Here is a 57,671-nt window from a genome sequence, read left to right as displayed (position 1 = left end):
CCGACGGCGCCTTCGCCGTCGTCGCGAACGAGGGCGAGCCCGCCGACGACTTCTCCACCGACCCCGAGGGCTCGGTCGGCGTCGTCGCGCTCCCCGCCGAGAAGGCCGCGCCGGGGCAGGATGCCGTTCGCACGGCCGGCTTCGGAGCCTTCGAGCAGGGCGGGTCGAAGCCCCTCGACCCCGCCGTGCGCGTGTTCGGCCCCGACGTCGCCGCCCCCGACCAGGGCTCCACGCCCCTCGCCGCGAACCGCGTGAGCCGCAACCTCGAGCCCGAGTTCGTCACGATCGCCGGTTCGACCGCCTACGTCGCCCTGCAGGAGGCCAACGCCGTCGCGACGGTCGATCTCGCCTCGGCGGAGGTCACCGGCATCCGTTCTCTCGGCTTCAAGGACTACGGCGTCGAGACGCTCGACGCGAGCGACCGCGACCCGAAGGACGCGCCCACCTATCACCAGAAGAGCTACCCGGGCCTGTTCGGCATGTACATGCCCGACGGCATCCAGGCCTACGAGGCGGGCGGGGAGACCTACCTCGTCACCGCCAACGAGGGCGACGGCCGCGAGTGGGGCGACTTCACCGACACCGCCCGCGTGAAGGACCTCGGCTCCGACGGTCTCGCCCCGGTGTGCGCCGACAGCCCGCTCGCCGGCTCGCTCGGCGACGCCGACCTCGGCCGGCTGAACGTCGCGACCGACATGGGTCTGAACGCCGACGGCACCTGCTACTCCGAGCTGTACACGTTCGGGGGCCGCGGCTTCTCGGTCTGGACGACCGACGGCGCGCAGGTCTTCGACTCCGGCTCCGACTTCGAGCGCATCACGCACGACGCGAACCCCGACTTCTTCAACTCGAACCACTCGGCCTCGAACCTCGAGGGCCGCAGCGACGACAAGGGCCCCGAGCCGGAGAACCTCGCGATCGGCGTGGTCGACGGCCGCACGTACGCCTTCATCGGCCTCGAGCGCGTCGGCGGCGTGATGACCTACGACATCACCGACCCGCGGAACGCGACCTACGCCGGATACGTCAACAACCGCGACTTCTCGGTCTCGGTCGAAGACCAGCTCACGGGAGACGAGACCGCCGACCGCGAGCTGCTGTCGAAGGCCGGCGACCTCGGCCCCGAGGGCGTCGAGTTCATCTCGGCCGCGGACTCCCCCACCGGTCGCCCCCTCGTGGCGGTGGGCAACGAGGTCTCGGGCACCACCACCGTGTTCGCGGTCGAGAACCCGAACGTGAAGAACATCGACATCCTCACGATCAACGACTTCCACGGTCGCCTCGAGGCCGGCTCCCAGGGCGAGGCCGGCGCGGCCGTCATCGCCGGCGCGGTGAAGGCGAAGGAGGCCGTGAACCCGAACACGCTGTTCGTCTCGGCGGGCGACAACATCGGCGCGTCGACCTTCACCTCGCTCATCCAGGACGACTCCCCCACGATCGACACGCTGAAGGCGTCGGGCCTCGACGTCTCGGCCGTCGGCAACCACGAGTTCGACCACGGCTTCGCCGACCTCACCGACCGCGTGCTCCCCGAGTACGGCGGCGGGGAGTTCGGCCTCGGCGCGAACGTCTACAAGAAGGGCACGAAAGAGCCCGCGCTGCAGGAGTACGCGGTGAAGGACGTCGACGGCGTGCGCGTCGCCTTCATCGGCACCGTGACGCCGGACACGGCGACCATGGTCGACCCGGCCGGCATCGCCGACCTCGACTTCGGCGACCAGCTCGAAGCGGCGAACCGCGTGGCCGACGAGATCACGGCCGGCGACCTGGCCGACGTGATCGTGCTGCTCACGCACTCCGGCGCCGCCACGTCGAACGACTGCGCCGCCCTCGCGGCCGACCAGGCCGGATTCGGCGCGCTCGCCGTCAACGCCTCGCCCGAGATCGACGCGATCGTCTCGGCGCACACGCACCAGACGTACGCGTGCGACCTGCCCGTGGCCGGCGCCGACCGCACTCGCCCCGTGATCCAGGCCTCGGAGTACGGCAAGGCCATGGGCCAGCTGTCGCTGAACTGGGACACGCGCACCGACTCCCTGGCATCCGTCTCGGGCATGACGTTCCCGCTCGCGGGCGCGTTCCCGGCGGACGCCGACATCGCGGCGAAGGTCGCCGGCTACGTCGCGCAGGCCGACGTCATCGGCGCGAAGCCGGTCGGTGAGATCAGCGGAGACATCCTGCGCGGCGGCACCCCCTCGGGTGCGGATCGCGGCGTGGAGTCGTCGATGGGGAACTGGGTCGCCGACGTGTACCTGTGGGCGACTTCGCAGAACCCCGCCTACGCCGGGACGAAGGCCCAGATCGCCCTGATGAACCCGGGCGGCCTCCGCGCCGACCTGCTGAAGGGCGACGACGGGGTGGTCACCTACAAGGAGGCCGCGCTCGTGCAGCCCTTCGCCAACACCCTCGTGACGGTGACGCTGACGGGCGAGCAGATCCGCGGCATCCTGAACGAGCAGTGGAAGGCCGAGGGCGACCGCCCGAAGCTGCACCTGGGCGTCTCCGACGGCTTCACCTACACGTACGAGCAGGACCCGGCGAACCCGCGCGTCGGTTCGGTCGTCTCCATGGCCTACCAGGGCCGCGCGATCGCCGACACCGACACGTTCACGGTCGTGACGAACTCGTTCCTCGCCAACGGTGGAGACGGCTTCCCGACTTTCGCCGCCGGAACCGACCGCACCGACACGGGTCAGATCGACCTCGACGCGACGCTGTCGTACTTCGAGGCGACGCCGATCGTCGACCCGGCCCCGCTCGGTCGCGCGGTGCTCGCGACGGATGCCGCGCCCGAGCCCGGCCAGCCGAGCGCCGAGCCGACCCCGGCTCCCGCTCCGGGTGAGCCCGGCGCGCAGCCTGGTCGCCCCGCGGGCAACCCGGGCAGCGGTCTCGCCAACACCGGCGCCGAGGCCCCGTGGGGCATCGCCCTCGCGGGTGGCTTCCTCGAGGTCGCAGGTGGACTCGCTTTCGCCCTGCGGCGCCGCCGCTCGGTCTGACGCCTGACACCGGAACGGCCCTCGCCCTCACGGGTGGGGGCCGTTCCCGTCCGCACGAGATCCGGTCTCAGGCGCGCAGCACCTGGACGTGCACCCCGGATGCCGCGGACTCGACGCGCCAGACCTGACCACTGCCCCGCACCGCCGGGGCCGCCTGCGCCGAGATCACCAGGGCCGTGTCCTCGTCGATCGCCACCCCGTCGGTGACGAGCCCCGCGTCGACCGCGGCGATCAGGCGAGAGAGGGTCCCCCACTGGGCGGCGTGCACGTCGACGGCGAAGTCGAGCAGTCCGAGACCCGGGCGCACCTCGACCGCGTCGAGCTCTTCGCCCGCGTCCTCCGACACGACCTCGATCCCGTCGACGCGGAACCCGCCGACGAGCGCGGGGCCCGCCGCGATCGCCGCGCCCGCTGAGAAGCCGGCGTAGGGCATGCCGTCGGCGACCCGTTCGCGCACCGCATCCCGGATGCCGGAGAACGCCTCGCGGTACGCGGGGGTCAGGCCCCCGCCGACGAAGACGCCGTCGGCCCCGCCGATCGCGGCATCCGTGAAGCCCTCCCCCTCGACGATCGCGTGCACGCGGATCTCGGCGGATGCCGCACCCGCGGCCTCGAGGACGCCGCGGAAGCGCTCGACCGAGGCGTCGTCGTCGGCCTCGAGCACGAGCAGCAGGGCGATGACGAGCGGGCGATCGGTCGCCCGCTCGCGCGCCTCGCCTACGAAGGCCTCCAGCAACGATCCGCAGACGGCGACATCGCGGCCGCCGCCGAGAAGGAACACACTCATGCGCCCAGTATCCCCGCCCACCGCCACGCGCGTGAGTCGCCAAGATGTGTCGCTTCGACGGGCCCGCCGGCGACAGAACCTGGCGACTCACGCGCGGGGCGGGGGGCGGGGGGCGGGGCGGGTCAGTACCGCCGCAACAGCGCGGCGAGGGCCTGACCGCCGCCGATGCACATCGTCACGACCGCGTACTCGAGGTCGCGGCGCTGCAGGTCGAGGGCCGCGCGCACGGTGAGGATCGCACCGGTCGCGCCGACCGGGTGGCCCAGGGCGATCGCCCCGCCGTACGGGTTCACCTTCGCCGGGTCGAGACCCGCGTCGCGGATCACCGCGACCGCCTGCGCGGCGAACGCCTCGTTCAGCTCGATCACGTCGACGTCGGCGGGGGTGAGCCCCGTCCGCTCCCACAGCCGCTGCAGGGCGAGGACCGGGGCGTACCCCATGATCTCGGGGTCGACGCCCGCGGTCGTCACGGCCTCGAGCGTCGCGAGCCCGGCGAGCCCCCGCTCGCGCACGTCGTCCTCGCGCATCAGCACGGTCGCGGCGGCGCCGTCGTTGATGCCCGAGGAGTTGCCGGCCGTCACCGACCCGTCCTTCTCGAACGCCGGCCGCAGGCCGGCCAGCACCTCGAGGGTCGTGTCCGGGCGCGGGTGCTCGTCGACCGACACCTCGACCGGCCGACGGCCGCCGGTGGTCACGGGCACGATCTCTTCCGCGAAGGCCGCGCGGGCGGCATCCGTCGCCGCTCTCCGCTGGCTCTCGACGGCGAAGGCGTCCTGCTCCTCGCGCGAGACGGAGTACCGGGATGCCACGACCTCGGCCGTCGTGCCCATGTGCCGCCCGCTGAAGGGGTCGGTGAGGATTGCGAGCGTGCCGTCGAGGAGCGTCCGGTCGCCGAGCCGCGCGTTGCCGCGGGCGCCGTACTCGAGGAACGGGGTGCGCGACATGCTCTCGTCGCCGCCGGCGACCGCGACGTCGATGCCGCCCCAGCGCAGCTCCTGCGCGGCCGACCAGATCGCCTGCAGGCCCGAGCCGCAGAGGCGGTTGACGGTGAACGCGGGTACGCGCGTGGGAAGACCCGCGGCGAGCGCAACGCGGCGGGCGTTGTACGCGTCGGGGCCGTTCTGGGCGATGCAGCCCATCACGACCTCATCGACGGCGTCCTTCTCGACCCCGGCCCGTGTGAGGGCCTCGGTCACGGCGACGGCGCCGAGCTCGTACGCGTCGACCCCCGAGAGCGATCCGCCGAACGAGCCGATGGGGGTGCGGGCACCCGAGACGATGACGATCCGCGGCTCGGACATCAGCCCGCCGCCTCCTCGGGGCGTTCGCGGGCCTCGAGGTCGGCGGCATCCGGGACGTATCCCTCGACGTGCCGCTCGCCGGGGCCGACGTACGCCGAGAGCGGGCGAATGAGGGCGTTCGACGCCTGCTGCTCGCGGATGTGCGCCGTCCAGCCCGTCACGCGGGCCGCGACGAACAGCGGAGTGAACGTGAGCGTGTCGAAGCCCATGAGGTCGTAGGCCGGACCCGAGGGGTAGTCGAGATTGGGGTAGATGCCCTTGCGCTCGACGAACTGCGACTCGAGGGCGTCGTAGAGGGCGGCGACGTCGGGGCGGTCGTAGTGCGCGACGAGGGTGTCGAGGGCGGCCTTCATCGTGGGCACGCGCGAGTCGCCGCGCTTGTAGACGCGGTGGCCGAAGCCCATGATCTTGCGCTTGGCGGCGAGGGCGGTGTCGAGCCACGGCCCGACGTTCTCGGCCGAGCCGATCTCGGTGAACACGTGCAGCACCGCCTCGTTCGCCCCACCGTGCAGGGGTCCCTTGAGCGCGCCGATCGCGCCGACGACCGCGGAGTACAGGTCGCTGAGGGTCGAGGCGATGACCCGCGCGGTGAACGTGGAGGCGTTGAAGGAGTGCTCCGCATACAGGATCATCGAGCGGTTGAAGGCGTCGACGACGACCTCGTCGGCCTCGTCGCCGAAGGTCATCCACAGGAAGTTCGCCGCATAGTCGAGGTCGTCGCGGGGCTCGACGACCTCCTCGCCGCGGCGGCGGCGCTGACCGTACGCGACCACGGCGGGCAGCTGCGCCCACAGGCGGATCGAACGCTCGAGGTTCTCTTCGGGGGTACCCACGGCATCCATCACGTTCGAGATTCCGGCGGTCTCGCGCGCGCCGATCACGCTCACGGCCGTGCGCACCTCGTCCATCGGGTGGGTCGAGGTCGGCAGCAGGTCGATCGCGGCGCGGACGTCGTCGGCGAGCGCCCGGTGCCGACGCTCGGTGGAGCGCAGGTCGGCGAGCTGCGCGGCATCCGGGAGATCGCCGTTCCACAGCAGGAACGCGACCGCTTCGAACGGCTGCGTCGCGGCGAGCTCCTGCACCGGATAGCCGCGGTACAGCAGGCTGTTCGTGTCGGGGTTCACCTTGCTGACGGCGGTCTCGTCGACCGTGACGCCGGCGAGGCCCTTCTTGATGTCGGTCATCGTCTCTCCCTCGAGTCGTGCTCAGTGTTCATGCTGCCGGATGCGGTGGTGGCGGGGGTGCGAACCTTGTCCCACTTATTGCCGGTCTGGCGGCCCCACACCCGCAATAAGTGGGACGAGCACCGTCATGAGTGGGACGAGATTCGCGAGAAGTGCGACAAGGCGGCGCGGGCAGACGGCTCGGGCCTCAGCGCTCGACGGTGAAGTCGAAGACGTCGGCGTCGAAGCGGGTGTAGCCCTCGTAGTCGATGAGGTCGTAGAGGTCGGCGCGGTGCTGCATCTCGCCGAGCTGGTCGCGCAGATGACCCTCGGATGCCAGGGCGTCCAGGCCGCGGCCGGCCGCGCCCATCGCGAGTCGCAGCAGCGACACCGGCCAGATGACGAGGTTCACGCCCGCGTCGCGCAGCTGCGCGGTCGAGAACAGCTCCGACTTGCCGAACTCGGTCATGTTCGCCAGGATCGGCACGTCGAGCGCCGCGCGCATCGCCTCGAACTCGCCCAGGTCGCGCATCGCCTCGGGGAAGATCGCGTCGGCGCCCGCGTCGACCAGGGCCTTCGCGCGGTCGATCGCGGCATCCAGTCCCTCGACCGCGCGCACGTCGGTGCGCGCCATGATCAGGAAGTCGGGGTCGCGGCGCGCGTCGACCGCGGCGCGGATGCGCTTGATCGCGGTGTCGGCATCCACGACGCTCTTGCCGTCGAGGTGGCCGCAGCGCTTCGGGTTGACCTGGTCCTCGATGTGCGTGCCCGCGAGCCCCGCGTCCTCGAGGGTCTGGATCGTGCGCGCGACGTTCATCGGCTCCCCGAAGCCGGTGTCGGCGTCGATGATCGCCGGCAGGTCGGTCATGCGCGCAATCTGCTGCCCGCGCCCGGCGACCTCCGTGAGCGTCGTGAGTCCGATGTCGGGCAGGCCCAGGTCGGCCGAGATGACGGCGCCCGAGATGTAGACGCCGTCGAAGCCCTTGCGCTCGATCAGCCGGGCCGACAGCGGGTTGAAGGCCCCCGGCATCCGGACGAGCTCTCCGGATGCCAGCTTCTCGCGCAGCGCGCGACGCTTCTGCTGCGGGGTGGTCTGGGCGTGCAGCATCAGAACAGCCCCTTCGGCGCGGGCGCGAGGGCCAGCACGCCGGGCTTCGCGACGATCGTGAGCTGCATGACCTCGGCGGGGGTCAGCTCGGGCAGTCGCTGCACGAGCTCGAGGAACCGCTCGATCTCCTCGGGCATCAGCACGGGCTCGGCCAGCGTGCGGAACTTGCGGATGTAGTCCTCGCGCGCGAACGGCCGGGCGCCGAGCGGGTGGGCGTCGGCGACGGCGATCTCGTCCTCGACGACCGAGCCGTCGGCCAGCGTGATGACCACGCGGCCGCCGAAGGCCTTCTCGTTCGGGTCCTCGGAGTGATAGCGGCGCGTCCACTCGGCATCCTCGGCCGTGGTGACCTTGTGCCACAGCGCGACCGTGTCGGAGCGTCCCGCGCGCTCGGGGGCGTAGGAGTCGACGTGGTGCCAGGCGCCGTCCTGCAGGGCGACGGCGAAGATGTACGGGATCGAGTGGTCGAGCGTCTCGCGCGAGGCGGTGGGGTCGTACTTCTGCGGGTCGTTCGCCCCCGAGCCGATGACGTAGTGCGTGTGGTGGCTGGTGTGCAGGACGATGGATGCCACGTTCGCGGGGTCGCGCAGATCGGGGCGCTCCGTGCCGAGGCGTCGGGCGAGGTCGATCCAGGCCTGCGCCTGGTACTCGGCCGAGTGCTCCTTCGTGTACGAGTCGAGGATGCCGCGCTTGCTCTCGCCCTCGCCGGGCAGGGGCACGTCGTACGAGGCGTCGGGGCCGTCGAGCATCCAGGCGATCACGCCGTCCTCCCCCTCGTAGATCGGCGAGGGGCTGGTCTCTCCGCGCATCGCGCGGTCGACGGCCTCGATCGCCATCTTCCCGGCGAAGGCGGGGGCGTGCGCCTTCCACGTCGAGATCTCGCCCTTGCGCGACTGGCGCGTGGCCGTGGTGGTGTGCAGCGCCTGACCGATCGCCTGGTAGATGGTCTCCTGGTCGAGGTCGAGCAGGGTGCCGATGCCGGCGGCGGCGGCGGGCCCGAGGTGGGCGACGTGGTCGATCTTGTGCTTGTGCAGCGAGATCGCACGCACGAGGTCGATCTGGATCTCGTACGCGGTGGCGAGCGCCCGCACGAGAGCGGCGCCGTCGCGACCGGTGTGCTGCGCGACCGCGAGCACGGGCGGGATGTTGTCGCCCGGGTGCGAGTAGTCCGCCGCGAGGAAGGTGTCGTGGTAGTCGAGCTCGCGCACGGCGACGCCGTTCGCCCACGCGGCCCACTCGGGGCTGGTGCGGCGCTCGAGCAGGCAGCCGAAGACGGTCGCGCCGGGTCCGCCGATCGACACCGCGTGATCGAGCGCCTGCTGGCGCGCCGCGCTCACCGGCTGTCGGGTGAGGGATGCCGCGGCCACGGCCGCGTTGTCGATCAGGCGGTTGACGATCATGTCGACCACGTCGTCGTCGACGGCGACCGGGTCGACCGCGACGCGAGCAAGTGCCCACGCGAGCTGCCCCTCCCGGGCGAGGTTCTCGTCGCTGCGGTGCACGCGCACGTGGTGGGTGATCGTCATGAGGGGTCCTCCGTGAGGGCTTCGAGGATGGTCGTGAAGGCGTTGTGCAGGTGCACGTGGGTGGCGTGGGCGGCGAGTTCGGGGTCGCCGCCGCCGATCGCGCGGGCGATCAGTTCATGCTCTCGCGCCGAGGCGGAAAGGCGCAGGGGGTTGTCGCGGGCCATGCGCCGCACCCGCACGAGGTGCGTGCGGACGCTGCGCAGGGCCGACGAGAGGTAGGCGTTGTCGACGGCGGCGTCGATCGCGGAGTCGAAGCGGGCGATGAGCGCGTAGTACTCGTCGGCATCCGCGGTGTCGACGCGCGCGAACTCCGCCGCCAGCGCGTGGAACACCCGCCGGTCGCCGCGCTGCGCGGCCAGTCGCGCGGCCTCGGTCTCGAGCGCGCGACGCAGGTCGAACAGGGCGCGGATGTCGTCGGCGTCGATCCCCGCGACCACCGTCACGCGGGCGGATGCCTGGGCGACGAGCCCGTCGGATGCCAGTCGGCGCAGGGCCTCGCGCAGGGGGGTGCGGCTGACGCCGAGGCGCGAGGACTGCTCCACTTCGCCGAGCACGGTCCCGGGGGCGAGGGTTCCGGTCTGGATCTCGTCGAGGAGGGTCGCGTACGCGCGTTCGCTCGCCCGCATGGCGCACCTCCCTCGTGTCGCCTCTCAGTGTATGCACTAAAGGGGCTAATGGACACCTTTCCGGCATCCGATCCGGCCTTGCGTATACAACACGGCGGGAGTCACCACTTGCACCCCCTCGACGGCGTCCCCGCGGGCTCAGGCGCGGCCCCACGACTCCAGGGTCGTCGGGATGGATGCCAGGGTGCCGAGCGCCGCGTCGCGGTCGGCCCGCGCGAGGGTCAGGCCGGCGACCACCAGCGAGGCGCAGACCGCCGCGAGGGCGTCGACCGCGTCGGGCGTCAGGTCGGGGCGGCGGTCGGCGACGGCCGATCGGATCGCCGCGCGCATCTCGGCCGCGTAGCCCGAGACGAGCGTGCGCACCTCGGCGTCGTCGCTGGCCAGCGGTGAGGAGCCGGCGTTGAGCAGCAGGCATCCGAGGCGGGCGCGCGGGGAGTCCGCCGCGATCGCGGTGTGCATGTCGTCGACGTAGGCCTCGAGCGCACCGGGGTCTCCGCCGCCCAGGGGGCGCAGTCGCGTGCGGACGACGTCTTCGAGGTAGGCCGCGAGCACGGCGTCGAAGAGCCCCCTCTTGCTGCCGAAGGCATTATAGATGCTCGAGCGCGTCAGCCCGGTCGCCTCCTCGAGCTCGGCGATGCCCGTCTCGGCGTACCCGCGCCTCCAGAACACGTCGCGCGCGGCGTCGATCACGGTGGAGCGCTCGAAGCTCGGCATCCTGCCCATGTCACCCCTCCGCTCTCGATCGTCGTTCATCCCGCGGGTTGCATTCGCGGGCTCGCGGTCTATATTAGACCAGTCGTTACAAAATAACCACGGGAGGCATTCCATGCGCGCAGTCATCCACCACGAGTTCGGCGAGCCCGCCGACGTCCTCGGCGTCGAAGAGGTCGAGACCCCGACCCCCGGCCCCGGCGAGGTGCGCCTGCGCGTGCTGCTGTCGCCCATCCACAATCACGACCTGTGGACCATCCGCGGCACCTACGGCTTCAAGCCCGAGCTGCCCGCGCGCGCCGGAACCGAAGCGGTCGGCGTCATCGAGGAGCTCGGCGAGGGCGTCGAGGGCCTCACGGTCGGCCAGCGCGTGGCCACCGGCGGCACCTTCGGTGTGTGGGCCGAGCAGGTCGTCGCGAAGGCGGCGGGCCTCATCCCCGTCGCCGAGGGTCTGAGTGATGAGGTCGCCTCGCAGCTCGTGTCGATGCCCTTCAGCGCGATCAGCCTGCTGCACTCGCTCGACCTGAAGGCCGGCGACTGGATCGTGCAGAACACCGCCAACGGCGCGGTCGGCCGCATGGTCGCGCAGATCGCGAAGGCGCGTGGCGTCAACGTCATCGGTCTCGTCCGCCGCCAGAGCGCGGTCGCCGAGCTCGCCGAGCAGGGGATCGACAACGTCGTGTCGACCGACGCCGACGACTGGCGCGAGAAGGCCCTCGCCCTCGCGGACGGTGCGCGCATCGTCGCGGGCGTCGACTCGGTCGGAGGCCCCGCCGCCGGCCAGGTGCTGTCGATGCTGAGCGAGAACGGCACGCTCGTCATCTTCGGCTCGATGGGCGCGGGGAAGCTCGAGCTCGGCGCCGGCGACATCATCTTCCGCCAGGCCACCGTGAAGGGCTTCTGGGGCAGCGTCGTCAGCAAGACGATGGATGCCGAGACCCGCGGCGCCCTGTTCGGCGAACTGTCGCGCTACCTCGCCGACGGCACGCTGACCCTCCCCGTCGCGGCGACCTTCGGCCTGGACGACGCCCGCGAGGCCGCTCGCGCGAGCGACTCGCCCCGCGTCGGCAAGGTGCTGCTGCGCCCGTAACCCGCCGCGCTTGTCCGCCACGTCGAGTGTCCACGAAACGCCGCCACGCACCCGCGCGATACGGCGCGTCTTGGACACTCGACGGCGGTGCGCGGCGTCAGGGCGCGATGGGTTCACCGAGACGGGATCAGCGCGTGGGCGGCGGTGTAAAGCTCCGACGTCAGCGCGTCGAGTCGCGCGTTCACCTCGCGGGGATACGAGCCGTCGACCGGCAGCATCACGTCGTTGAGGCTGCCCATTCCTCCGAACAGACGCAGCGTCTGCGAGGCGACCTGGCGGATGTCGTCACCGTCACCGGCAGCCTCGGCGCGTTCGGCCAGCGTGGCGATCGATCCGGACCACCGCTTCTCATCGTGGTCGCGGAGGAACTGCGCGAGCGATCGGGCGACGGTGACGAAAGCGCGACGGTTTCGGGCAGCTTCGTCGGGACGGGTGACCATGTGACCACTCTGCCCCGACGAGCCGTCCCGCGCCCCTGCCGGGTCGAGTGTCCACGACACCCGGATATTCTCTCGGAGTGTCCGGGTGTTCTGGACACTCACGGGGCGAGCGGGCCGGCGCAGCGCACGACACCGGGCCGCGTCAGGCGCCGGGCAGAGCCTCGAGGGCGGCCTCGAGCGCGTCGAGGGCGGGGCGCTGCCCCTTCACGAGCGCGTCGCGCGCGGCATCCAGGTCCATCCACTCCGCCCGGTCGACCTCGGGGAACGACGCCGTGCGCCCCGAGCGTGGGGGCCACTCCATCTCGAACGTGCCGAAGGTGAATCCGGATGCCGTGAACCCGGCGCCGTCGCCGCAGAACACGACGACCTTCTTGCCGCTGCTGTACGCGAACGTGCCGAGCTCCGCCCAGTCCGTCTCGGGCGGATCGACGCCGAGCTCCTCGCGGAACTCGCGGCGCGCGGCATCCTGAGCACTCTCCGTGTCGGGGTCGTACTCGCCCTTCGGGATCGACCAGGCGCCGGCCTCCTTCTTCGCCCAGAACGGCCCGCCCATGTGCGCGATCAGCACCTGCGGCGTCGGATCGAGCCGATAGAGCAGGAGTCCCGCGCTGTGGACGACCATCACGCCACCGCGGCCGGCACCTTGTTCGCCTCGTCGGCGATGATGTCGGCGCGCTTGCGGAAGGTGCGCGCCGAGACGCGGTCCAGGGCGATCTGCCCGCGCATCTTCTCGGCCTTCTCGTACAGCGAAGGGCCGCCGAATCCGGTCAGCACCTTCACGAGCACGGGCAGCAGCTCGATCATGAAGAACAGCGCCGCGATGAGGTAGTGCGCCCAGCGCAGCACCGGCTCGCGGTCGGACAGGCGTTCCAGCGCGGTGATCTGACTGAGCAGCCCCACCGCCCCGGCGTTGCCGTCGGCGATCGACGAGGCGCGCTGGTTGTACGCGGCGAGCGCCGACTCGTACTGCGCGCGGGCCGCGGGCAGCTGGTCCTCGGCCTGCTGCTTGTTCGCGTCGGCGGAGGATGCCGCGGCCTCGGCGCCCGCGGTGTTGGCGGCCGCCAGCGTCGACTGCGCCTGCTGCAGCTGCGTCGACAGCGCGTCGTAGGCGGACTGCGCCTGCTGCAGCTGCGCCTGCGCGGCATCCGAACTCGCGCCGTTCCCGGCGACGCCGGTGCAGCCCGGTACCGTTCCGGCGCCCTGGCCGGTGAGCTCGCACTGGTAGACCGCGCGGGCCTGGTCGATGACGGTCTGCTGAGCGGCGAGCTGCTGGGTGAGCTGGTCGACGGTCTGCTGGGCGGCTGCCGATTCGGCCGAGGTCGACGAGGTTCCCGTGACGATGCCCGTCGCGGCCTGGTTCTCGAGCGCCGAGACCTGGGCGGACGCGGCGTCGAGGGCCTGCTTCTCGGGGCCGCTGGTCACGGCATCCTGGTCGCTCAGGGCCTGCGTGATGTTGGTGGCGTTCACCTCGCGGGCGATGTCGTTCTGGAACACCTGCAGCACCAGCGGCTCCGCCACGACGATGCCGATGAGAGCCGCCATGATCACACGGGGCATCGCGAGCCCCAGGAGGCGGAAGACGTTCTTGGTCGAGCGCATCGTCGAGGTGAGGAAGCGGTCGAGGTTGAAGATGATCAGTCCCCACACGATCGCGAGGGGGATCGCGAGGAAGATGCTCACCCGCACGCCGGTCAGCAGCGCGAACATCATCGACAGCGCCGACACGAGCGCGGTCCCGGCGAGCACGAGGAACATCTGCACGAAGCGCGGGACCTCTTCGGGCACCTCGTCGAGCACGTCGTTGTCGGCTCCGCCGAGAACGGCCATGCGCCGGATGAGCGAGAGCTTCGGGCGGCGAGGATCCGAGCGGCGCAGACGCGGGGGCCGCGGCTCGGTGGTGACCGGGATGGATGCCACGGCGGGCGCGGCGAGCACCCGCTCGGGCACGACCGCGGTCTGGGCGTCGTCTGCTTGCGTAGCGTCGGCTTGCGTGGCGTCGGCTTCCGGGGCGTCCGCTTTCGGGGCGTCGGCTTCTGAAGCGTCGGCGGACGCGCGGTCGATCACGACGGTGTCGTGGTCGACGGCCGGGGAGTCGGCGTCGACGTCGGAGTCGTCGAGGAAGGGGTCGCGCGGCTCGTCGTCGGCGGGCGGAGCGCCCCACGGCTCGGAGGTGTGCTCGTGCGCGGCGTCGTTCGAGCGCGCGCCGTCCGGGCGCGCAGCGGCGTTCTGGGCGGCGAGGATGTCGTCGAGGTACTGCACGCGTTCCTCGTCCGTCGTGAACTCGATTCGACCGTCGGAGCCGAAACGGCCGGGTCGGTGAGCGGAAAAGGACATTCGATGAGGGTACGACGCTGAACCTGGCCCGCTCCTGAGCGGGGCCTGAGGCCCGGCTGGGGGCGGCTGGGGGCGGCTGGGGGCGGCGCGGGTCGGTGAGGGGCGCGCAGCGACGCTGGGCGCGCGCGAGATCACACGATCGGCGCGAAAGCACACCGCCCTGCGTGTGATCTCGAGCGCATCGTGTGATCTCGCACGGCGAGGGGCGCGCACGGCGCGGGGCGCGCAGCCGCGCGGAGCGCGCGGCGGCGGAGGGCGCAGCGACGCGGAAGGCGCGCGAGATCACACGATCGGCGCGAGAGCACACCGCCTTGCGTGTGATGTCGAGCGCATCGCGTGATCTCGCGCAGGTGGGGGGGCGCACGGCCGCGCGGAGCGCCCGGCGGAGCGAAGGATGCCGTGCCGTCGGGGAGGGTGCGCGAGATCACACGATCGGCGCGAGAACACACCACCTTGCGTGTGATCTCGAGCGCATCGTGTGATCTCGCGGCGACGGGCACCCAGCCCCGCAACCCGCACCCCCGCGCCCCCGCACCCCCGCCCGGACGCACGACAGCAGGCCGGGCGCGAACGCCCGACCCGCTGCACGAACCGCGTCAGACCAGACGCTTCTTCGGCGAGACCTCGTAGGTGTTCTCGGGGTCGGAGAACACCGCATCGCCCAGTGCCGCGTCGATCGCCGCGAGGGCATCGGCCTCGAGCTTCACGCCCGACGCCTTCACGGTGTCGTGCAGCTGCTCGGGGCGCGAGGCTCCGACCAGGGCGGCGGCGATGTTCGGGTTCTGCAGCACCCACGCGATCGCGAGCTGCGGCATCGTGAGTCCGGCCTCGTCGGCGATCGGCTTCAGCCGCTGGACGGCCTCGAGGGTGTCGTCGTTCAGGAACCGCTTGATGAAGTTCGCGCCGCTCTTCTCGTCGGTGGCGCGCGAGCCCTCGGGCACGGGCTGACCGGGCAGGTACTTGCCGCTCAGCACGCCCTGCGCCATCGGCGACCAGACGATCTGCGAGATGCCCAGCTCCTCGCTGGTGGGCACGATCTTGCCCTCGATCACGCGCCAGAGCATGGAGTACTGCGGCTGGTTCGAGATGAGCTGGATGCCGAGCTGCTTCGCGAGCGCGTGCCCCTCGCGCAGCTGTTCGGCCGTCCACTCCGAGACGCCGATGTACAGCGCCTTGCCCTGGCGGACGACGTCGGCGAAGGCTTGGAACGTCTCTTCGAGCGGCGTCTCGTAGTCGAAGCGGTGCGCCTGGTAGAGGTCGACGTAGTCGGTGCCGAGGCGCTTCAGCGAGCCGTTGATGGAGTCCATGATGTGCTTGCGGCTGAGCCCGGTGTCGTTGGGGCCGCCGGGGCCGGTCGGGAAGTAGACCTTCGTGAAGATCTCGAGCGATTCGCGGCGCTGACCCTCGAGGGCCGTGCCGAGGACGGTCTCGGCTGCGGTGTTGGCGTAGGTGTCGGCGGTGTCGAACGTCGTGATGCCCGCGTCGAGCGCGGCGTGCACCGTGGCGATCGCGGCGTCGTCTCCGACCTGCGAGCCGTGGGTCACCCAGTTGCCGAGGGTGATCTCCGAGATCTTGAATCCACTGTTGCCGAGATAGCGATAAGCGACCATTCCTCCACGCTAGACCCGGCCACCGACACCGGGGCCGCGGCATCCGCCCCTCCCCCGCTCACGCGTCCTTGCGGATCCATCGGAACGTCACCCGCACCACGGCCAGGCCGACCACCAGCCACAGCGACGTCACCAGCAGGATGAGCGGGTGATCCCACGACCCCGACGGCTCGCCCGCGGCGAAGCTCTCGGGCAGGAACACCGAGCGGAAGCCCTGCGCGAGCCACTTCAGCGGGAAGACGCTCGCGACGTTCTGCAGCCACTCCGGCAGCGCGGCGAAGTTGATGTAGACGCCCGAGATGAACTGCAGCAGCAGCACGATCGGGATGACGACGCCGGTGGCGCTGCGTCCGGTGCGCGGCAGGGCCGACAGGCCGATGCCGAGGATCGCGCAGGTCGTCACGCCCAGCAGGAACACCCACGCGAAGGTCAGCCAGCGCTCCGGGTCGGTCGGCAGGGGGACGCCGAAGAACACCGCCGCCACGACGATGAGCAGCACCGACTGCAGCAGGCCCGTGACGAGCACCTGTCCGAGCTTGCCGATGAAGTACGACACCGGGCTGAGGGGGGTGCCGCCCAGTCGCTTGAGGGTGCCGTCGCTGCGTTCCATCGCGATGTCGATCGACATGTTCTGCAGTCCCGACAGCAGTACTCCCGCCGCGAGCATCGCCGGCAGATAGAACTGCGCGGCATCCACCTCGTCTCCGGGGGGACCGAAGGTCTGGGCGTCGAACGCGACCGCGAAGATCAACAGGATCATCACGGGGAACAGGAACGTGAAGAACACCGAGTCGCCCTGGCGGAAGTACGAGCGCACCTCGAACGCGATCCGCGCGGCTCCCAGACGCAGGATGCGGCTCATGCCACGCCTCCCGCCGCGGTCGTGCGCCGCGCCTCGTCGCCGAGGAACGACAGGTAGACGTCCTCGAGGCTCGGGCGCACCACCTCGAGCCGCTCGGGTTCGCCCAGGCGCGCGTGCAGCGCCGCGACCACCCCGCCGGGATCCTGCGTGCGCTGTTCGCGCACCTCGCCGCCCTCGCGCCAGCGCACGAGGGGGACGCGCGCGTCGGGGCCGCCCAACTCGTCGATCGGACCGACGGATGCCACCTGCCCGCCGACGATGATGGCGGCGCGCTCGGCGAGTTCGGCGGCTTCGTCGAGGTAGTGGGTCGTGAGGAGGATCGAGGTCCCCTCCCGCTGCAGGTCGCGGATGAGATCCCAGAACTGGCGTCGCACCTCGGGGTCGAAACCCGTGGTCGGCTCGTCGAGGAACAGCAGCTCGGGTCGACCGATGATGCCGAGCGCGACGTCGACGCGGCGCCGCTGTCCGCCGGAGAGCTTGCGCACGCCGACCCGCGCCTTCTCGGTGAGCCCGACCGCCGCGATCGTCTCGTCGACGTCGCGCGGTCGCGGGTAGAACGAGGCGAAGTGCGACAGGAGTTCCCGCACGGTGGCGGTGGGCGCTTCGCCGGTGTTCTGCAGCACGATCCCGAGCCGCGCCTTCCACGCGAGGCCGCCGCGGTGCGGATCGACACCGAGCACCTCCACCGCGCCGCCCGTGCGGTCGCGGTAGCCCTCGAGGATCTCGATGACCGTGCTCTTGCCTGCGCCGTTCGGCCCGAGCAGGGCGAACGTCTCCCCACGGCGGATGTCGAAGCTCACCCCGCGCAGCGCCTCGACGCCCCCGCGGTAGGTCTTGCGCAGATCCTCGACCCGCACGACGTGATCGCTCATGTGCTCAGTCTGGCGGTAGCGGGACCGGCTGAGCCCTCGCGTGCTCATCGGAAGCGGATGGGAAAGGCTGCAAAGGCACCTGGGAGAACGCTGACCCGTCCAAACCATCCCCCCTTGCCGTCCCGGATCACCACCCGTGCGGGGAATTTCGCCCCCGGTCGCCGCACGTCCCCTTACCGCCCTCGAACCGTCCACGTGGACGCTGGAGGTTGACTTTGTCGTTCCCGCACGTTCCCCCGCTCACCGCCGCCGCCCCCGGTCCCACGCCCGAACCGCTCCTCACCCCCGTCGCTCCCGCCCCCGGGCAGGGGTCGACGGGAACCACCGAAGTCCCGCTCCCGGCCCGGCCCGGAACGACCGTGTCGGGCGGTTTCCTGCCCGACTGGTCGATCGGCGAGTGGCTCGGCTACAGCGGCATCATCATCCTGGCGCTCGCCCTGACCGTCGTCGCGACGACGACCCTGTGGTGGATGCTCCACGCCTGGCGTTCCGCCGATGATCTGCGCGCCACGCAGTTCAGCTCCTCGCCGCGTCCCGCGCGGCACCGGTTCACGCTGCTCGTGCCCGGGCGGCACGAGGAAGAGGTGATGGGGCAGACGCTCGACCGCCTCGCGCAGCAGGACCACCCCGATTTCGAGATCATCGCCATCGTCGGCCACGACGACCCCGGTACCGAACTGGTGGTGCGGCAGGCCGCTGCCCGGCATCCCGATCTCATCAAGGTCGTCGTGGACGACAGCGTCCCCAAGAACAAGCCCAAGGCGCTGAACCGCGCCCTGCAGATCGCGACCGGTGACGTCGTCGGCGTCTTCGACGCCGAGGACGAGGTGCACCCCGGCCTGCTGACGGTCGTGGACTCGAAGTTCCAGGAGACGGGTGCCGACGTCGTGCAGGGCGGCGTCCAGCTGATGAACTTCGAGACCAGCTGGTGGTCGCTGCGCAACGTCCTGGAGTACTACTTCTGGTTCCGCTCGCGCCTGCACTTCCACGCCCGCTCCAAGTTCATCCCCCTCGGCGGCAACACCGTGTTCGTCACCCGCGATCGCCTCGCATGGTCGAAGGGATGGGACGACCAGTGCCTCGCCGAGGACTGCGAGCTCGGCGTGCGCCTGTCCAGCGACGGCGCGAAGGTCGTCGTCGCCTACAACCCCGAGTACGTCACGCGCGAGGAGACCCCGCCGACCCTGAAGTCGCTCTACAAGCAGCGCACGCGCTGGAACCAGGGCTTCCTGCAGGTGCTCGGCAAGGGCGAGTGGAAGGCGCTGCCGACGCTGCGCCAGCGCATGTACGCCCGCTATCTGCTGAACATGCCGTTCCTGCAGGCGGCGACCGGACTGCTGATCCCCATCTCCCTCGTGTTCATCCTTCTCGTGAAGGTGCCGACACCGGTGGCGCTGCTGACCTTCCTTCCGCTGGTACCCACGATCATCACCCTCGTCGCCGAGGCGGCGGGACTGACCGAGTTCGGACGCGTCTACGGCAAGAAGGTGCGCGTTCGCGACTACGTCCGCCTCGTGCTGGGACTCGTGCCCTACCAGGTGTTCCTCGCCGCCGCCGCCGTGCGCAGCGTCGTGCGTCAGATGCGCGGTGACGGCAGCTGGGAGAAGACCGAGCACACCGGCGCCCACCGCGACGCCGCGACCGCGATCCCGTCCACCGCGCGCGACCTCGTCGGCGCCGGCGCGGAGGTGACCCGATGACCTCGACGATCGACCGCGTCCCCACCGGGACGATCCCCTCCGACCGCGCGTCCGCGGGGCTGCGCCGCCGGGTCTCGCCCTGGCGCGCCCGGCTCGGCGACGCACTGTGGCTGCTTCCTCCCCTCGTCCTCGGCCTGCTGGTCAACGCGCTGAACCTGGGCGGCTCCCCGCAGCGCATCGACGACGAGGGCACCTACACCGCGCAGGCGTGGAGCATCGGCAACCTCGGCGAGCTCACGCACTACACGTACTGGTACGACCACCCGCCCCTCGGGTGGATGCAGATCGCCGCTTGGGTCGGTCTGACCGACGGCTGGGACCGCTACGACGTCGCCGTCATCGCCGCGCGCGAGGCGATGCTCGCCGCCACCGCCGCAGCCGCCGTCCTGCTGTGGTTCGTCGTACGCCGCATCGGCTTCGCCCGGTTCACGGCATCCGCCGCGGTCGCGCTGTTCCTGCTGTCGCCGCTGGCGGTGCAGTTCCACCGTCAGGTCTACCTCGACAACATCGCGACCGCCTGGTTGCTCGCCGCCCTGCTGCTGGCGATGAGCCGACGCGCCCAGCTCGCCGGGTACATCGGCGCCGCCGCCGCGTTCGGCATCGCCGTGCTCACGAAGGAGACCTACCTGCTCGCGCTGCCGTTGGTGGCGTGGTTCATGTGGCGCGGGGCAGAGCGCACCACCCGCCGGTACACCGTGTCGGTCGCCTCGGCCGTGCTGGGTCTGATCGGCCTCTCCTACGTCGCCTTCGCCCTGGTCAAGGGCGAGGTCGCCCCCGCCGCCGGGCGTGTGAGCCTGTGGGACGGACTGGCGTTCCAGCTCGCCTCGCGCGAGGGCAGCGGATCGCTGTTCGACCCCGAGAGCCTCATGGCGCGCACCGTCGGACTGTGGTGGCAGCTCGACGCCGTGCTCGTCGTCACGGCGCTCGCGGCCGCCGTCGCGGCCCTGTTCGTGCGTCGCCTGCGTCCGTGGGCGATCGCTCTGCTGGCGCTGACGGCATTCATGTTCCGCGGGGGCTACCTGCCCGTGCCGTACGTCATCATGCTGCTGCCGTTCGCGGCCGTGGTCGTCGCCGGAATGGGGCAGGTGGCCGTCGAGGCCCTGCGCTCTCACGGCGCCCTCCGGCGCCTCGGCGGTGTCGCCACCGCCGTCGGGCTCATCGTCGCGGTGGTGGCCGCGGGTCCGCTGTGGGCCGCGCAGCTGCGCGGGTTCCTCCTCGCCGACCTCGACCGTCCGCTGCGCGACGCCGAGGCGTGGATGACGCAGAACGCCCCGGCCGACTCCCGCATGCTCGTGGACGACGCGATGTGGGTCGACCTGGTGCGCGCGGGCTTCGAGCGCGAGAACGTCGTCTGGTACTACAAGGCCGACACCGACACCGACGTGCAGCAGCTCGCCCCCGACGGGTGGCGCGACTACGACTACGTCATCACGACCGACTCGATGCGCACCTTCCCGACCGAGTTCCCGACCGTGCGTCAGGCGATCGAGAACAGCGCCGTGGTGGCGTCGTTCGGAGAGGGTGCGCAGAAGGTCGACGTGCGCCTGGTCGACACCGCCCAGGCGGCGCTCGCGCAGGCCGCCGACGACGACCTGTACGCCGCCCGATCGGTCGCCGGGCAGCAGGTGCTGCAGAACCCCGACGTCGGCGTCCCCGGCGAGGAGCAGGATCTGCTCACCTCGGGCGTCGTCGACGGACGCATCCTGCTGACCCTCGGCCAGCTGTCATCGCAGGGCCGCATCGACGTGGCCGACATCGCGCAGCTGGAGGGCGATCCCTCGGGCGTGCACCGTCAGCTCACCGTGAGCGAGTTCGCCGGTCAGGACGCCCGGGGGGATGCCGCCGGGGCCGACGCCCTGCTGCGGTTCTACGACTCGCTGACCGGCCCCCTGCGTCCGGTCTCGGTCGAACGCGGCGATGCCGGCGTGGTCATCACGTTCTCACCCGACGAGCCGGTCGATCTGCTCCCCCGTCCCACCTCCTGATCCTCTCCTCCCCCCAACGAAAGGACCGCCATGTTCCGTGCCACTCCCTCCCTTCGTCCCGCGCGGCTCGCCGCGATCGGCGCCGCCGCCCTGCTCACCGCCGGGATCGGCGTCGCCACCGCCCCGGCCGCCTCCGCGGCCCCCACCGCGCCCGGCGGGTGGGCGCGCGTCGCCCACCTCTCCCCCGACACCAAGTCGGTCGACGTCCAGCTGACGGCGCTCGCCGGTGGGGCCGTCGTCTACGAGCTCGACGACGTCGCCTACGGCGCCGTGAGCCCCTACATCCCCCTCGCCGACGGCACGTACGTCGTGTCGATGGTGCCCTCGGATGCCGCCGACGGCACGCAGCCGGTGGTGCAGCAGTCGATCGACATCGCCGAGAGCGAGCCGCTCACGGTCGCCGCCTACGGCCGCAACGCCGACCTGAAGACCACGGTCTTCGAGGACGACCTCTCGGCCCCCGCCGCCGGACAGGCGCGCGTACGCGTCGTGCAGGCCTCGACGGTGGAGCCGACGGTGGACGTCGACACCGCCCAGGGGCGCCCGATCGCGCGCGACGTGCCCGCGGGGTCGGCGACCGACTACGCCGCGGTGCCGGCCGGTTCGTGGGATCTGGAGCTGACGGGCGCGGACGAATCCGCGACCTCGGCGGTGGACCTGCCGGCGGGGTCGGTCTCGACCCTCTTCGTGCTCGATGACGCCCAGGGAGCGCTCACGGCGCAGACCATCACCGACTCCGCGACCCTCGCCGACATGCCGGTCGGCGGCATCCACACCGGTGGCGGCGGAACCGCCGCCGCCACGACCGCGCCCACGGGTGCCGCCGCAACGGGCGCCGGCGCGGTGGCCGTGGCGCTGGGCGCCGTCGCGCTCATCGCGGCGCGTCGGCGCCGCCGCGACGAGGCGCGCGCGTGACGTTCGCACGCCGGGCGTCGACGGTCGGCGCGGTCGCCACCGTCGTCGCCCTGGCGTTGGCGGCGTGCAGCACCGCGACCGAGCCGGAACCCGACACCTCCGACGCCACCGCCGCGACGGCCGAGGCCTTCCTCGACACCTACGTCGACGCCGGTCGCGTGGTGCGCACGGACCAGGGCGGCGACACCGTCAGCGAGGGGCAGGCGTACGGCCTGCTCCTCGCCGTCGCCGCCGACGACCCGTCGCGCTTCGACAGTATCTGGGACTGGACGACCACCCACCTGCAGCGCGACGACGGCCTGCTGGCGTGGCAGTGGAAGGACGGCTCCGTCGTCGACGAGCAGCCCGCCTCGGACGCCGACCTCGATGCGGCGCGCGCCCTGGTGCTCGCGGGCGACGCCTTCGACCGCGACGACCTCCGCGAGCAGGGCGTGTCGCTCGGCGCCGCGGTCCTCGACGAGATGACGACCGAGACCGCGCTCGGGCGCATCCTGCTGCCGGGACCGTGGGCGACGGCATCGCCCCACGCCTACAACCCCTCGTACGCGTCGCCGGCCGCGTTCGACGTGCTCTCGCGCGCGTCGGGCGACCCCCGGTGGGAGGAGCTGGCCGCGGGCAGCGCAGCGGTGACGAGCGCTGATGGATGCCAACACCCTGCCGACCAATTGGGCCACGGTCGCCGACGACGGCACCGTCGCGCTCGCGGGCTCCGCGGGCGGCGGGGGCGAGCCGGCCTACGGCTACGACGCCGCGCGCACGACCATCCGGTTCGCCGAGTCGTGTCATGACGGCGACCGCGCCCTCGCGGCGCGCGTGGCCGCGGCGCTCCCCGGCGGGGACGAGCTGCCCGCCGAGCTCGACGCGGGAGCCGGCGCCCTCACCTCGGATCGGCATCCGGTCGCGTACGCCGCACGGGCGGCCGCGCTCGCCGCGAGCGGGCGCGACGACGAGGCGCGAGCCGATCTGCAGCGCATGGCCGACACCGCGGCATCCACCCCCACGTACTACGGTGCGGCCTGGACGGCCCTCGCCACGGCGATGCTCACCGACGACGTGCTCGACGGCTGCCCCGCGCTCGCGGGCGACCCGGCCGCGGCGGACGCGCCCGGGGCGACGAGCGCCGGGGCGACGACGGCGCCGGGCGTCGGCGCGGCGGGCGGCTTCCAGAATCCGGTGACCCCCGCGGCGGCCAACACGGCCCCGCCCGTGCACATCTCGATCCCGGCGATCGGGGTGGACTCCGACCTCATCGGCCTCGACCGAGGGGACGACGGGTGGATCCAGTCGCCCCGGGACTACGACGCGGTCGGCTGGTACGAGAAGGGGGTCCTGCCCGGAGAGGTCGGTCCCGCGGTCATCGCGGGCCACGTCGATTCACCCACTGGACCGGCCGTTTTCTACGACCTCCCGCGACTGACGCCCGGCGACACTGTGTCGGTCCGCCGCGCCGACGGGTCGACGGCCGACTTCGTGGTGACCGGGCTGCAGACCGTCGAGAAGAACAGCTTCCCCACCGAATCGGTCTACGCGCCGACGCCGACGCCGCAGCTGCGGCTGGTCACGTGCGCCGGGGCGTGGGATCCGGCCAGCGGCCATTACGTCGACAACCTCGTCGTGACGGCCGTCGCCGCCTGATCGCGGCCTCGGACGCATGCGGGCGGCCCCGTGAAGCGTGATCGTCGCCCGCGTGAACACGAAGCGTCAAGGGCGTCAGCCGACCGGGGTCGCCTCGGCCGCCGCCTCGTCTTCTTCGGTCGCCACGAGCTGGCCGCACGCCCCGTCGATCTCCTTGCCGCGGGTGTCGCGCAGGGTCGTCGGGATGCCCGCGTCGTTGAGACGGCGCACGAACTCGTTCTGCACCGGCACCTCGGATGCCGTCCAGATCGAGCCCGGGGTCGGGTTCAGCGGGATCGGGTTCACGTGCACCCAGCCGCGCCCGCGGGCGTTGAGCTTGTCGGCCAGCAGGTCGGCGCGCCACGCGTGGTCGTTCATGTCCTTGATCAGGGCGTACTCGATCGACACGCGGCGCCCGGTCTTGTCGAAGTAGGCGCGGGCGGCGTCCAGGGCCTCGTCGACCTTCCAGCGGGAGTTGACCGGGATGAGCTCGTCGCGCAGGCCGTCGTCGGGCGCGTGCAGCGAGAGGGCGAAGGTCACCGGGATGTCCTCGTCGGCGAGCTTCTTGATCGCGGGAACGAGGCCCACGGTCGAGACGGTGATGCCGCGGGCGCTCATGCCGAGGCCGTGCTCCTTGTCGACCATCACGCGCACGGCCTGCATGACGCGGGCGTAGTTCGCCAGCGGCTCACCCATGCCCATGAAGACGATGTTCGAGACGCGGTCGAGCGAGTGGTCGTCGCGCTTCTTGCCGCCCAGGCCGCCGGCCGCGATGAGGGCGTTGGCGCGCACGATCTGCTCGACGATCTCGGCCGCCGACATGTTGCGGGTCAGGCCCGCCTGCCCGGTGGCGCAGAACGGGCAGTTCATGCCGCACCCGGCCTGCGACGACACGCACAGCGTGATGCGGCCGGGGTAGCGCATGAGCACCGACTCGACGAGGGCGCCGTCGTGCAGCTTCCAGAGGAACTTGATCGTGTCGCCGCGGTCGGTCTCGAGCCGGCGCACCTCGGTGAGCAGGGGCGGGAGCATCCCCGCGACGAGCTCTTCGCGACCGGATGCCGGCAGGTCGGTCATGTCGGCGGCATCCGACGTGTAGTGCGTGAAGTAGTGCTTCTCGAGCTGCTTCGCGCGGAAGCCGGGGAGGCCCAGCTCCTTCACCTTGGCGACGCGCTCGTCAGCGGTCATGTCGGCGAGGTGCACGGGGGGCTTGCCGCGCTTGGGGCTGGCGAACTGCAGGAGCGGGCGACCGGTCTCATCCTTGGCCTGCTGCCAGCCCTCGGTCTTCGGTCGCACTTGGCGGGCCGGAGCGGTGCGCGGCTTCGTCTCGCGGACGGCGGTGTCGGCAGGCGCCCCCGCGGGGCGCGCCTGCCGGGGCGTGGTGGAGCGCACGGGGGGCTGATCGGTCATGGTTTCCAGGGTACCGGGGCGCGCCTGCGTCGCGGCTGGGCGCGCTCGACCCTCCGTCTTGATCGCGTGAGGGGTCGAGAAGTGTCGCCTCGTGAGGCGGCAGGCGACAGATTCCGACCTCCCACGCGAGCCACGGAGAAGGGCCGGAACCCAGAGGACACGCGAGGGGCCGGGATGCCGGGCGTCGGGGGGATACACCCGGCGCGGCCCCTCGCGCGATCGGGTCAGGCGGCGTCGAGATCCTGCTCGAGCAGCGCCTGGAGCTCGTCGGCGACGCGGTCGGCCTCGGGACCGTCGACCTCGAGGGCCACCTCATCGCCCGTGTTCACACCGAGCTGCAGCAGCGCGAGGATGCTGCGCGCATCGACGGAGGTGTCGCCGGCGGCGAGAGTGACGGTGTGCTTCGACGCCGCAGCCGCGCGGGCGAGGGTGGCAGCGGGGCGGGAGTGCAGGCCGGAGGACGAGCCGAAGACGGCGGTGCGCTGTGCCATGGGAGACCTTTCGGGGTGTTCAGCTCGACTGGGCGCGAGCGATGTGCAGGGCAAGGTAGCCCACCTCTTCGTCGGAGATGACCACCTCGTGCTCCTTCAGAACGAACGCGCGGATGCGTTCGGCCGTCGCGACGGCGCGCGGGTGCTTCGCCGTCATGGTCGCGAAGAGCAGGTCTTCGTCCTGACCGGCGAGGCGGTCGCTGAACAACCGCTCCGCGAAGAACTGCAGGTGCGTGAGAAACCGACGGGTGTGGAGGTCGTCGGCATCCAAGGTCACTCCCCCGGAGTGCGTGACGATCGTGGTGATGTCCGACACCAGCCCGACCACGCGCATCGAGTCGACGGCCGGTCGCCCCACCTCGGAGTTGACGAGGTGGAAGGCGATGTTGGCGGCTTCCTCGTCGGGCAGCGACACCCCCGTGCGGTCGCGGAGCCGTCCGAGCGCGCGCAGGCCCACCTCGTATTCGCGCGGATAGACGGTCCGCACCTCCCACGCCAGGCGATTGGTGACCTGCAGGCCCCGCCGCTGACGCTCCACCGCGAAGTGCAGGTGGTCGGTGAGCGTGAGATAGATGTGCGCGTCGAGCTCGATGCCCGCCTTCTCGGCATCCATCACGATCGCCCTCGTGAGCTCGACGAAGCCTCCGGGGATCTGGGCGAGCAACTCGACGAGGTTCCGCTGATCGGCGTCGTCGAGCGCGACGAAGACCCGGTCCGTCGATCCCGGCGCGACGGTGTCGCCCGGACGCGCGGCGAAGCCGATGCCCTTGCCGAGCAGCACGCGCTCCACGCCGCGCTCGTCCTCGACGAGCACGACGCTGGAGTTCAGCACCTTCTTGATGATCTGCATGGGTGTCTCCGTCGACCCCGGGGGATGCGCCGAGGTGGCGATCACGCCAGGTCGGCCCCGTTCGAGGCGATGACCTTCTGGTACCAGAAGAACGAGTCCTTGCGACGTCGTTCGCCGGTGCCGTTTCCGAGGTCGTCCTGATCGACGTGGATGAAACCGTACCTCTTGGAGATCTGCGACGACGAGGCGCTGATGATGTCGATCGGCGCCCAGCTGGTGTAGCCGCGCAGCTCCACCCCCTCGTCGACCGCGCGGATCATCTCCGCGAAGTGCGACCGGAAGTAGTCGATGCGGTAGGGGTCGTGGATGCGGCCGTCGTCCGTGAGCTCGTCGCGCATGCCCAGACCGTTCTCCACGATGAACAACGGCTTGCCATAGCGGTCGTAGAGGTCGATGAGCGAGATGCGCAGGCCTACGGGGTCGATCTGCCATCCCCATTCGCTCGACGGCAGGAACGGGTTCTTCACGCCGAGCACCGTGTTGCCGGGGGTGCGCTCGGCATCCGGGCGCACCGATTCGGTGAGGGTCATGTAGTACGAGAACGAGATGTAGTCGACCGGGTGCTCGCTCAGCAGCTCGACGTCACCCTCGACGAAGGGGATCGTGATGCCCTTGGCTTCGAGCGCCTTCAGCGCCAACCGCGGATACGCCCCTCCGGCCTGCACGTCGGTGCACAGGTAGAGCAGTCGTTCCTTGGCCTGGGTCGCCGCGACGTCGTCGGGGTGGCAGGTGTTGGGGTAGGTGGTGAGCATCGTGAGCATGCACCCCATCTCCGACTCCGGCCACATCTCGTGCAGCATCTTCGTCACTGACGCGGATGCCACGAACTGGTGGTGCAGCGCCGTGTAGCAGGCCTGTTCCAGCGACCCCTGGACGGTCTCGTCGATGATGCCGCCCGAGGTGAACGGGTGACGGATGATGCCGTCGATCTCGTTGAATGACAACCAGAGGTCGACGAGGTGGCCGAAGCGCTCGAAGCACGTGCGAGAGAACCGCTCGAAGAGGGCGATCGTGCTGCGGTCGACCCACGCGTTGTTCTTCAGCGCGAGCGCGAGGGGCGGGTCGTAGTGCGACAGCGTCACCAACGGCCGGATGCCGAGACGGCGCATCTCGGTGAAGAGGTCGAGGTAGAACGCGATCCCTTCCTCGTTCGGCTCGAGCTCCTGCCCGGTCGGGTACAGCCGCGACCACGCGATCGACACCCGCAGCACCGAGAAGCCCATCTCGGCGAACAGGGCGAGGTCCTCGCGGTAGCGATGGTAGAAATCGATTCCGCGACGCTTCGGGTAGTACGCGACGTCGTCGTCGGCCATGGCCGCGGCGATGCTTTCGAGCGTGTGCTGGTGGTGCACCGCGTACTCGCGCGGGTCGACGTGCGGGCGGTATTTGGCCACGTCCGAGACCGCGGGACCGCGGCCCCCTTCATTCCAGGCGCCCTCGGCCTGGTTCGCGGCGAGGGCGCCGCCCCAGAGGAATCCGTCAGGCAATCCCATTCGCGGTCTCCTTCTCATCGGTCGACAACAGGGCGGCGCCCGCGGCGACGCGTCCGGTGACGAGGGGGGCGACGTCGTAGGCGTCACCGTTGAGCACGACAACGGGCGTCGTGATGTCGAGTCCGGCGGCCTCGATCGCCGCCAGGTCGGCGGTCAGCACGTGCTGGCCGGCTTCGACGCGGTCGCCCTGGGCGACGTGCGCGGTGAAGGGCGCCCCTTCGAGGCGCACGGTGTCGAGGCCCACGTGCACGAGCACCTCGAGGCCGTCGTCTCCCAGGATGCCGAGCGCGTGGCGCGAGGGCAGCAGGCTCGACACGGTGCCGCTGATGGGGGCCCGCACCTCCCCATCGGTGGGGCGGATCGCGACGCCGGGCCCGAGGATGCCGCCCGAGAAGACCGGGTCGTCGACCTTCTCGAGAGCGATGACCTCACCCGTCATGGGGGCGACGATCCCGCCGGTGGAGACGGGGGTCGACGTGCCCGCCTGCTGCTCGAGCAGGCGCACGGTCGCCGAGTCGGAGTCCTTCCAGATCACCAGCGACACGATGAACGAGGTGACCATGGCGACGAGGGCGCCGATGACCGCGTGCAGCAGGTTCCAGGGGTTGGCCATGTCGATGAACATCGAGATGGATGCCGCACCCGGGCTGACCAAAGCGAAGGCCGAGATCGCCGCGATGCCGAGGTATGAGCCACCCACGAACGCACCGATGACGACCGAGATGATCGCGCGACGGTTCTGCAACGTCACGCCGTAGAGAGCCGGCTCGGTGATGCCGAAGAAGGCCGAGATGCCCGATGAGATCGCGGTGCCGCGCAGCGTCTTGTTCTTGGTGCGCACGGCGATGGCGAGGCTCGAGCCGGCCTCCGCGAGGTTGTGGGCGAGCGAGGCGACGAGGTAGAAGCTCTCCTTGCCCGCGGAGGCCATGGTCGCCACCGTCGGCGGGATGAACGCCTTGTGCATGCCCACCGAGACGATGAAAGGCAGGGCGGCGGCCATCAATGCGACGGCGATCCAGCCCAGCGTGCCGTACAGCCACAGCATCGCCCCCGTCAGCAGAGTGCCGAGGAAGAACCCGAGCGGTCCGAGCAGGAAGATCGTGGCGGGCGCCACGACGACGAAGCAGATCAGCGGCACGAGGAAGGTGCTGATCACGCTCGGGCTAATGCGGCGGGCGAAGCGCTCCACGACGGCGAGCAGCAGCACGGCGAGGATCGGGGGGAACACCTGCGCGTTGTAGGCGATCGCGGGCACCGCCAGTCCGAACAGCGCGACGCCGCCCTCCTGGGTGAGAAGACCGGCGAAGGTCGGGAACACCAGCAGGCCGACGATGCCGAGCGCGAGCGGGATGTTCACGTCGAGCTTCTTCGCGGCGGTGTAGGTCACCAGCAGCGGGAGGAAGAAGAAGACCGCGTCGGGGATCGCGGTGAGCACCTGATAGGTCTGGTCGGTCGTCTGCAGCCAGCCGAGGGCGACGGCGAGGATGAGGAACGATTTGAAGATCCCCGCACCGGCGACGGCGGGGATGATCGGGGTGAAGACGCCGACGACGAAGTCCATGAACACCGACCCGGCGCGCTTCACGGTCAGCTTCGGCTGCGCGGCGTCGACCCGTGCGGCGGCGCGACCGCCGCCTCCGGCGCGGATCTTCTCGATCTCGCGGAAGTAGTCGTTGACACCCGAGCCCACGATCACCTGGGTCTGGGTGCCCAGCACCACGCCGATGACGCCGGGCGTGGCTTTCAGGGCGGCCTCATCGGCCTGCGAGTCATCGGCGAGTGTGAAGCGGAGGCGGGTCGAGCAGTGGTGGAGCGAGGCCACGTTGGCCGCTCCTCCGACGTGCTCGAGGATCGCGCGGGCGCTGTCCTGGGTGGTCATCGAAGTCCTTCCTTGGATCGAAGGACACGCGTCGCGACCTCGACTCCGAAGCCCCCCGGGCAAACAAAAAAGGACCCGAAGGCGGTGCTCTCGCACTGCGTTCGGATCCTGCCTGCATGACCAGTCACATGTCCACCGGCGACTATACACACCCACGGACGATCACCGCACAATCCGACTCCGTCCATCGGGCGACGCGATACGGTGACGAGGGCGGCGCTCCCGCGGAGGTGCGCCCCGACGAATTCCTCCCCCCGACCGGATCGACCCCGGGTCCCCACGGCCCGGGGTCGATCCCCTGCTGGAGTGCACATGACCCGCATCGCCTTCCTCGACGTCGACGGCACGATCCTCGAGCACGGTTCCGTGATCGCCCCCTCGACCGTGACGGCGATCCGCCGCGCGCGCGAGAACGGCCACCTCGTGTGGCTCTCGACCGGGCGTTCCGCGGGCGACATCCACCCCGATGTGCGGGCGATCGGGTTCGACGGGGCGATCACGAACGGCGGCGCCTACGCCACGCGCGCCGACGAGCTCATCGTCGACCGCCCGATGCCGCGCGAAGACGTCGAGGCCCTGGAGCGATACTTCGCGGCGCACGGCATCCACTACTTCCTGCAGACCCACGGCGGGGTCTACGCCAGCGAAGGAATGGGCCCCGTCATGGCCGAGTACCGCCGCGAGCGTCACGCGCAGCGCGCCGCCGAGCTCGAGGCGCAGGGGCTGCCGTCCGAGCAGCCGCTGTGGAACGAGCCGAAGCCGGTGTCGGACGTCGACCGCAATGCGGTCGCGAAGGCCGTGTTCGTCAGCCCCTCGACCGACACCGTCGCCCACGCCGCGGCGGCGCTCGGCGACGGGTTCCACGTCATCCCCGGTTCGATCCCCCTGCCCGGCGGGTCGAACGGAGAGATCGGTCAGGCCGGGGTGACCAAGGGGTCCGCGATCACGTCCGTTCTCGCCCAGCTGGGCCTGTCGGCGGCGGATGCCATCGGTATCGGCGACAGCTGGAACGACGTCGAGATGTTCGAGGTCGTCGGCAGCCCCGTCGCCATGGGCAACGCCGTGCCCGAACTGCAGAAGCTGGCCGGACGCGTCACGACCTCGGTGCTGGAAGACGGCGTGCACAACGCGTTCGCCGAGCTGGGTCTGATCTGAGGCACGGGGGGTCGGCCCACCGGCATCCGCCCCGCTCCTCACCCCGCCGTCGTCCACTCCGCGAGCTGCGAGTCGGTCGCCAGAACGCGGTGCGTCGGCGACAGCGTGTGCTCGCTGCCCGCGCCGTAGTCGATCCCCAGCGCCACCGGGTCGTAGGGGGCGGATGCCGTGCGCCGACGCATCGCGCGGGGGTCCGCCGACAGCACCGCGCGCAGCAGCGACTGCGTGTAGGGGTGCACCGCCGAGCCGAAGATCTCGGCCGTCGTACCGGTCTCGACGAGATACCCGCGGTGCATGACGCCGATGCGGTCGGAGATGTACTTCACCATGGCCAGGTCGTGCGCGATGAACAGGTACGCCGTGCCGAGCTCCTTCTGCAGAGCGCGCATGAGGTTCACGACCTGCGCCTGGATCGACACGTCGAGCGCCGACACGCACTCGTCGGCGATCACGAGGTCGGGCTGCATCACCAGCGCGCGGGCGATACCGATGCGCTGGCGCTGACCCCCCGAGAACTGGTGCGGATAGCGATCGGCGTACTCGCGCGCGAGGCCGACCTTCTCAAGGATCGCGTAGACCTTCTCGTCGCGCTCCGCGGTGGTGGCGTAGCGCCGCTGGGTCATCAGGCCCTGCGCGACGATGTCGAAGACTTTCTTGCGCGGGTTGAGGCTCGACATCGGGTTCTGGAAGATCATCTGGATGCTCGAGCGCAGGTGTGAGCGCGATTTCGCGTCCAGCCTGCCGCTGATGCGATCGCCCGCGAGGGTGACCTCTCCGCTGGTGGGGTCGAGCAGGCGAATGATCGAGCGGCCGATGGTCGACTTGCCGCTTCCCGACTCCCCCACCAGGCCGAACGTCTCTCCGCGCTGGATGTCGAACGACACCCCGCCGATCGCGGTGACCGAGTGATGACGGCCGAGGCGGAAGATCTGCGTGAGTCCGCGCACGGACAGGAGGGTCTGCTCAACAGTGGTCATCGGGTCGATCCTTCGTGAGCGGCCAGCATCGTGTCGATCTTGTGACGCAGCGGGGCGGGCATGTCGACGTTCGGGGCGTCGGGGTGGGCGAGCCACGACGCGACCTGGTGCCCTTCGCCGACGTCGAACAGCGGCGGCTCGCGCACGAGATCGATTTCGAGGGCGAACGGGTTGCGCGGGGCGAACGGGTCGCCCTCCGGCAGGTTCGCCAGACTCGCGGGACTCCCGGGGATCGCGAACAGCTCCGAGGCATCGGTGGCCAGGTCGGGCATCGCCGAGAGCAGACCCCAGGTGTACGGATGCCGCGGGTCGTAGAACACCTGCTCGGCGCTGCCCTGTTCGATGATGCGACCCGCGTACATGACGTTGACATAGTCGGCCACGGTGGCCACGACGCCCAGGTCGTGGGTGATGAAGATCACCGACAGCCCGCGCTCGGCCTGGAGCCGCGTGAGCAGCTCGAGGATGCGCAGCTGGATCGTGACGTCGAGGGCCGTGGTCGGCTCGTCGCAGATGAGGATGTCGGGATTGCACGACAGGGCGATCGCGATGTTCACGCGCTGGCACATGCCGCCCGACAGCTGGTGCGGATACTGCTTGAAGCGACGCTCCGGCTGGTCGATGCCGACCTCGGCGAGCAGCTCGATGGCTCGCTCGCGCGCCGTGCGGCGATCGAGGCCGAAGTGCTCCTGCATCCCCTCCATCACCTGCTTGCCGACCGTCATGGTGGGGTCGAGGCAGGTGAGGGCGTCCTGGAACACCATCGCGACGCGGCGTCCGCAGATCTCGCGGCGGATCTGCTTCTCGTTCATCTGCGCGATGTCGCGGACCACGGGAGTGCCGTCGTCCTCGTAGCGCGTGATCTCGATGGAGCCGGCGGTGATGCGCTGGTTCGAGGCCATGAGCCCGAGGATCGCGCGGGCGGTCACCGACTTGCCGCTGCCGGATTCGCCGACGATCGCGACCACCTCGCCCTCGTAGAGGTCGAAGCTCGCGCCGCGGATGGCCTTGATGGTGGTGTCGCCCTCGAACTCGATGGCGAGGTCGCGCACCGACAGCACGCGGCGGCGGGTGCGGCCGTCTGCGGTGGTTCCGTTCGCGGTCACGGTCATCCTCTCCGGCTGATGAGACGGGGATCGGTCGCCTCTTTCAACCCGTCGGCGACGAGCGTGAAGGCGACCATGAGCAGGCCCAGGACCACCACGGGAATGATCACGAGCGAGGGGTACGACAGGAACGACTTGTAGCCGATGCTGACGAGTGAGCCGAGCGAGGCCATGGGCGCCTGCACGCCGAGGCCCACGAACGACAGGTACGACTCCGTGAAGATGGCCGCGGGGATAGAGAACATGCTCATCGTGACGATGGGTCCGAGGATGTTCGGCAGGATCTCCACGAACACGATGTGCCCGTTGCGCGCCCCGAGCGTGCGCGAGGCGAGCACGTACTCCTCGCCCTTCTGGCGGAGGGCCTGGGCGCGGGCGACGCGACTCATCGCGAGCCAGTTGCTCAACAGCAGGCCGAACACGATCGCGCCGATGCCCGGACCGACCGCGACAACGAACAGGGTGACGATCACGAGCTGCGGGATGCCGGAGAGCACCTCGACGACGCGCTGCATGCCCCCGTCGATGCGGCCGCCGAAGTAACCCGAGACGAGACCGTAGGTCATGCCGATCACGACGTCGATCGCGAAGGCGATCACCGCGACCAGCAGCGAGACGCGCGTGCCGCTCCACACCCTCTCGAAAAGGTCTCGACCGAGGTCGTCGGTGCCGAACAGGAAGTACGTGCCCGCCGGCACGTTCGCTTTGGCGTACTGGTCGACGCCGTCGCGGGTGCCGTTAAGGATGCCGAGTGCGTCGAGCCCCGGGACCTTCGGCGGCAGGAAGCGGTAGGCGACGTTGGCCGTGTCTCCGGCGGTCGGGAAGAAGGGGACCACGATCGCGAGGAGCACGATGACGGCCAGGACGACGAGGCCGACCATGGCGGGCCCGTTGCGGCGGAAGCGCCGCACGATGTCGTGCAGCCCGCCTTTGCCGCTGCGCCCGGCCGCGATGACGGAGGTGACGGGACGATTCGCGTCGGACACCAGCCGCAGGCCCTCCGGCGCGATGCCCGGGTCCAGAGCCGTGGTGGGTGCGACGCGGTCGGGTTGCACATTCGGATCGGTCATCGCGTCTGTCCTGCCAATCGGATGCGGGGGTCGATGAGGCCGTAGAGCACGTCGACGACGAGCATCACGATGATGTAGATCACGCTGTAGACGAGGCTGATCGCGATGACGATGTTGTAGTCGACGTTCTGGATGGCCGTGAGCAGGAGCTGTCCGAGCCCCGGGGCGCCGAAGATCTGCTCGATGACGACCGAGCCGGTGATGAGGCCGATAAGCAGCGGCGAGAGCACGGTGATGATCGACACCATCGTGTTGCGCAGGGCGTGCCGGCCGATCACTTTCGCGGGGCTCAGTCCCTTCGCCTTCGCGAGCAGGATGTAGTCGCTGTCGAGGCAGTCGAGCATCTCGCTGCGGGCGTAGCGCGCCGTCACGGCCATCACGTACGCCGCGAGCGAGATCGTCGGCAGGATGCTCGAGACGAACGGGTCGTCCTCCGAGTAGCGGATCGGCAGCAGCTTCCATTCGAACCCGACGAAGTACACCAGCAGCAGCGCGATGACGAACGAGGGGACGCTGAAGGCGATCACCGAGACGAAGGTCGACAGGTTGTCGAACCATCCGCGCTTCTTGATGGCCGAGACGATGCCGATGAGAAGGCCCAGCACCACGCCGAGCACGAGCGCCTGCAGACCGATGCGGATGGTCACCGGGAGGCGGGAGCCGAGCATCTGCGCGACGGGGAAGTCGGGGATGAGGTTGTACGAGACTCCGAAGTCGCCGCGGAGCAGATTGAGCAGGTAGGTGCCCAGGCGCAGCATCACGGGCTCGTCGAGACCGTACTTCTGCGTCAGCAGCTCGCGCTGGATCTCGTCGAGCTTCTCGTTGTTGAAGGGCGACCCGGGAAGCAGCTGCAGCAGGGCGAACATCACGATCGCGATGGCGAGGATCGTGAAGACCGAGGTCAGCAGCCGGGTCACGACGAATCTGGTCACGGCGCCGCGCCCCACCCCGACGCGTCGCCGAGCACGCTCGTCGCTTCGGCGTTCTCGACGTCGCGGGGAATGCCCTCCCACGACCGCGCGTGGAACTGCGTCAGGCCGACGCGCACGAGCGCACGGCGGGCCAGGGAGTCGATGATCTCTTCCACCGACTGTGGGCGCGTGTAGAACGCGGGCACCGGGGGCGCGATGATCCCGCCCGCCCGGGCCACGGCATCCATCGCCGCGATGTGACCGCGATGCAGGGGCGACTCGCGCACCATCAGCAGGGTCGGAACGCCCTCCTTCAGGCAGACGTCGGCCGCACGGGTGACCAGGTTGTCGGCGAGACCGTAAGCGATGCCGCTGAGCGTCTTGATCGTGCACGGCGCGACGATCATCGCGGTGGCCGGGGTCGACCCCGAGGCGATCGAGGCGCCGATGTGCGAGGGACGGTGGGCCACGTCGGCGAGCGCCTCGACCTCCTTCTGACTGAGGCCGCACTCCTCCTGCAGCGTCATGGCACCGGCCTTCGAGATCACGACGTCGCTGCGCAGACCCGGGTCCATGCGGAGCAACTCGAGGATGCGGACGCCGATCCCCACGCCGGAGGCGCCGGTGATCGCGACGATCACGCGCCCGGGGGGCTCCTGTCGGGTGCGGTTCATGAGAGTCCTTCCTGATCCAGGGTGATCACCGAACGCGCCAGGGCGTGCACGCCCACGACGATGTCGTCGAGTTCGGTGAACTCTTCGGGGCAGTGGCTGCGCCCGTCGCGAGAGGGGATGAAGATCATGCCGATCGGACCGAGCTTGGCCATCTGGACGCCGTCGTGCCCCGCGCCACTGTACAGATGGGCGGCGGGGTGCCCGAGGGCGGAGACCGATCGCTCGATCGCCGACGACAGGCGGGGATCGACGGCGGTGGGACGCTCCCACGGCAGCCAGGTGACCTCGTGGGTCAGGCCGCGCTTCTCGGCCTCCTTCGCCGCGATCTCGGCGATCTGATCGCGGGCGAGGCTGAACCATCCGAGGTCGGGGCTGCGGAACTCCGCCGTGAGCAGCGCCGCCTCGGTCACGACGCTCGTCGCGTCGGGGGTGAAGGTGACGGAGCCGACCGTGCCGACGGCCTGATCGGCCGTTCCGGCGATCTGCTCGACCGCCAGCACGACGCCCGCGGCCGCGCACCCGGCGTCATGACGCAGCGACATCGGCATGGTGCCAGCGTGATCGCGGCGACCGGTGAAGAGCGTGCGGAACCGCGAGATCCCGGCGATCGAGGTGACGATGCCGAGCGGCAGACCGGCGCGTTCGAGCACGGGCCCCTGCTCGATGTGCAGCTCGAGGAAGCCGAGCACCTCGTCGCCACCCCACCGCGTCCCGCTGAGCGGGTCGTCGTAGCCGGCCGCGGCGAGCGCGGACCCGAGGGTGCGCCCGGTCTCGTCCGTGGCGGAGAGGTGCGTGCTCGTCAGCGAACCCGCCAACGCGCGACTGCCGAGGCACGACAGCTCGAAGCGGTTGGCCTCCTCGTTGTAGAAGTCGACCACGCGCAGGTCGTGGGAGAGGCGGATGCCGCTCTCCTGGAGCATCCGCGCGACCTCGATGGCGCCGAGCACCCCGACGATGCCGTCGTATCGCCCTCCGCCGTCGACCGTGTCGGTGTGACTGCCGATCACGATTGCTCGGCGGTCGGAGCCGTTGCCGGAGAGGGTGCCGATGACGTTGCCGATGTTGTCGACGCGCACGTCGAGACCGGCCGCGCGCATGAGCGCCGCGACGTGGTGACGCGAATCCGTCTCCACCTCGCTCAGTGCCACTCTGCTCCACCCCGGACGGGTGGTGTCGACCAGGCGGGAGATCTCCTCCAGGTCGGCGCTCAAGCGCTCGGCGTCGGGCAGACCGATGTCGGTCTTCATGCGCGGATCCTCCCCCCGTCGGCCACGAGTGCGCTGTGAACGACGATCGCCGGGCGCAGGCGGTCCGCCCACCCCTCGTCGATGAGGAGGTCTCGCATCGCGCGGACCACCTCGGCGGGCGGCACCGCCAATTCGGGGCCCACCGCGCGGTCGCCGGCGGTGACCGTGGCATCCATCCCGACCTTGGTGACCATGCCGTCGCGTTGCATGGGCACGTTGCGATCGGTGGCCACGCCCTCGACGAGCACGAGGTCGCGATCCCAGCGCATGCGGCTGGTGCGCGCCCAGTGGACGTGCTCCTCGTCCCACACGTCGACGTCGGCGTCCACGACCGTCACCTGCTTGACCATGCTCACGGCCGCGAAAGCACCGAAGATCACGCGCTTCGCCCCGCCCGGGCGGGCGTTCGCGATCGACACCACGACATCGACCCGTCCGCCGCCGGAGTGCGTCACCGCGACGTCGACGATGTCGCATCCGATGTTGCGGAGGGCGTGGCGGATGCCGGCGGCGATGGGAAGAGCCGCGATATAGCTGTGCTCCGATGACAGGCCCGGGAGGATGACGTGCACGCTCGGATCGGTGCGACGGGTGACCGCCGTGACCTCGAACGTGAAGCCGTCACCGTAGTCCTCGTACATGCCGTGGTACTCGTTCACGAGCCCCTCGTGCACGGGGCGGTCGGCGTGGATCAGGCCCTCGACGACGATCTCGGCCTCCGCGGGCACGAGCACCTCGCTGGTGAGCGCCCGCGCCACGCGCACCGGCTCGCCCAGGAGCGCGGCGGCGTGCTCGAGCTCGTCGTCGCCGAGGCCCAGGTAGCAGCAGGCGGCGAGCTGGATCGCGGGGTGAGCGCCCAGGACCACGGCGACGGGGAGCCCCTTCCCGGCCGTCGCGGCCGAGCGGGCCATCGCCGTGAGGTGGTGGTTGGGGGCGATGCCGACGAACCCGGTGGTCTCGTCGAGCGGCTTGATGCGGGCGTAGGAGGCGTTGCGGTGGCCCGTCACCGGGTCGTGGGCCACGATCATCCCCGCGGTGATGTAGCCGCCGGAGTCCTTCTCGAAGAACGTCGGGGTCACCACCTCCGCCCAGACGGTGGCCGGGGGGAGAGTCACGGCCTGCACCGGGGCGTCGGCGATGACCTGGACGGCCTGCCGGTCTGCCACCGCCTCGGCGAGGCGGGGCAGCAAGTCGGCGACGTCGGCACCGATCGCCTGCGCGAGGCGCTCGCGCGAGTTCAGCACGTTGCCCACGACCGGGTAGGGGGATCCGTCGACGGTGGTCATGCGCACGGCAGGGCCGCGGTCGAGAAGAGCGAGGACGCCCGCGAGTTCGAATCGCGCGTCCACGGTGCCGGTGACCTCGATCAACTCGCCCGCACCGGCGAGGTCGTCGAGGTAGGTGCGCATCGACTGGTCGGCCATCAGCGCCCCCGTCCGACGAAGACGCCGTCGCCGGGTTCGGCGATGAGGCCCGCGGCATCCGTGTAGACCTCTTCGCCGCGCACGATCGTGGAGTGGATCAGGCCGGGGAAGCTCATTCCGGAGTAGGGGCTCCAGGTGGCTGTCGAGTACATGCGCATCTCGTCGATCTCGGTCGTGCCGGCCGGGTCGATCACGACGAAGTCCGCGTCGAGGCCGACCGCGATCGACCCCTTGCGGTGGTCGATGCCGAACGCGCGCGCCGGGTTGGTGGCGAGCACCGCGGCCGTGCGCAGCAGCGAGAGGCGGCCTTCGAAGTAGCCGGCTCCCACGATGATGGGCACGAGGGTTTGCACCCCGGGGGCGCCCGAGGCGTTGTCGAAGATCTCGGCGAAGCCCTTCTTCGACAGGGGCCACGGCGCGTGGTCGCTCGTCACCATGTCGATGCGCCCGTCGGCCAGGGCCGCCCACATGCCGGCGGCGTGTTCGGCCGTGCGCAACGGGGGGTTGATCTTGCCGAACGGACCGAGGCGGTCCATGTCGTCCTCGGTGAGGACGAGGTAGTGGGGACAGGTCTCGAGCGTCGCGTCGAGCCCGTGGGCCGCCTTCTCGGTCACGAGCGTGACGGTGTCGGGAAGGCTCGCGTGGAAGATGTGGAAGCGGACGTCGGCCGCGGCGGCGACCTCCAGACCCAGGGCGACCGACGTCGTCTCAGACACCGGCGGGCGAGTGCGGTTGTGGTCGATGGGAGCGGTGCGACCGGCCGCCTTCGCGCTCGCGACGAGGGCCGAGATGATCTCGCCGTCCTCCGCGTGCACGCCCACGCGCACACCGCGGGCGGCCATGACGGTGAACGCCTCGAGCAGTTCGTCGGAGGGGATGCGGGGGAAGCGCACCGGGTCGGTCTCGAAGAGCGAGACCTTGAAGCCGCTGACCCCCTCGTCGATCATCCCGTCGATGTCGCGCACGCCGTCGCCAGGGCGGACGGTCCCGTGCAACGCGACGTCGACGCGCGCCTCGCTGGCGATGCGCTCGCGCTTGCCCACGACGGCGTCCGCCGTGTTGATCGGGTTGCCCGCGTCGTAGGGCATGTCGATGATCGTCGTCACTCCACCGGCCGCGGCGGCGGCGGTCGCGCCGTCGAAGGTCTCGTTCGGCTCCGAGAACGCGTGCACGTGGGCGTCGACCGCCCCGGGCAGCACCAGCAGGCCGGGGCCGCCCAGAACGCGCGTCGCTCCGTCGATGGCCGCGGCGGCGGCGTCACCGTCGAGGACGGCCGAGATACGGTCCTCCTCCACCACGACGGCGCCGTCGTCGATCACGCGATCGGGGGTGACGACGCGTCCGCGGACGACGACCGACCCGCCGGTGCCGCGGGTCACCGAACGCCTCCGACGACCTCTTCGACGCGCTCGAGGACGGAGCCGAGAACGACCATTGCCTGGGCGTTGACCATCTGCTCCGACTGGTAGATGTCCTCTCGCGTCATCGGCACGATCTCGCGCACGGCGTCGTAGGCCGCCTGGCTGCCGACGCCGAGACGACGACCGTCGAGGTGCGGGGCGCCCAGGTCGATGCCCTGGGTGGCGAGGATGAACTCGATGCCCAGGATGATCTGGGTGTTCTTGATGATGCTGCGCGCCTTGCGGGACGAGAACGTGCACATCGACACGTGGTCCTCCTGGTTCGCCTTGGTCGGGATCGAGTCGACGACCGAGGGGAAGCACAGCACCTTGTTCTCCGACGCGATGGCCGCGGCCGCGCAGTGCACGATCGAGAATCCGGTGTTGAGGCCGAGCTGACCGCCCACGAGGTTCAGCGGCAGGCCGTAGCTGAGGTTCGGGTCGGTCAGACGGAAGGAGCGGCGCTCCGAGATCGCGCCGATCTCGGCGATGGCGATCGCGATGAGGTCGGCGGCGACGCCGATCGGCTCGCCGTGGAAGTTGCCTCCCGAGAGCACGTCGTAGCCGCCCTTGCCGTCGCTGAGCACGAGCGGGTTGTCGGTGGCGGCATTGGCCTCGCGCACCAGCAGCGTCTCGGCGAACTGCAGTGATTCGCGTGTGGTGCCGTGCACCTGGGGGGCGCAGCGCAGCGAGTAGGCGTCCTGGACGCGGCGCTTGTAGCCGCCGGGGCGCTGCTCGTCGGGAAGCTGGATCTCGCGGGCCTCCTCGACCGTGCGCTCGCTGCCCTGGGTGAGGGCGCGGACGTTGGCGGCGACCGACACCTGCCCGGGAGCGTTGCGCGCGGTATGGATGCGCTCGTCGAAGGCGTCGAGCTCGCCGCGCACGGCCTCGAGGGAGAGGGCGAGAGCGACGTCGGCCTGGCGCGTGAGGCTCCACGCATCGGTGAGCGCGAGGCAGGCGGTGGCCAGCGAGATGGTCGAGCCGTTGATGAGCGCGAGGACGTCCTTCTGCTTCAGCTCGAAGTCCAGCGACAGCCCGGCCGCGGTCAGGGCCTCGACCGCCGGCATCCGGACGCCGCGGTGGTAGGCCTCGGCCTTCTCGTGTCCGACCATGACGCTCACGAGGTGCGCCAGGGGGGCGAGGTCGCCGGAGGCGCCCACCGAGCCCTGCCCGGGGATCACCGGGAGGACGTCGGCGTTGAGCATCTCGATGAGGCGGTCGATGCACTCGATGCGCACCCCCGACATGCCCTTGGCGATCGCGTTGGCGCGGAGCAGGAGCAGGGCGCGGGTCTCGTCGAGCGGGAGCGGCTCGCCGATGCCCGCCGAGTGCGAGTTGATGACGAGTCGCTGGAACCGCGCCTGGTCCTCGGCCGGCACCCGCACGTCCATGAGGCGACCGAGCCCGGTGTTGATGCCGTAGATCGCGGGCGCGTCCTCCGCGAGGAAGTGCGCCTCCACGTACGCGCGGGCTTCGTTCGTGACCCGGCGGGCCTCATCGGTGAGCACCACGGTCGGGAACGATCCGTCGGGCAGCCCACGCGCCACAAGGGCGATCGTGGTGATGTCGAGGGAGAACCCATCGATCTCGACGGTCGTGGTCGCGGCCAGGGTGGGCGCCGCCAATTCAGTCATCGTGCCTCTTTCGTCGATCCGGATCGGGTCTCGGAGCGTTCGGTATCAATGCGTCAATCCTGCATAAACAATCTTCGATCGGCAATTAATCCGAACAAGATTCAGAAAGAGGCGAAGAGAGTGGACGCGACGGTCTCGTCGACGCCGACGCGCCGGTGACCGCCGAATATCGTTCGGGCGATTTCGACGGCATCCGTCTTGAAACTCCGACCATCGTTCGGCGGAGACGCCGAACCGCCCCGTCGCGTGTGGGGGACGCGACGGGGCGGTGGGCCTGACGGATTAGGCGGTATGGATGGCGCGGGGGTCGTTGAAGGTCTGCGCGCGACCGGTGAACTCCGTCTCGAGGTCGAGCAGCTCCTGCGCGGCGAAGAACGCCATGCCGCTGTGCCCCGGATACTCGTCGGGCATCATCTCGTTCGAGTAGGTGTTGCCCATCTCGGCGAGGTTGGCGCGGCCCGCCTCGAGCATGCCCGCCATGGCGGCCTTCATCGTGAAATGCATCGTGATGAGGTCGTACCCGAGCTCGGACAGTTGCGCGAACGTCATCTGCTCGAGCCCACGCTTGGCGTTGATGTCGGCGAACATCTTCAGCCCCGGCACGCGACCCGCCACCTCGGCGGCATCCGCGAGGGTCGTGACGTTGACCACGACCGTCGCGTGCGCGCCCAGCTCGACGCAGTCGATCATGCGCTGGATGCCCTCTTCGAGGTTCGCGCTGCCGTAGTTGCTGCGGGCGATGACCATGCAGTCGGTCCCCTCGACGGCCTTGACCGCCGCGCGGACCTTCGCGTAGTACTCCTCGCGCGGGATCATGTGGTCGATCGAGACGTCGCGGGCGTAGCCGGGCTCGAACTCGTCCTCCATGAGGACCGCCATCGCTCCTGCCTTGGCCATCCGCCGGCAGGTCTCGTAGACCTGCAGCGGGCTGGAGCCGAAGCCGTCCTCGATGTCGACCGCGAGAGGAAGAGGAGACATGTCCACGATCCGCTCGACGGCCCACAGCAATTCTTCGAGCGACAGCAATCCGAGGTCGGGGATGCCCTTCATCGACATCGACACCTCTGACCCGCTGAGGAGCATCGCCTCGAAGCCTGCCAGCTCGACCGCGCGGGCCGAGGAGCAGTCGAACACGCACGGCGCCAGGACGCTGCCCGCCTCCATCACTTCACGGAGGGTCTTCTTCGCCGTCATCTCGTCTCTTCCTCTCGACAGTCGGTCATCGCGTCAGTTGTCCTTCGTCACGATGCGGTAGTTCCACGTCAGGCTGACGTTTCGCACGTCCATGTTGTGGACCTTCGGGTTGATGAGCATCGCGATGCCGTTCTGCACCGTCGGGAACACTGCGACGTCACCGAGCAGGATGCGCTCGGCATCGTGCAGGCTGTCCCAACGCTCCTGCGGCTGGCTGAGCATCTCGGGAGTGCGAGCCGCGGCGATGATCGCGTCGTACTGCGGGTTGGAGTACTTGCCGAAGTCGCGCTGCGAGGTCGACGACAGCAGCTCGAGGAACGCCATCGGGTCCTTGTAGTCGGGGCCCCAGCGGAACAGGTACAGGTCGAAGTCGCCGGCCAGCGCCTGCTCGTTCGCCGTCGCCTTGGGCTGGCTCGTGAGCTCGATCTTCAGGCCGGGCAGGTTGGCCTCCCACTGCGAGGCGATGTACTCGGCCTGTGCGATCGACGACTCGTCGTCCCAGTACGACAGACGCAGCGTCAGCGAATCGGTGCCGAGGGCTGCGAGCCCCTTCTCCCACGCCTTCTTCGCTGAGTCGACGTCGTAGGCGAGGTAGGTGTCCCCCGTGTCGCGGAACTGCTCGCCGTCGGGGCCGACCGCGAGGTTCTTGCCGACGAAGTAGTCCGCCGGCTCCGCACCGTTCTTGAGCACGTCGTTCGCCAGCGCGGACTTGTCGTACGAGGTCGCGAGAGCCGTGCGGATGTCCTTGTTGGCCAGGGCCGGGTTCTGCATGTTCGGGTACATAAACCACATGTGCACTTCGAGGGCCGTGGTGAGCTCGGGCGAATCCGCGTAGCGGTCGATGAGGCTTCCCGAGATCTCGGTGAAGTCGAGGTCACCGCTCTCCTGCAGCAGCGCGGCCGTCTGCGAGTCCTTCACGACCTGCCACTTGATCTCGTCGATGTTCGTGTTGGCGGCGTTCCAGTAGTCGGGGTTCTTCTTCGCGGAGAAGTTGTTCGCGAAGTCCCAGGAATCCCAGGTGAACGGTCCGTTGTAGATGGTGGTCTCGGGCGTCTGGCCGTACTTGTCGCCGACCTGCTCGAGGTACTTTTCGTTGACCGGCAGGAAGGCGGGTCGCACGAGCAGCGCCTGGAAATACGGCACGTCTGCGGCGAGCTCGACCTGAAGGGTCTTGTCGTCGATCGCCTTCACACCGAGCTGGGTGTAGTCCATGCCCTTGTTGACGATCTCGTTGGCGTTCTTGATGCCCGCGGCGACCGCTTCGTTGCTGTTCGGCGCGGCCGTGGCGGGGTTCACCAGGCGCTTCCACGAGAACTCGAAGTCGGCGGCGGTGACCGGGTCGCCGTTGCTCCACTTGGCATCGCGCAGGTGGAAGGTGTAGGTCAGACCGTCGTCGGACTTCTCGAAGCTCTCCGCCATCAGCGGTTCGAGCTCGTGATTCTCGTCGAGCGAGTAGAGACCGTCGAACACGGCGGTGAGCACTTCGTTCGACATGCCGTCGTTGACCTTATGGGGGTCGACAGCCTGGAGTGGGAGGAGCTTGCCCACGGTGAGCACGTGGGCGGAACCGCCTCCGGATGCCGTGGGGTCGGTGCCGCCGTCACTGCAGCCGGCGAGGAGGCCGAGCACGGCGGTCAGCGCGACCGCGGCCGTGACGACCTTGGAGAACCTTTTCATTGCTGGTGGTGCCCTCTCTGGAATGAACGCTGGGGGTGCGTCCCGGGAATGGGGCGGTGCGCTCTCGAGGGGACCAGCGCATCGCGTTCGGGTATTGAGGCAAAAGTCTGCACGCTTACGCGTTTGAGAACAATATATCTGTATTATGTTCTGCAATAGCCGGTATCGAGCGTCTCTCAGCTCGATTAGTCAGCGAAAGGTCGCCCCTTGCCGAACATAATTAGGCCCGTCCGGCTCGACGAGATCGACCGCGCGATCGTGGCTGTGCTCATCCAAGACGGCCGAATTCCCAACAAGGAGCTGGCCGACCGGGTAGGACTCGCCCCCTCGTCGTGCCTGGCGCGTGTGCGCAGCCTCATCGAGAACGGCGTCATCTCGGGCTTCCACGCCGAGGTCGACCCGCGCCGTATCGGACAGGGCCTGCGAGCCATCCTGCGCGTTCAGTTGAAGGAGCACTCGCGCGCCGAGAACGCGCGGTTCGCCGAGGCGATGGCGAAGCTGCCCCAGGTGGTGAACCTGTGGCTGGTGGCCGGCGAAGACGACTACCTCATCGAGGTCGTCGCTGAGACCACCGACGACCTGAGCGACTTCGTGCTCGACTGCGTCACGAGCGACCCCGTCGTGGCGGACACGTACACGACACTCGTCTTCTCTCGCCGTAGAGGGATGGGGCCGATGCCGCTCGAACCGACCGCCGCAACGAGATGAGCATGCAGACCGTCGAACGCATGAGCGAGCTCCTCACCGGCCAGGTGCTGATCGATACGCACAACGATCTGATGTGCGGGCTGCGGCGCTACCGCGGATACGCCGTCGACGGCTTCGACCGCGAGAGCCCCGACTTCCACACCGACATCCCTCGGCTCCGTCGCGGCGGCGTGAGCGCGCAAGTGTGGTCGGTGTTCGTGTCGGGACTGCAGACCGAGACCGAGGCGACCGTCGGAACCCTCGAACAGATCGACGCCGCCTATCGGTTCGCCGCGGCCCATCCCGACGACGTCGAGATCGTCACGACGGTGGCCGAGGCGGAGCGCAGTATCGCCGCGGGTCGCATCGCCTCGTTCCTCGGGATCGAGGGAGGCCACTCGATCGCGATGTCTCTCGGCGTGCTGCGTATGTTCGCTCGACTGGGTGTGCGCACGATGACCCTGACCCACAATTCTTCGCTCGAGTGGGCGGATGCTGCGACCGACGCTCCCCGCGCGGACGGACTCACCGCCGACGGTCGTGCCATCGTCGCGGAGATGAACCGCCTGGGCGTGGTGGTCGACCTCTCGCACACTTCGGAGCACACGCAGCTCGCGGCTTTGAAGGTGTCGAGGGCGCCCGCGATGTTCTCGCACTCGTGTGTCGCCTCCGTGGCCGCGCACCCGCGCAACGTCTCGGATGATGTTCTGTCGCGACTCGCCTCCGGCGGAGGGGTGCTGCAGATCGCATTCGTCGCCCAGTTCGTCTCCCGCGCCTTCGCAGACTGGTCGAGCGAAGCCGAGGCGGCGCGGCGCGAGATCGGCCTGACCTCCTCCATGCCGTGGCCGCGCGCTCCGCGGCCAGCTGAGTCGGCGGACGATGCCCGTGTCGCCAATGCCGCCGAGTTCCCTCGGGCGGGGGTCTCACAGAGCGAGGCGTTTGCACGGTGGATCGAACGCAACCCCGCCCCCGTCGTGGGCATCGCCGAGGTGGCGGACCACGTCGAGGCCGCCCGGGATCTAATGGGCGTGGCGCACGTCGGCCTCGGCGGCGACTTCGACGGGGTCAGCGACCTCCCCTCGGGGCTGGAGGACGTCTCCGGCTACCCCCGCCTCCTCGCGGAGCTGGCGGACCGGGGCTGGAGCGACGCCGAACTCCTCGCCCTCGCCGGTCGGAATACGACGCGCGTCCTTCGAGACGCGGAGGAGGTCGCTGCACAGTCGTGATGCCGCGAGCCAGCGAGGTCCTGAGGCCTGTCGAGGGGACCGGGGGGCACCCCGGCCGCGATCTCGACCCCGCCGCGCGGGGTGGGGGTGGGTCACCGCGGATACACACCCGTGAGAGCGGGAAGCGACCGAGAGCGGCGACCCACACCCCGCAGCCGGATCGGGCGGCGGGCGATCAGTCCAAGAAGATGTCCGGGTACATCGCCTCATCCGGCGTTCCCGGCACGGCCGCGTACCCCGAGAAGTCGGTGATCCCCGCACCGAGGAGCACGTCCTCGACGATCAGTGTCTGCCCGGTCAGCTCGCGCGACGGCGCGCACAGCACCTCGTAGGCGGCATCCGCGTAGATCTCGGGCTTGCGCGACACCCGCATGAGCCGGTCTCCGCCGATCACGTTCTGCACGGCCGCGGTCGCGATGGTCGTGCGCGGCCACAGGGTGTTCGCCGCGATCCCGTCGCCGGCGAACTCCTCCGCGAGGCCGAGCGTCGCCATCGTCATGCCGAATTTCGCGAGGCTGTACCCGGTGTGCGCGCCGAGCCACTTCGCCGTGACGTTCAGGGGCGGCGACAGCGAGAGGATGTGCGGGTTCTCGGCATCCTTCAGCTGCGGGATCGCCGCGCGAGAAAGCAGGAACGTGCCGCGCACGTTGACGTCCTGCATGAGGTCGTACTTCTTCGTCGCGAGCTCGAGGGAGCCCGAGAGATCGATGACGCTGGCGTTGTTGACGACGATGTCGATGCCGCCGAACTCCCCCACCGTCCGCATCACGGCCTCGGTGATCGAGGCCTCGTCGCGCACGTCGCCGACGATCGGCAGCGCGCGGCCGCCCGCCGCCCGGATCGCCTCGGCCGCTGTGTGCACGGTGCCCTCGAGCTTGGGGTGCGGGGTGTCCGTCTTCGCGAGCATCGCGATGTTCGCGCCGTCACGCGCCGCGCGCAGCGCGATTGCGAGACCGATGCCGCGGCTGCCGCCCGACATGAGGATGGTCTTGCCGGAGAGCGTCACGAGCGTCGTCCTTTCGCGGAGGCGGCGGCGAACCCGGCGACGCGCGCCTTCGCCTCGGGGGTGTCGAACGCGGCGCCGATCGTGGCGGCCTCGTCGGCGAGGTTCTCGGCGAAGGTGCGTCCCGCGCCGACGCGCACGAGACGCGTCGCCTGCCCGAACGCCGCGGTAGCCCCGTCGAGCCAGGAGCGCGCGATCTCTTCGACGCGGGAGGCGAGATCGCCGGATGCCACGACCTCGGCGACCAGACCCCAGTCCAGGGCCTCCGCGGCGTCGAGCATCCGGTCCTGCAGCAGCAGCTGCAGGGCGCGGCGCTGGCCGATCGCCGCGGGGAGCAGCGTCGAGACGCCCAGGTCGGGGGTCAGCCCGATGTTCGCGTAGCGGCTCACGAAGCGCGCGTTCTCGCTCGCGACGACGTAGTCGGCGGTGAGCATGAGCCCGAGCCCTCCGCCCGCGACAGCGCCCTGCACGGCCGCGACCATCGGCAGCGGCGCCTCGGCGAAGGTGCGGATGCCGTCGTGGATCGCCTCGGCCGTCGCGGTCACCTCGGCGCCGGACGATCCGCTCGTCGACATCGCGACCACGTCGCCGCCGGCGCAGAACGCGGGGCCGTTGGCATCCAGGATCACCGCGGCGACCGAGGAGTCGGACGTGACCTCGTGCGCGACCTCGCGCCATCGGCGGGCCATGGGGAAGTCCATCGCGTTCAGCGACGCGGGCCGATCGAAGGTGACCCGGGCGAGTCCGCCCTCGACGTGGAGCAGGATGCCGTCGGTCATTTCGGCGCCATCCGGATCGCGCCGTCGAGGCGGATCGTCTCGCCGTTGAGGTAGCCGTTGTCGACGATGCTCAGCACGAGCCGCGCGTACTCGTCGGGGGCGCCGAGACGCGAGGGGTAGGGCACCTGCTGACCGAGGGAATCCTGGGCGGCCTGCGGCAGGCCCTTGAGCATGGGCGTCTCCATGATCCCGGGGGCGATGGTGACGACCCGGATGCCGTAGCGTGCGAGCTCACGGGCGAGGGGGAGGGTCATCGCGTGCACGCCGCCCTTGCTCGCGGAGTACGCGGGCTGGCCGATCTGTCCGTCGAAGGCCGCGACGCTCGCGGTGTTGACGATGACGCCGCGGTCGCCGCCGTCGCTGGGATCGGTCTTCGCCATGACGGCGGAGGCCTGCGCGACGACGTTGTACGTGCCGATGAGGTTGACGCGGACGACGCGCTCGAAGTCGGCGAGGGAGGTGGGCACGCCCTCGCGGTCGAGCACCTTGGCCGGCGGGGCGATGCCCGCGCAGTTGACGACGACGCGCAGCGGACCTGCGTCGGCGGCGACCGCGGCGGCGCCGGCGATCTGCTCGGCATCGGTCACGTCGGCGGCGGCGAACGATCCGCCGAGTTCGGCCGCGACCTCCGCACCGGGGGACGACGGCAGGTCGACGATCGTGACGCGCGCGCCGGCCGCCGCGAGGCGGCGGGCGGTGGCGAGACCGAGGCCCGAGGCGCCGCCGGTGACGAGGGCGGAGGCTCCTGCGATATCCATGCGTTCTCCTTCGAAAGCTGAAACCCGGTCCCACCCTATCCGAGACTCAGGACCGCCCGAGGTTCCACCAGCGCCGCTGCCAGACCGGACCCGTCTGCGTGCGGACGGCCGCGGTCGAGGCCCCGTCGACGAGCAGGATGAGATCCTCGGCCTCCCAGCCGAACGCGTCCCGCAACCGGGCCCCCACCGCCTGCAGCGGGTCGGCGACGGTCAGTTCCGCCCCGCGCGGCACCTCGATCGCGCGCGGGTCGAGGTCGAGGGCGGCGCGACGCAGCTCGGCGACGAGCTCGTGCACGCGGTCGGCGCCGTAGGCCGCGACGGCGAGGTCCCAGTCGCCGACGACGACGACCGACCCGTGCGGGCAGACGAAGTCGTCCGAGCGTGTACGCCGACCGAAGCGCAGGCGGATGACGGCGATGCCGACGAGCACGACGGCCGCCCCGCCGAGCACCGTCGCCGGGGCGTACGAGAATCCGACGAGGTACAGCGGAGAGGTCCAGCCCGCCGTCGTCCCGACGACCACGCGCGCGACGCTGTACAGCGCGTAGACCGCGCTGGTGAGGGCGATGAGGCGCACCGGGCCGAACGGCTCGATGTCGCTCCGCAGCGCGACCACCGCGCACGCGGCGCAGGCGAGGGCCAGCGCGAGTGCTTTGACCGCGAGAGACCCGGGAAGCGGAACCGTGGCGGTCACGACCGCCACGATCAATGCAAGCGCGGCGACCCCCAGCGAGGTGCGTCGCGCCGACCGCCCGTCGAGCACGCTCACCGCCACGAGCAGCAGGGAGGGGGCGAGCACCATCGCGACATCGCCGAGCACGAGGCTCAGGATGCCGCCCCCCGCCGTGTAGATGAAGTACATGGCGCTCGAGCCGACGGCGCAGATGCCCGACACCGCGGCGAAGCGGAGGAAGAGGGTGGTGCGACCGGGCATGCCGATGCGCGGCATCGCGATCAGGAACACGACCGCCGCGACGGCGGCACTCACGGCCAACAGACCCAGCGCGAGCTCCATGACACCTCCCCCTCGCTCATTCTGCCCCGCCGGGACCCGGCTCGCCGCGACGCGCCGCACCCGTCCCCGACACCCCGGCCCACGGACGGGGAGCGAGCGACCGAACTAGGCTCGACGGGTGAGCGACCCCGCCTTCCGTATCGAGTCCGTCGACGTCGACGACCCCCGTGCCGTCGAGCTGCGCGGCATCCTCGACGACGATCTCGACGACCGCTACCGCGAGTCCGATGCCGACGACACCCCCGCGTTCGCGGCGAAGCGCGCCGCCGCCCTCGCCGTGCACCCCGAGCAGATCGTCGCGACGCTGCTCGCGGTCGACGCCGACGACACCCCGATCGGCCATGTCATGCTGCGGCGCCTCGGCGACGAGTGGGAGCTGAAGCGCCTGATCGTCCGCGACACCGCGCGCCGCCGCGGGGTCGGACGCGCCCTCACCGCCCGGGTCGTCGATCTCGCCCGCCGCGGCGGGGCACCCCGCGTGATCCTGCAGAGCGGTCGGATGCAACCCGAGTCGCTGCGCATGTACGCCGCCTCGGGCTTCACGCCCATCCCGGTGTACGAGCCGTACGTGGAGACGATGCCGCGCTCGCTGTGCTTCGAGTACGTCCTCTGAGTACCCCGCTCCTCGCCGAGCGCCCGGAAGACTCCGCGCCGCGCGGCCGGTCATCGTCGTGTCGGCGACCTTCGGTGAACCGCGACGGTCACGTCCCCACCACCCGGAACGCCCCCGTCGCCACCGCCGCCCCGAGCGCCGCGGCGACGAGCAGCGCCGCTCCGCCGACGGCGACGGCGTCGCGGCTCGAAAGGGTCGAGGGCCGCGACCACGTGCGGTCGATGCCGGATCCGAAGCCGCGCGCCTCCATCGCCGTGGCGAGGGTGGTGCCGCGACGCACCGCGAACACGAGCAGCACGAACGCCATCGAGAAGAACCGGCGCAGCGCACCGCGGTCGCCGAGGCCCCGCGCCCGACGGGCCAGCGTCATCGTGCGCCAGTCGTCGACGAAGAGCCCCACGGTGCGAGCCCCCGCGAGCACCCCCAGCACGAAGCGGCTGGGGAGCTTCGCGACCTGGGCGAGCGCGTCCGCGAGTTCTGTGGGGTCGGTGCGGGCGAACAGCAGGATGATCGGCAGCGCCAGCGCGACGACGCGGAGCAGCACCGCGACGCTGAGGGCGATCGAGTTCTCGCTGACCGTGGCGAAGAGGAAGGTTCCATAGACGGTGCCGCCGGGCCGCGCGTACAGCAGCATGCTCACCGCCGCGATGGGGGCGAAGACGATCACCGGCAGGAGCCGCCGGGCGACCACCGCGTAGGGGAGTCCGGTCAGGGGCACGCACAGCAGCTCGAGCAGGAGCGCGGTGCTCGCGCTCACGGCGTCGAGCGTGATCAGCAGGGGAACCGCCAGCACGAGGGCGACCGCCACCTTGGCGACCGGGTTCACGCCGTCGAGCCACGCGGCGCGCTCGCGGACCCCCTCGGCCTGCGCGACGCCGGTCACGCGGCATCCCCCATCTCGATCCGATGCTGACCGAGGTGACGGACGACGTCGGCGTCGTGGGTGACGGCGACGACCGTGCGCCCGCGCGCGATCTCTCGCTGCAGCAGCGCGACGAGCTCTGTCCATCCGCGCCGGTCCTGCCCGAACGTCGGCTCGTCGAGCACGATCACCTCGGGAGAGGCGGCGAGCACGGTCGCCACCGACAGACGCCGCTTCTGTCCGCCCGAGAGCGTGAACGGGTTCGCCAGGGCGAGGGATGCCAGATCCAACCGCTCGAGCAGCTCGTCGACGATCGCGTCGACCTCGGCCGTCGACCGCTTCAACGCGCGCGGCGCGACGGCGAGCTCGTCCCGCAGCGTCGAGGCGAGGAACTGGTGCTCGGGCTCCTGGAACACCGTGCCGATCCGCGTGAGCAGCTCGGTCGAGCGCCAGCGCGACGGGCGGGTGACACCGCGCGCGGCCAGGGACGGCGCCGCGACCACCTCCCCGTCGAGCTCGGGCAGGAGCCCCGCGAGAGTGAGCGCGAGCGTCGACTTGCCGACGCCGTTGGGTCCCGTGACGACGGTGCCGGTCCCGCGGGGAACGGCGATCTCGAGCCCGGATGCCACGACCGTGCGCTTCTCGCGCCCGATCGACAGTCCGCGGGTCGAGAGCACGGCATCCGCGGCCCCGGCGGCGGGGAGTACGGGGAGGTCGACGGGGCGTCCGGGCACCCACACCCCCGCGGCGGCGAGGGCGTCGCCGTGCTCGGCGAAGACGCGATCGGGCGGGCCGTCGGCGAGGACCCCGCCACCCGGGGCGAGCACCACGACGCGCGTCATGAGGTCGGCCCACACGGCGGTGCGGTGCTCGATCAGCACGAGGGTGGTCGCCTCTCGACGCACCACCCGCTCCACGGCGGCCCGCACCTCGGTCACCCCCACCGGGTCGAGGTTCGCCGTGGGCTCGTCGAGCAGCAGCAGTCCGGGCCGCATCGCGAGCACGCCGGCCAGGGCGAGGCGCTGCTTCTGCCCACCCGAGAGCGCCTTGGTGGCGCGGTCGAGGGGCACGGCGAGACCCACGGATGCCACGGCCTCGGCCACCCGCGCCGGGATCTCGGTCGCCGGGACGCCCAGGTTCTCGCAGCCGAAGGCGACGTCGTCGCCGACCTTCGACAGGACGATCCCCGACTCGGGGTCCTGCAGCACGAGGCCGATGCGACCGCGCTGCGCCTCGGGCGCCTGGCCGTCGACGAGGATGCGGCCGGTCGTCTCCCCCTCGTCGCTGCCGCCGAGGAGTCCCGCGAGGCCGGCGAGGAGCGTCGACTTGCCGGCCCCGGAGGCCCCGAGCAGCAGCACCCGCTCACCGGGTTCGATGCGCAGATCGACCTCGCTCGTCGCGGGCAGCTTGCGACCGGCGTAGCGCCAGCCCCAGCCCTCGACGTCGACGCTCGCGGGATGCGCCATCAGACGTCGCGGCGCGCTTCCCGCCCCGCGGCGAATCGGCTGAGGGCGCCGGTGGCGGCGAGGGCGCGCACGAGCAGCCAGCCGACGAGGCCCGCGAGCAGAGCGCCCGAGACGACGAGCGCGCCGAGGTAGATGAGGTTGAACTCGACCGACTTGACGATGTTCGGCGTCAGGAACAGCTCCAGCACCCACGCGCCGATGCCCGCACCGGCGCCGGCGAGCATCGCGACCGGGAGCGTGAAGCGCAGGTACAGGAACGCCAGGAAGATCAGCTCCGCGCCGAGGCCCTGCGCCAGGCCGGAGAAGATCGTGGTGATGCCCCAGACGTTGCCGATGAGGGCCGAGACGACGGCGGCGATGAGCTCGACCAGCAGCGCGGCGCCCGGCTTGCGGATGATGAGGCCGCCGACGACGCCGCCGAGCAGCCAGATCCCCACCGCGATGCCCCCCAGGCCGGGGGTCACGGCATCCATCGCGCCGAACCAGAGGCCGCCGACGGTGTTCCATCCCCAGAACACGAGCCCGATCGCGACGCCGAGGACGGCGGCGACGACGATGTCGACGACCCGCCACGAGAAACGAGCGGCGGATGCGGACGCGGATCCCGTGGCGGGGGCCGTGCGGGCAGACGTGGACGTGTGCATGTGATCTCCTCCCTGCGCCGGCATGATCCGGATCAGGTTCGACGGTCGAAGCGTGGATTCGCTTCCTCTCAGCCCGGCTCACCGGACTCCCGTGGTTGTGCTGAAGAGTATAGACAGGCGGCCGGGGTAGCGTGGGCGGGTGCACGACCAGATCCCGGCCAGCAGGCGCGCGCGGCGCGATCAGGTCGAGGGACCGCTTGAGAGCACGACGGATGCCGCGTCGATGACGTCGGCGCACGCGCCCGGTGCCGACGACCTCGGATCCGCTGCGGGAGGAGTGGCCGCGGTGGGTTCGCCGAGTCCGGAATCCGGCTCCCCGGAGGTGTCGGCGTCTGAGCCCGCGGATCCTGCCGCGCAGGTGTCGGCGCCCGCGCCCGCCGCCCCCGCCGCTTCGGCGTCAGGGGCCGAGCCCGCGGCATCCGCGTCCGCATCAGCGGAGCAGGCCGTGGCGCCGGAGACCCCCGGCCCGGCCGTGTCCGCTACCGCGGAGCCCGCCCCCGCGGATATCCCGGCGCCCGCGACCGCCGCTCCGGCCGTCGCCAACCCGGCATCCGCCGCCACGGCCGACGCGGCCCCGGCGACGGCGGCGCCCGCCGACCCGGGAGCGCCCTCCCTCGCCGCGCCCGCCTTTGCGGCATCCGTCGGGCCCTCCGCCCCCGCGCCCGCCGGCGCCCTCGCGTGGGTCGATCCGGCCGACGCCGCGGCCCCGCGGCCCACGCCGACGTTCGTCGTGTCGGGCACGACGGCCCGGCAGGTCGACCTGCTGTCGGGTCGACGGCGGCGTCGGCTGCGGCCGGCGACCGTGGTGCCTCCGGTCCTGCTCACGCTCATGCTCGCCGCATACGTGGCGACGACGTTGCTGTGGCCGCTCGACGCGGTGCAGCCGACGACGCGGACGGTCGCCGTCGAACCCGCCGCCGCCCCGTCCGCCCAACCCGCGTGGCCCGCCCAGGGTGAGGCGGCGATCGCGATCGACGGCGTGCCCGACACGCTCTCGTCGTCGGCGAGCGCCCCCGAGTCGATCGCGAGCATCACCAAGGTGGTCACCGCCCTCGTCGTGCTCGACCGTCTGCCGCTCGCCCCCGGAGAGCAGGGCAAGACCTACTCCTTCACGCAGGCCGACAGCGCCGACTACTGGCAGTACCGGGCGCGCGGCGAGTCGTCGCTCGACGTGCCCGTCGACGGAAGCCTCACCGAACTGCAGATGCTCCAGGGCATGCTGATCGCCTCCGCGAACAATTACGCGCAGCGGTTGGCATCCGATCTCTTCGGCACGGATGCCGCCTTCTCGGCCGCCGCGAACGCCTACCTCGCCGAGCGGGGCATCGGGGGCATCACGATCGTCAATCCGACCGGGATCGAGGCGGGCAACACCGCGACCCCCGCGGCGCTCATCTCGCTCGCCGAGCGGGCCCTCGCGAATCCGGTGATCGCGGAGATCGTGCGCACGCCGGAGCTGACGCTGCCGGGCGCGGGCACCTTCAAGAACGGTAACGCGCTGCTGTCCGACCCCGGTGTGGTGGGCGTGAAGACCGGCACCCTCGACGCCTGGAACCTGCTCACCGCGAAAGACATCACAGTCGGCGGAACCACCGTGCGCGCCTACGCGGCGGTGCTCGGGCAGCCCGGACCCGACAGCCGCAACGAGGCCGCCCGCACCCTCTTCACGCGCATCGAGGAAGAGCTGCAGCCGCAGCCGTCGGTCACCGCGGGCACGCTCGTCGGCAAGGTCGAGACCCTGTGGGGGCCCGACATCGACCTCGTCACGGCATCCGACGCGACCGTCGTGCTGTGGAACGGCGGGAGCGCGCAGACCTCCGCGCGCTTCGACCTCGGCGACTCCCGCGAGGCGGGCGACACGGTGGGGACCTTCACCGCCACCGGACCCGTCGACGCCTCCACCGTCGACGTGCAGCTCGCCGCCGAGGTCGAACCGCCCAGCCCGTGGTGGCGTCTGACGCACCCGCTCGACCTGTTCGGACTCAACCGCGACTGAACCGCGCCCCGCCCCGGCGCCCGATGCGGCGGAACCGGCGACGGCGATAGGTTCGGCGAAGACGCACCGACGGAAGGCGACCTCGTGACAGACGCACATCCGACCCTGAACGTGAGAGTGGATGCCGCCTCCTCGACGCCGCCGTACGAGCAGGTGCGGTCGCAGGTGATCGCCGCGATCGAGGACGGCTCGCTCGTCGCGGGCACGAAGCTCCCACCCGTCCGGACCCTGGCGACGGAGCTGAACCTCGCCGCGAACACCGTCGCGCGGGCCTACAAGGAACTCGAAGAGGCGGGCTACGTCGAGACCCGCGGCCGAGCAGGCACGATCGTGCGCGGCGCGGACGCGGCGACCGCGCAGGCCGCCGCCGCCGCCCGCGACTTCGCGCGCACCGCCCGCCGACTGGGACTCTCGCCGGCCGACGCGGTCGAGCTCGTGCGGGCGGCGCTCGGCGACGGGTGAGGCGCGGGCGGTCCCGGGGTTCGCGGGGGTTCCTGGGGTTCGCGGGGGTTCCTGGGGTTCGCGGGGGTTCGCGGGGCTCGCGGGAGGGCTTCGCGGGGGGGGGTCGCCAGGTGCCGCGGCTGGGGTCTCCGCGGAGGGCTTCACGGCCGGGGTTCGCGGCGGCGCCGCAGCGGAGGTTCGCGAAAGGCTTTCGCGTGAGGGGTTCGCGGCAGGGGCTCGAGCGAGGGCTCGCGGCAGGGGCTCGCGACAGGGGCTCGAGTGAGCTGGAGCGGCCGGTCGATCGGGGCCCCGAATCGTGCCGTCGGAACGCGCGAGCAGTCACGACGCGAACGTCCTCGTGTCGGCGAATCGAGCGAACGGGTCGCCGGAAGGCGAGCGGTCGCGCGCCCGCGGAATCCACCGCTCCTCCCCAGCCTGCGTGGGGCCGGATTTGTCCACAGAAGGGGCGTCTGACCGGGGGTAATGTCGGAGGTCGCCGCTAGCATGCACACATGCACGATGTGACCTCCCCCTCGACCCCGGACGGTGCGGCACGGCCCCTGTCCGCGGTGCTCGACGAGGTCGTGCGCACCGGCATCGCCCTGGCCGCCGCCGAGGTGGCCCGCACCCGCGCCCTCGCCGAGGCCGGGCACCTCGCCCTCGAGGTGATGGCCGGTCAGCGCCCCACCTCCCGCGCCGCCGACCTCGCGCTGCGCGAGGTGGCCTCCGAACTCGCCGCCGCCGAGAACTCCTCCGACCGGTCGATGCAACGCCAGATCACCCGCGCCATGACCCTCGTCGACGACTACCCGGTGACCCTCGTCGCGTGGGAGAGCGGCCAGATCAGCCGCACCCACGCGCACGTCATCGCCGACATCGGCGCAGACCTCCCCCACGACAAACGCGGCGACCTCGACCGACTCGCGATCGACCACGCACCCGGACTCAGCCCCGGCCGCCTGCGCTCACGCCTGGCCGTCCTCGCCGAGCGACTGCACCCCACCACCCTCACCGAACGCCACCAACGCGGCCGCGACACCCGCTGCGTGCGGGTCGTCCCCGGCGTCGACGGCATGTCCGACCTCATCGCCACCCTGCCCACCGTCCTCGCCGTCGGCATCTACGACCGCCTCACCCAGCAAGCCCGCACCCTCATCGACCACCGCACGGGGGCGGGACTCGGCCGTGCCGATCCGGTCCTCGACGACCGCGATCGGCAGCGCCCGGGCGGCGGCGGCGAGAGCGCCGACGGTGGCGCGTCTACGAGCGGTGGCGCTCCCACGTCGGCCATCCCTTCCGATGAGGGCACCACCGCGCACCTGCGTGCCGACATCCTCGCCGACCTCCTCCTCACCGCCGCCCCTGGCGCCGACCTCACCCGCACCGACGACGGACCCGGGACCCTCGGCGCCATCCGCGCTCGCGTTCAGGTCGTCGTGCCCGCCCTCAGCATCCTCGACCCCACCATCGAGAACACCGACCCCGCCCACCTCGTCGGACACGGCCCCATCGACGCCCACACCGCCCGCACCCTCACCGAAGCCACCACCACCCCCTGGGACCGCGTCATCACCCACCCCGTCACCGGCGCGGTCCTGCACACCGACACCTACCAGCGCACCACCGCCATCGACCGCCACCTCCGCGCCCGCGACCGCCACTGCCGCTGGCCCGGCTGCACCGTCCCCGCCATCCGCTGTGAAATCGACCACACCCTCGACCACGCCCTCGGCGGCCCGACCGACATCGCCAACCTCGCCGCCCTGTGTCAACGTCATCACACGCAGAAGCAATTCACGCGCTGGACGGTGCGACAACTCCCCGGCGGAGTCCTCGCATGGACCTCCCCCACCGGCCGCACCTACACCGACGAACCCCTCCCCTACTCCCCCGCCATCCACTTCCTCCCCGACGACCCGGCCCTGACGCAGGCCGCGCAGTCGGTGGCG

General features: G+C 70.8%; 50 protein-coding genes and 1 riboswitch (1 of these 51 running past the window's edge). Of the genes, 14 read left to right on the top strand and 36 right to left on the bottom strand.

Annotated elements, in window-relative coordinates; all coding sequences use genetic code 11:
* Positions 1-2,996: the 3' portion of a choice-of-anchor I family protein gene (locus FB047_RS11115; protein WP_136587271.1), read on the top strand. The gene continues 490 nt to the left of window position 1, outside the view; the window shows 2,996 of its 3,486 coding nt (coding positions 491-3,486); its start codon lies off the left edge, out of view; the stop codon is at positions 2,994-2,996.
* Positions 2,997-3,063: 67 nt separating this feature from the next.
* Here the strand turns inward: FB047_RS11115 and FB047_RS11110 are convergent, their stop codons facing one another.
* The 7 genes from FB047_RS11110 to FB047_RS11080 all read right to left on the bottom strand — a co-directional run bounded on the left by FB047_RS11110 (position 3,064) and on the right by FB047_RS11080 (position 10,230).
* A complete protein-coding gene (locus tag FB047_RS11110; RefSeq protein ID WP_136587270.1) occupies positions 3,064-3,783 on the bottom strand; it encodes a Type 1 glutamine amidotransferase-like domain-containing protein in 720 nt (239 codons plus the stop codon).
* A gap of 122 nt (positions 3,784-3,905) precedes the next feature.
* The gene (locus FB047_RS11105; RefSeq protein ID WP_136587269.1) at positions 3,906-5,084 is read right to left on the bottom strand and encodes a thiolase family protein; all 1,179 of its coding nucleotides are present in this window, start codon (positions 5,082-5,084) and stop codon (positions 3,906-3,908) included.
* Positions 5,084-6,268, bottom strand: coding sequence for a bifunctional 2-methylcitrate synthase/citrate synthase (locus tag FB047_RS11100; protein ID WP_136587268.1), 1,185 nt, complete (start codon positions 6,266-6,268; stop codon positions 5,084-5,086). Before FB047_RS11100 ends, FB047_RS11105 begins: the two co-directional genes overlap by 1 nt.
* A gap of 187 nt (positions 6,269-6,455) precedes the next feature.
* Entirely contained in the window at positions 6,456-7,355 is a 900-nt protein-coding gene (gene prpB / locus FB047_RS11095; RefSeq protein WP_136587267.1) for a methylisocitrate lyase, read from the bottom strand.
* Positions 7,355-8,881: an MmgE/PrpD family protein gene (locus FB047_RS11090; RefSeq protein ID WP_136587266.1), complete on the bottom strand. Its 1,527-nt coding sequence runs from the start codon at positions 8,879-8,881 to the stop codon at positions 7,355-7,357. The genes prpB and FB047_RS11090 overlap by 1 nt, the downstream gene beginning before the upstream one ends.
* Entirely contained in the window at positions 8,878-9,507 is a 630-nt protein-coding gene (locus tag FB047_RS11085) for a GntR family transcriptional regulator (RefSeq protein ID WP_136587265.1), read from the bottom strand. The genes FB047_RS11090 and FB047_RS11085 overlap by 4 nt, the downstream gene beginning before the upstream one ends.
* 138 nt (positions 9,508-9,645) lie before the next feature.
* Complete coding sequence (locus FB047_RS11080; protein WP_136587264.1) at positions 9,646-10,230, bottom strand: TetR/AcrR family transcriptional regulator; 585 nt, start codon at positions 10,228-10,230, stop codon at positions 9,646-9,648.
* Positions 10,231-10,333: 103 nt separating this feature from the next.
* Between FB047_RS11080 and FB047_RS11075 the strand changes: the two genes are divergently transcribed.
* Entirely contained in the window at positions 10,334-11,308 is a 975-nt protein-coding gene (locus FB047_RS11075) for a zinc-binding dehydrogenase (RefSeq protein WP_136587263.1), read from the top strand.
* 113 nt (positions 11,309-11,421) lie between these two features.
* Here the strand turns inward: FB047_RS11075 and FB047_RS11070 are convergent, their stop codons facing one another.
* From FB047_RS11070 to FB047_RS11045, 6 genes are all read right to left on the bottom strand, one after another.
* Entirely contained in the window at positions 11,422-11,748 is a 327-nt protein-coding gene (locus FB047_RS11070) for a DUF6966 domain-containing protein (RefSeq protein ID WP_136587262.1), read from the bottom strand.
* Positions 11,749-11,890: 142 nt separating this feature from the next.
* On the bottom strand, positions 11,891-12,370 hold the full coding sequence (locus FB047_RS11065) for an NUDIX hydrolase (protein ID WP_136587261.1): 480 nt from the start codon (positions 12,368-12,370) through the stop codon (positions 11,891-11,893).
* Positions 12,370-14,082, bottom strand: a complete 1,713-nt coding sequence (locus FB047_RS11060; protein ID WP_136587260.1) for a DUF4407 domain-containing protein — start codon at positions 14,080-14,082, stop codon at positions 12,370-12,372. The genes FB047_RS11065 and FB047_RS11060 overlap by 1 nt, the downstream gene beginning before the upstream one ends.
* A gap of 596 nt (positions 14,083-14,678) precedes the next feature.
* Positions 14,679-15,692 carry an aldo/keto reductase family protein gene (locus tag FB047_RS11055; RefSeq protein WP_136587259.1) on the bottom strand — a complete coding sequence of 338 codons (1,014 nt, stop codon included), beginning with the start codon at positions 15,690-15,692 and terminating at the stop codon, positions 14,679-14,681.
* 58 nt (positions 15,693-15,750) lie between these two features.
* On the bottom strand, positions 15,751-16,554 hold the full coding sequence (locus FB047_RS11050) for an ABC transporter permease (protein WP_136587258.1): 804 nt from the start codon (positions 16,552-16,554) through the stop codon (positions 15,751-15,753).
* Positions 16,551-17,426 (bottom strand): ABC transporter ATP-binding protein, encoded by an 876-nt coding sequence (locus tag FB047_RS11045; RefSeq protein ID WP_136587257.1) that lies wholly within the window; start codon positions 17,424-17,426, stop codon positions 16,551-16,553. The genes FB047_RS11050 and FB047_RS11045 overlap by 4 nt, the downstream gene beginning before the upstream one ends.
* A gap of 215 nt (positions 17,427-17,641) precedes the next feature.
* Here FB047_RS11045 and FB047_RS11040 point away from each other — a divergent pair, with 215 nt between their 5' ends.
* The 5 genes from FB047_RS11040 (at position 17,642) to FB047_RS17095 (ending at position 23,661) form a co-directional block, all read left to right on the top strand.
* A complete protein-coding gene (locus FB047_RS11040) occupies positions 17,642-19,126 on the top strand; it encodes a glycosyltransferase family 2 protein (protein WP_240752763.1) in 1,485 nt (494 codons plus the stop codon).
* Positions 19,123-21,111 carry a glycosyltransferase family 39 protein gene (locus tag FB047_RS11035; protein WP_136587256.1) on the top strand — a complete coding sequence of 663 codons (1,989 nt, stop codon included), beginning with the start codon at positions 19,123-19,125 and terminating at the stop codon, positions 21,109-21,111. The genes FB047_RS11040 and FB047_RS11035 overlap by 4 nt, the downstream gene beginning before the upstream one ends.
* Positions 21,112-21,141: 30 nt before the next feature.
* Entirely contained in the window at positions 21,142-22,026 is an 885-nt protein-coding gene (locus FB047_RS11030; RefSeq protein ID WP_136587255.1) for a DUF4397 domain-containing protein, read from the top strand.
* Positions 22,023-22,814, top strand: coding sequence for a glycosyl hydrolase family 8 (locus tag FB047_RS17100; protein ID WP_136587254.1), 792 nt, complete (start codon positions 22,023-22,025; stop codon positions 22,812-22,814). Before FB047_RS11030 ends, FB047_RS17100 begins: the two co-directional genes overlap by 4 nt.
* A 184-nt stretch (positions 22,815-22,998) precedes the next feature.
* Entirely contained in the window at positions 22,999-23,661 is a 663-nt protein-coding gene (locus FB047_RS17095; RefSeq protein ID WP_338095137.1) for a class F sortase, read from the top strand.
* A 75-nt stretch (positions 23,662-23,736) separates the two neighbouring features.
* Here the strand turns inward: FB047_RS17095 and rlmN are convergent, their stop codons facing one another.
* The 5 genes from rlmN to FB047_RS10995 all read right to left on the bottom strand — a co-directional run bounded on the left by rlmN (position 23,737) and on the right by FB047_RS10995 (position 29,763).
* Positions 23,737-25,050, bottom strand: coding sequence for a dual-specificity RNA methyltransferase RlmN (rlmN, locus tag FB047_RS11015; protein ID WP_205822918.1), 1,314 nt, complete (start codon positions 25,048-25,050; stop codon positions 23,737-23,739).
* 224 nt (positions 25,051-25,274) lie between these two features.
* Positions 25,275-25,541: an HPr family phosphocarrier protein gene (locus tag FB047_RS11010; protein WP_136587252.1), complete on the bottom strand. Its 267-nt coding sequence runs from the start codon at positions 25,539-25,541 to the stop codon at positions 25,275-25,277.
* A 19-nt stretch (positions 25,542-25,560) separates the two neighbouring features.
* Entirely contained in the window at positions 25,561-26,391 is an 831-nt protein-coding gene (locus FB047_RS11005; protein ID WP_136587251.1) for a PRD domain-containing protein, read from the bottom strand.
* Positions 26,392-26,432: 41 nt separating this feature from the next.
* The gene (locus FB047_RS11000) at positions 26,433-27,884 is read right to left on the bottom strand and encodes a glycoside hydrolase family 1 protein (RefSeq protein ID WP_136587250.1); all 1,452 of its coding nucleotides are present in this window, start codon (positions 27,882-27,884) and stop codon (positions 26,433-26,435) included.
* Positions 27,871-29,763 (bottom strand): beta-glucoside-specific PTS transporter subunit IIABC, encoded by a 1,893-nt coding sequence (locus FB047_RS10995; RefSeq protein WP_136587249.1) that lies wholly within the window; start codon positions 29,761-29,763, stop codon positions 27,871-27,873. Before FB047_RS10995 ends, FB047_RS11000 begins: the two co-directional genes overlap by 14 nt.
* A gap of 312 nt (positions 29,764-30,075) precedes the next feature.
* Between FB047_RS10995 and FB047_RS10990 the strand changes: the two genes are divergently transcribed.
* Positions 30,076-30,918 carry a Cof-type HAD-IIB family hydrolase gene (locus tag FB047_RS10990; RefSeq protein WP_136587248.1) on the top strand — a complete coding sequence of 281 codons (843 nt, stop codon included), beginning with the start codon at positions 30,076-30,078 and terminating at the stop codon, positions 30,916-30,918.
* A gap of 38 nt (positions 30,919-30,956) precedes the next feature.
* On the opposite strand, the gene FB047_RS10985 is transcribed toward FB047_RS10990, so the two are convergent.
* The 11 genes from FB047_RS10985 to FB047_RS10935 all read right to left on the bottom strand — a co-directional run bounded on the left by FB047_RS10985 (position 30,957) and on the right by FB047_RS10935 (position 44,232).
* Positions 30,957-31,895: an ATP-binding cassette domain-containing protein gene (locus tag FB047_RS10985; protein ID WP_136587247.1), complete on the bottom strand. Its 939-nt coding sequence runs from the start codon at positions 31,893-31,895 to the stop codon at positions 30,957-30,959.
* Positions 31,892-33,001, bottom strand: a complete 1,110-nt coding sequence (locus FB047_RS10980; RefSeq protein ID WP_240752761.1) for an ABC transporter ATP-binding protein — start codon at positions 32,999-33,001, stop codon at positions 31,892-31,894. The genes FB047_RS10985 and FB047_RS10980 overlap by 4 nt, the downstream gene beginning before the upstream one ends.
* 2 nt (positions 33,002-33,003) lie before the next feature.
* On the bottom strand, positions 33,004-34,071 hold the full coding sequence (locus FB047_RS10975) for an ABC transporter permease (RefSeq protein ID WP_136587245.1): 1,068 nt from the start codon (positions 34,069-34,071) through the stop codon (positions 33,004-33,006).
* Positions 34,068-35,003, bottom strand: coding sequence for an ABC transporter permease (locus FB047_RS10970; RefSeq protein WP_136587244.1), 936 nt, complete (start codon positions 35,001-35,003; stop codon positions 34,068-34,070). The genes FB047_RS10975 and FB047_RS10970 overlap by 4 nt, the downstream gene beginning before the upstream one ends.
* On the bottom strand, positions 35,000-35,656 hold the full coding sequence (locus FB047_RS10965) for a UbiX family flavin prenyltransferase (protein WP_136587243.1): 657 nt from the start codon (positions 35,654-35,656) through the stop codon (positions 35,000-35,002). The genes FB047_RS10970 and FB047_RS10965 overlap by 4 nt, the downstream gene beginning before the upstream one ends.
* Positions 35,653-36,903 (bottom strand): M20 family metallo-hydrolase, encoded by a 1,251-nt coding sequence (locus tag FB047_RS10960; RefSeq protein ID WP_136587242.1) that lies wholly within the window; start codon positions 36,901-36,903, stop codon positions 35,653-35,655. Before FB047_RS10960 ends, FB047_RS10965 begins: the two co-directional genes overlap by 4 nt.
* The gene (locus FB047_RS10955) at positions 36,900-38,327 is read right to left on the bottom strand and encodes a UbiD family decarboxylase (RefSeq protein ID WP_136587241.1); all 1,428 of its coding nucleotides are present in this window, start codon (positions 38,325-38,327) and stop codon (positions 36,900-36,902) included. Before FB047_RS10955 ends, FB047_RS10960 begins: the two co-directional genes overlap by 4 nt.
* A complete protein-coding gene (locus FB047_RS10950; RefSeq protein ID WP_136587240.1) occupies positions 38,327-39,706 on the bottom strand; it encodes a dihydroorotase in 1,380 nt (459 codons plus the stop codon). Before FB047_RS10950 ends, FB047_RS10955 begins: the two co-directional genes overlap by 1 nt.
* Positions 39,703-41,361 (bottom strand): HAL/PAL/TAL family ammonia-lyase, encoded by a 1,659-nt coding sequence (locus FB047_RS10945; protein ID WP_136587239.1) that lies wholly within the window; start codon positions 41,359-41,361, stop codon positions 39,703-39,705. The genes FB047_RS10950 and FB047_RS10945 overlap by 4 nt, the downstream gene beginning before the upstream one ends.
* 282 nt (positions 41,362-41,643) lie before the next feature.
* Positions 41,644-42,555, bottom strand: coding sequence for an isocitrate lyase/PEP mutase family protein (locus FB047_RS10940; RefSeq protein ID WP_136587238.1), 912 nt, complete (start codon positions 42,553-42,555; stop codon positions 41,644-41,646).
* A 33-nt stretch (positions 42,556-42,588) separates the two neighbouring features.
* Positions 42,589-44,232, bottom strand: coding sequence for a peptide ABC transporter substrate-binding protein (locus FB047_RS10935; protein WP_136587237.1), 1,644 nt, complete (start codon positions 44,230-44,232; stop codon positions 42,589-42,591).
* Positions 44,233-44,439: 207 nt separating this feature from the next.
* Here FB047_RS10935 and FB047_RS10930 point away from each other — a divergent pair, with 207 nt between their 5' ends.
* Together FB047_RS10930 and FB047_RS10925 are read left to right on the top strand one after the other, a co-directional pair.
* On the top strand, positions 44,440-44,940 hold the full coding sequence (locus tag FB047_RS10930; protein WP_136587236.1) for an Lrp/AsnC family transcriptional regulator: 501 nt from the start codon (positions 44,440-44,442) through the stop codon (positions 44,938-44,940).
* Positions 44,941-44,942: 2 nt separating this feature from the next.
* A complete protein-coding gene (locus tag FB047_RS10925) occupies positions 44,943-46,145 on the top strand; it encodes a dipeptidase (protein WP_136587235.1) in 1,203 nt (400 codons plus the stop codon).
* Positions 46,146-46,320: 175 nt separating this feature from the next.
* On the opposite strand, the gene FB047_RS10920 is transcribed toward FB047_RS10925, so the two are convergent.
* From FB047_RS10920 to FB047_RS10905, 4 genes are read right to left on the bottom strand one after another with little or no spacing between them, the layout of a single operon-like run.
* Complete coding sequence (locus FB047_RS10920; protein WP_136587234.1) at positions 46,321-47,151, bottom strand: SDR family oxidoreductase; 831 nt, start codon at positions 47,149-47,151, stop codon at positions 46,321-46,323.
* Positions 47,148-47,927 carry an enoyl-CoA hydratase/isomerase family protein gene (locus tag FB047_RS10915; protein WP_136587233.1) on the bottom strand — a complete coding sequence of 260 codons (780 nt, stop codon included), beginning with the start codon at positions 47,925-47,927 and terminating at the stop codon, positions 47,148-47,150. The genes FB047_RS10920 and FB047_RS10915 overlap by 4 nt, the downstream gene beginning before the upstream one ends.
* On the bottom strand, positions 47,924-48,685 hold the full coding sequence (locus FB047_RS10910; protein WP_136587232.1) for an SDR family NAD(P)-dependent oxidoreductase: 762 nt from the start codon (positions 48,683-48,685) through the stop codon (positions 47,924-47,926). Before FB047_RS10910 ends, FB047_RS10915 begins: the two co-directional genes overlap by 4 nt.
* A 46-nt stretch (positions 48,686-48,731) precedes the next feature.
* A complete protein-coding gene (locus FB047_RS10905; RefSeq protein ID WP_136587231.1) occupies positions 48,732-49,700 on the bottom strand; it encodes a hypothetical protein in 969 nt (322 codons plus the stop codon).
* Between the two features lie 118 nt (positions 49,701-49,818).
* Between FB047_RS10905 and FB047_RS10900 the strand changes: the two genes are divergently transcribed.
* A complete protein-coding gene (locus tag FB047_RS10900) occupies positions 49,819-50,313 on the top strand; it encodes a GNAT family N-acetyltransferase (protein WP_240752759.1) in 495 nt (164 codons plus the stop codon).
* A gap of 88 nt (positions 50,314-50,401) precedes the next feature.
* On the opposite strand, the gene FB047_RS10895 is transcribed toward FB047_RS10900, so the two are convergent.
* From FB047_RS10895 to FB047_RS10885, 3 genes are all read right to left on the bottom strand, one after another.
* Positions 50,402-51,196: an energy-coupling factor transporter transmembrane component T family protein gene (locus FB047_RS10895; RefSeq protein WP_136587230.1), complete on the bottom strand. Its 795-nt coding sequence runs from the start codon at positions 51,194-51,196 to the stop codon at positions 50,402-50,404.
* A complete protein-coding gene (locus FB047_RS10890) occupies positions 51,193-52,641 on the bottom strand; it encodes an ABC transporter ATP-binding protein (RefSeq protein ID WP_136587229.1) in 1,449 nt (482 codons plus the stop codon). Before FB047_RS10890 ends, FB047_RS10895 begins: the two co-directional genes overlap by 4 nt.
* Entirely contained in the window at positions 52,641-53,285 is a 645-nt protein-coding gene (locus tag FB047_RS10885) for an ECF transporter S component (RefSeq protein WP_136587228.1), read from the bottom strand. The genes FB047_RS10890 and FB047_RS10885 overlap by 1 nt, the downstream gene beginning before the upstream one ends.
* Positions 53,278-53,388, bottom strand: a riboswitch (TPP riboswitch). (Overlaps the previous gene by 8 nt.)
* A 36-nt stretch (positions 53,389-53,424) precedes the next feature.
* Between FB047_RS10885 and FB047_RS10880 the strand changes: the two genes are divergently transcribed.
* The 3 genes from FB047_RS10880 to FB047_RS10870 form a co-directional block, all read left to right on the top strand.
* Positions 53,425-55,281 carry a D-alanyl-D-alanine carboxypeptidase family protein gene (locus FB047_RS10880; protein WP_240752757.1) on the top strand — a complete coding sequence of 619 codons (1,857 nt, stop codon included), beginning with the start codon at positions 53,425-53,427 and terminating at the stop codon, positions 55,279-55,281.
* An 84-nt stretch (positions 55,282-55,365) separates the two neighbouring features.
* Positions 55,366-55,743: a GntR family transcriptional regulator gene (locus tag FB047_RS10875; RefSeq protein ID WP_240752756.1), complete on the top strand. Its 378-nt coding sequence runs from the start codon at positions 55,366-55,368 to the stop codon at positions 55,741-55,743.
* Between the two features lie 491 nt (positions 55,744-56,234).
* Positions 56,235-57,671: HNH endonuclease signature motif containing protein (locus FB047_RS10870; RefSeq protein ID WP_136587227.1), on the top strand; the 1,437-nt coding region annotated here is incomplete at its 3' end.

Origin of the sequence: Microbacterium hydrothermale, assembly GCF_004854025.1 — a bacterium.
Taxonomy (GTDB): domain Bacteria; phylum Actinomycetota; class Actinomycetes; order Actinomycetales; family Microbacteriaceae; genus Microbacterium; species Microbacterium hydrothermale.
Note: the sequence above shows the minus strand (reverse complement) of the source record. Positions and strands in the feature narration are given on the sequence as shown.

Bases quoted from the DNA above. Each gene is read 5' to 3' on its own strand.
- FB047_RS11070 (WP_136587262.1), bottom strand. From the start codon at position 11,748: ATGGTCACCCGTCCCGACGAAGCTGCCCGAAACCGTCGCGCTTTCGTC.
- FB047_RS11085 (WP_136587265.1), bottom strand. From the start codon at position 9,507: ATGCGGGCGAGCGAACGCGCGTACGCGACCCTCCTCGACGAGATCCAG.
- FB047_RS10910 (WP_136587232.1), bottom strand. From the start codon at position 48,685: ATGGATATCGCAGGAGCCTCCGCCCTCGTCACCGGCGGCGCCTCGGGC.
- prpB (WP_136587267.1), bottom strand. From the start codon at position 7,355: ATGCTGCACGCCCAGACCACCCCGCAGCAGAAGCGTCGCGCGCTGCGC.
- FB047_RS10965 (WP_136587243.1), bottom strand. From the start codon at position 35,656: ATGAACCGCACCCGACAGGAGCCCCCCGGGCGCGTGATCGTCGCGATC.
- FB047_RS11080 (WP_136587264.1), bottom strand. From the start codon at position 10,230: ATGGGCAGGATGCCGAGCTTCGAGCGCTCCACCGTGATCGACGCCGCG.
- FB047_RS10985 (WP_136587247.1), bottom strand. From the start codon at position 31,895: ATGACCACTGTTGAGCAGACCCTCCTGTCCGTGCGCGGACTCACGCAG.
- FB047_RS11005 (WP_136587251.1), bottom strand. From the start codon at position 26,391: ATGCAGATCATCAAGAAGGTGCTGAACTCCAGCGTCGTGCTCGTCGAG.
- FB047_RS11090 (WP_136587266.1), bottom strand. From the start codon at position 8,881: ATGACGATCACCCACCACGTGCGCGTGCACCGCAGCGACGAGAACCTC.
- FB047_RS10905 (WP_136587231.1), bottom strand. From the start codon at position 49,700: ATGGAGCTCGCGCTGGGTCTGTTGGCCGTGAGTGCCGCCGTCGCGGCG.
- FB047_RS10885 (WP_136587228.1), bottom strand. From the start codon at position 53,285: ATGCACACGTCCACGTCTGCCCGCACGGCCCCCGCCACGGGATCCGCG.
- FB047_RS10915 (WP_136587233.1), bottom strand. From the start codon at position 47,927: ATGACCGACGGCATCCTGCTCCACGTCGAGGGCGGACTCGCCCGGGTC.
- FB047_RS11110 (WP_136587270.1), bottom strand. From the start codon at position 3,783: ATGAGTGTGTTCCTTCTCGGCGGCGGCCGCGATGTCGCCGTCTGCGGA.
- FB047_RS10995 (WP_136587249.1), bottom strand. From the start codon at position 29,763: ATGACCACCCAGGACAGCGCCCGCGCGATCCTCGAGCACGTCGGAGGA.
- FB047_RS17095 (WP_338095137.1), top strand. From the start codon at position 22,999: ATGGCCGACACCGCGGCATCCACCCCCACGTACTACGGTGCGGCCTGG.
- FB047_RS11030 (WP_136587255.1), top strand. From the start codon at position 21,142: ATGTTCCGTGCCACTCCCTCCCTTCGTCCCGCGCGGCTCGCCGCGATC.
- FB047_RS11035 (WP_136587256.1), top strand. From the start codon at position 19,123: ATGACCTCGACGATCGACCGCGTCCCCACCGGGACGATCCCCTCCGAC.
- FB047_RS11065 (WP_136587261.1), bottom strand. From the start codon at position 12,370: ATGGTCGTCCACAGCGCGGGACTCCTGCTCTATCGGCTCGATCCGACG.
- FB047_RS10935 (WP_136587237.1), bottom strand. From the start codon at position 44,232: ATGAAAAGGTTCTCCAAGGTCGTCACGGCCGCGGTCGCGCTGACCGCC.
- rlmN (WP_205822918.1), bottom strand. From the start codon at position 25,050: ATGACCGATCAGCCCCCCGTGCGCTCCACCACGCCCCGGCAGGCGCGC.
- FB047_RS11055 (WP_136587259.1), bottom strand. From the start codon at position 15,692: ATGGTCGCTTATCGCTATCTCGGCAACAGTGGATTCAAGATCTCGGAG.
- FB047_RS10955 (WP_136587241.1), bottom strand. From the start codon at position 38,327: ATGGCCGACCAGTCGATGCGCACCTACCTCGACGACCTCGCCGGTGCG.
- FB047_RS11060 (WP_136587260.1), bottom strand. From the start codon at position 14,082: ATGTCCTTTTCCGCTCACCGACCCGGCCGTTTCGGCTCCGACGGTCGA.
- FB047_RS11000 (WP_136587250.1), bottom strand. From the start codon at position 27,884: ATGGGATTGCCTGACGGATTCCTCTGGGGCGGCGCCCTCGCCGCGAAC.
- FB047_RS11075 (WP_136587263.1), top strand. From the start codon at position 10,334: ATGCGCGCAGTCATCCACCACGAGTTCGGCGAGCCCGCCGACGTCCTC.
- FB047_RS10990 (WP_136587248.1), top strand. From the start codon at position 30,076: ATGACCCGCATCGCCTTCCTCGACGTCGACGGCACGATCCTCGAGCAC.
- FB047_RS11045 (WP_136587257.1), bottom strand. From the start codon at position 17,426: ATGAGCGATCACGTCGTGCGGGTCGAGGATCTGCGCAAGACCTACCGC.
- FB047_RS10890 (WP_136587229.1), bottom strand. From the start codon at position 52,641: ATGGCGCATCCCGCGAGCGTCGACGTCGAGGGCTGGGGCTGGCGCTAC.
- FB047_RS11010 (WP_136587252.1), bottom strand. From the start codon at position 25,541: ATGGCACAGCGCACCGCCGTCTTCGGCTCGTCCTCCGGCCTGCACTCC.
- FB047_RS10975 (WP_136587245.1), bottom strand. From the start codon at position 34,071: ATGACCGATCCGAATGTGCAACCCGACCGCGTCGCACCCACCACGGCT.
- FB047_RS10945 (WP_136587239.1), bottom strand. From the start codon at position 41,361: ATGACTGAATTGGCGGCGCCCACCCTGGCCGCGACCACGACCGTCGAG.
- FB047_RS11100 (WP_136587268.1), bottom strand. From the start codon at position 6,268: ATGACCGACATCAAGAAGGGCCTCGCCGGCGTCACGGTCGACGAGACC.
- FB047_RS10940 (WP_136587238.1), bottom strand. From the start codon at position 42,555: ATGACGGCGAAGAAGACCCTCCGTGAAGTGATGGAGGCGGGCAGCGTC.
- FB047_RS11105 (WP_136587269.1), bottom strand. From the start codon at position 5,084: ATGTCCGAGCCGCGGATCGTCATCGTCTCGGGTGCCCGCACCCCCATC.
- FB047_RS11050 (WP_136587258.1), bottom strand. From the start codon at position 16,554: ATGAGCCGCATCCTGCGTCTGGGAGCCGCGCGGATCGCGTTCGAGGTG.
- FB047_RS10960 (WP_136587242.1), bottom strand. From the start codon at position 36,903: ATGAAGACCGACATCGGTCTGCCCGACGCCGAGCGCTTGAGCGCCGAC.
- FB047_RS10925 (WP_136587235.1), top strand. From the start codon at position 44,943: ATGCAGACCGTCGAACGCATGAGCGAGCTCCTCACCGGCCAGGTGCTG.